The following is a 57671-nucleotide window of genomic DNA, read 5'->3' on the forward strand; positions in this document are numbered from 1 at the left end:
TCGATGAGGCTTGCGGGGGTCATTGGCGTTCCTCTAACCGTTAGAATGCTTTTATTCGGGAGCGTATTGTCTGCGAAACGAAACGCTTGCCGCAACAGCATGCGGATACATTAGCACGATCGTTCTATTTTATGTGCTAGGGTTATGCTGCGTGGGACAGGGCGCCCGCGGCGGCGAAACGACATCGAAAGGGGATGTGCAATGGGTCGATCGATCAATCTGGAAGGCAAGGTCGCGTTGGTCACGGGCGCATCGAGCGGCCTTGGGCAACGCTTTGCGCAGGTGCTGTCGCAGGCCGGCGCGAAGGTCGTGCTCGCGAGCCGCCGCGTCGAGCGCCTGAAGGAACTGCGCGCGGAGATCGAGGCGGCGGGCGGTGCCGCGCACGTGGTGTCGCTCGACGTCACCGACGTGCAGAGCATCAAGGCGGCCATCGCGCACGCGGAGACGGAAGCCGGCACGATCGACATCCTCGTGAACAATTCGGGCGTCTCGACGATGCAGAAGCTCGTCGACGTCACGCCGTCCGATTTCGAGTTCGTGTTCGACACCAATACGCGCGGCGCGTTTTTCGTCGCGCAGGAAGTCGCGAAGCGGATGATCATGCGCGCGAACGGCAACGGCAAACCGCCTTACCGGATCATCAACATCGCGTCGGTGGCGGGGCTGCGCGTGTTTCCGCAGATCGGGCTGTATGCGATGAGCAAGTCGGCGGTCGTGCAGATGACGCGCGCGATGGCGCTCGAATGGGGCCGCCACGGGATCAACGTCAACGCGATCTGCCCGGGCTATATCGATACCGAAATCAATCATTACCTGTGGGAAACCGAGCAGGGCCAGAAGCTGCAGTCGATGCTGCCGCGCCGGCGCGTCGGCAAGCCGCAGGATCTCGACGGGCTGTTGTTGCTGCTCGCGGCCGACGAGTCGCAGTTCATCAATGGCTCGATTATCTCCGCCGACGATGGCTTCGGCCTCGCCTGAGTGGATGACATTCAGCAACAAAGAAGACTGCAATGAGCGAATATTCCCCCGTATTTGAAATGTCGATGCCGATCCGCTGGGGCGACATGGATGCGTTCGGCCACGTGAACAACACGGTCTATTTCCGCTACATGGAACAGGCGCGGATCTCGTGGTTCGAGGAACTCGGCATCGCGGGCGGCAACGGCGAGGGGCAGGGGCCCGTGATCGTCACGGCGTCGATGGAGTTCCTGAAGCAACTGCACTATCCGGGCGACGTGATCGCGAAGATGTCGGCCGCGAAGCCGGGCCGCAGCAGCTTCGACACCGGTTTCGAGCTGACGCGCGCGGACGATCCGCAGCACGTCTATGCGCGCGGCAACGCGCGCTGCGTGTGGGTCGACTACGCGCTCGGCAAGTCGGTGCCGCTGCCGCAACTGCTGCGCGATACGATCGAGCGCGCGCTCGCGGCGCAGGTCGGCTGAGCGCGGCGGCGCCGAAGCCGGCGCCCGGTGTGTCGCCATTTCCCGATGATCTCCCGAATCGGCCGCTTCACGCGGCCGATTGCCATTCCGGCGCGCGTTTTACTGGCCGAGCAGGCGCTGCAGCAGCTCCGGCGTATTGTTCGTGCCGTACTTGCGCATCAGTCGCGCCCGATAGATGTCGACCGTGCGCGAACTGATGTCGAGCACGCGCCCGATCTGCTTGCTGGTCTTGCCGGTCGCGAGCTGCGCGGCGATCTCGCGTTCGCGCGGCGTCAGCTCGACGGCGACCCGGCGCGTCGCGCTCAAGTCCTCGAAGGTCCAGACGCCCGCCGCGAGCGGCGCGGTGCGGTCGAGCGCGCGGCCCGTCACGTGGCACCAGAACAGCTCGCCGTCGGCCCGTTTCATGATTCTGTCATCGGCGTAGGTGCCGTTCGCGATCATCACGCGCGAGATGCGCTCGCCGATGCGCTGGAATTCGTCCGGCGACGGATACAGCACCTCGTACGACTTGCCGATCAGATCGGCCCGCGCGCAGCGGAAGATCGCCGCGAGCGCGTCGTTGCAGTCCTCGATCACGCGGTCGCGCGACATCACGAGGCCGAGCGGCGCGAGGTGAAAGGCAGTCTGGTAATCGAGAGCGGGCATGGCGCGGGCAAGCGGAGGCAAATGCTTATGTATTTTTGCGTATTGTGCCGTATCGGCGTCACATCGTACCCTTTCAGGCATCTCGCGGCGGTGTGCCGCGATATAAAAACAGCGCGCCTCGACGCAGGTATCGCCGTGCATGCATAGAATGATGCGGCGGGCTTGCGGCCCAGTGGGCGCGTGAACCGGTTTTGCTGGTTTCCATAGAGGAAGGGACATACAGATGAACAAAGTCTATCCAAGCGCGGCCGCCGCGCTGGAAGGGATCGTCCGCGACGGACAGACCTTCGCGGTGGGTGGCTTCGGCCTGTGCGGGATTCCCGAGGCGCTGATCGCGGCGCTGCGCGATTCCGGCGTCAAGGGCATCACCTGCATCAGCAACAACGCAGGCGTCGACGGCTTCGGTCTCGGCCTGCTGCTGGAAACGCGCCAGATCCGGAAGATGATCTCGTCGTACGTCGGCGAGAACAAGGAGTTCGAGCGCCAGTACCTGGCCGGCGAACTCGAGCTCGAATTCACGCCGCAGGGCACGCTCGCCGAGAAGCTGCGCGCGGGCGGCGCCGGCATCCCCGCCTTTTTCACGAACACCGGCTACGGCACCGTGATCGCGGAAGGCAAGGAAACGCGCCAGTTCGGCGATCGCCACTACGTGCTCGAGCCGTCGCTGACGGCCGACGTCGCGCTGGTGAAGGCATGGAAGGCCGACAAGTCCGGCAACCTGATCTATCGCCGCACCGCGCGCAACTTCAACCCGATGTGCGCGATGGCGGGCAAGATCACCGTGGCGGAAGTCGAGGAGATCGTCGAGAACGGCGAACTCGATCCGGACCATGTCCACACGCCGGGGATCTTCGTGCAGCGCATCGTGCTGAACGCGACGCCCGAAAAACGCATCGAACAACGCGTCGTACGCGCGAAAGGAGACTGACATGGCCTGGAATCGTGACCAGATGGCCGCGCGCGCGGCGAAGGAACTGCAGGACGGCTTCTATGTGAACCTCGGCATCGGCCTGCCGACGCTCGTCGCGAACCACGTGCCGGAAGGCGTCGAAGTGTGGCTGCAGTCGGAGAACGGGCTGCTCGGCATCGGCCCGTCGCCGACCGAGGACGAGGTCGACGCCGACCTGATCAACGCCGGCAAGCAGACCGTCACGACGCTGCCGGGCTCGTCGATCTTCTCGTCGGCCGATTCGTTCGCGATGATTCGCGGCGGCCACATCAACCTCGCGATCCTCGGCGCGATGCAGGTCAGCAAGAAGGGCGACCTCGCGAACTGGATGATCCCGGGCAAGATGATCAAGGGGATGGGCGGCGCGATGGACCTCGTCGCGGGCGTGAAGCGCGTCGTCGTGCTGATGGAGCATGTCGCGAAGGGCGACCAGCACAAGATCCTCGACGAATGCAACCTGCCGCTGACGGGTGTCGGCGTGGTCGACCTGATCATCACCGATCTCGGCGTGATCGAAGTGACGCCGGCCGGCCTGAAGGTGCTCGAACTCGCCGACGGCGTAAGCGCGGAAGAGATCCAGGCGAAGACGGGCGCGCCGCTCGACGTGAGCGCGGTCGCGTAAGCGCCGGCCTTCCGGCTCGACGCTCGGCGCTCGACGCCCCGCGTTCCCCTGTGGAACGCGGGGCGTTTTGTCATGACCGCATACGTCTCCCGAATCGCGCTAATCACGCGATCGCGCCGCCGCCGTCGATCAGCACCGTCGAGCCGGTTGCATAAGGTGTTGTCGCCAGATACACGATCGCATTCGCGACGTCCTCCGGCTGGCCCACGCGGCGTGCCGGGAGGCGCTGCGCGGCGCCCGCGTACATCGCGTCGCGCGCATCGGGGGCGAGCTTGTCCCACAGCGGCGTCGCGATCAGGCCCGGTGATACGGTATTCACCCGCACGGGCGACAGCTCGAGCGCAAGGCCGCGGGCGAGCGCCTCGAGTGCCGCGTTGATGGCCCCCTGCAGTACCGACGACGCGTTCGGTCGCACGCTTAGGTAGCCCGACACGAACGTCAGCGAACCGCCGGGTGCGATATCGATCGAGCGTGCGACGCGGTATGCGCCCCAGAACTTGCTGTCCATCGCGGCCTGCGCGTCGGCAAGCGGCAGCGCGCGGATCGGGCCCGTCGCTGTCTTCGCGGCCGAAATCACGACGTGGTCGAACTGGCCGGCACGCGCGCAGAACGCATCGACGGCCGCCGTATCCGTGATGTCGAGCGCTTCGGTGCGTACTTGCGCGCCCGGCGCGGCATCTGCACCGACCCTGTCCGGGTTGCGCGATGCGATCGTCACGACAGCGCCGAGTCGTGCGAATGCGGTCGCGGCGGCGGCACCGATGCCGGAGCTGCCGCCGACGACGAGTACCTTCTTTCCGTGGAGTGAGTCGTTCATGGTGGTCCTTCCGAGGTGAGGGGGTGAGCAGGTGAGCGCAATCCGGTCAGATCGTTTCGGCTTCGCGCAACGTCGACGGGCTGCGCAGCGCAAAGCGGGCGATGTCGTCCTTGCGCATGAAGGCAACGCCCGGATGCGATCGAGCGTAGTGCAGGAATGCGTCCCAGGCGCGGACCATCTGCGGCGTGCCGCTGATCCGGTCGTGCGCGCTGATCGACATCAATCGCCGCCGCTGGCCGGCTTCCGCGTACAACTGGTCGAAATCGAGCTTGATCTGCTCGAGAAACATCGTCGGCGAGTAATTGCGGCCTTCGATCAGCAGGATGTCGTTGTTGCGCAACGTGTATGGAACGACCACGAAATCGCGGCCGTCGACGGTTTCGATGAAAGGCTCGTCGCGGCTGACGTCGTCGATGTGATACACGTAGCCGAGTTCCTGCAGCAGCGGCAGCGTGTGCGGTCCGCGCCGCAGCCAGTTGCAGTTGTAGCCGATCGGGCGCCGTCCCGTCGCCGCTTCGACCATGTCGCGGGCTTCGGTGATGAAGCGGCGCTCGTCGTCGCGGCTCATCGCGAATTGCGACCGCCAGGTCGGGCCGTGCGCGGCCGCTTCGTGGCCGCGCGACACGATCTCGCGTGCCAGTTCGGGATGCCGGCGCACGGCTTCCCCGATCATGTGCGACGTGACTTTCACGCCATGCCGGTCCCACAGGTCGAGAAGACGCGGGATCCCTTCACGGTAGCCATATGCGAACCACGTGGCCGACGCAAGGTCGACCGGGACCGACGGTGGAAATTCGACGGACGGGAACGGGCTGTCCGCGCCCTTGGACGGTTGTCCGCCGGCCTCGAACTGCATCGAGATCGAGATGACGAGCCGCGTGTTGTCCGGCCAGAACCCGCTGGCGTTGGTCCCGGCAGCATCCGATATCGGCGTGGCGGTTGCCGACCGGGAGGCGCCCGCGGCCATCGCGATGCCGGCGGCTGCCCCGGCGCCTGCTTGTGCAAGAAACTTGCGGCGCGCCGGACGCATCGCCGAAGAATCGTAGTCGCTGTCAGTCATCGTCCCCTCCGTCAGCCGACGAGCCCGAGCTGACGCATCAGCGTCAGGTTGTCCTCGATGTGCCAGTTTTCCGCTATCCGGCCTTGGTCGATGCGGTAGATGTCGGTCGCGATGAAGTCGACCGCCTGTCCGCTTCCGGTCGTTCCGTTGAACGTGCCGGTGAAATGGCCGCGAAAGTGCAGGTGCACGACGACACGGTCGCCCGCCACGATCATCTGTTCGATGTCGCAATGCAGGTCCGGGATGGCCGTGCGCATCGTCCTGGACGCCGCGAGTGGCCCCGCTACGCCTTGTTCACGGCCGGCCGGCAACGTCCGGTCGACGAAATCGGCTGCGAGTGCGGCGCGGGCGAGGGTCGCATCACCGGTATCCCAGAACGTGCCGTAGCGACGCGCGGCGAGGATCTGCGCGCGCGCCTGCGTAGCCGGCACGTCGGTCGCGACGGTCAGGCCGTGTGGGTCGAGAAGGTCGGCGGCGCGGGCCGCGACAGGCGACAGCGCGGCGACGCAGGCCGCTGCGGCGATGACGCGGGTAATCGGGCGCGCGATCGAAGGAAGGATCGACATGGTTTCGGATGTCCTGTGAATGGCGTCGCGGGACGACGCGGAACAGGTATGGTAGGTTTCCGTTCTGAACCCAAATACGGTCTAAAAGCGAATGGATTATTCGAAAAAAGGAAAGGTCGAGGCGAAGCGGGTGCCGCGATGCTGATCGACGATCTCCCGGCGCTCGATACCTTCGCGAGAATCGTGTCGGCCGGTAGCCTGTCCGCGGCGGCGCGCGAGCTGGACTTGTCGCTGTCCGTCGTCAGCAAGCGGCTCGCGCATCTCGAGTCGCAGCTCGGCGTGCGTCTGCTGCACCGGACGACGCGACAGCAGACGCTGACCGACGACGGTGCGCAGTTCCATGCGCAGGTGCTGCGCATCCTGGCCGAGGTCGATCGCGCCGAAACGCTGATGAGCGATCGTCGCGGCACGGTCAGCGGCGTGCTGCGCCTGACGGCGCCCGGCGAACTCGGCCGGCTGCGGATCGCGCCGCTCGTCGCCGCGTTTCAACGGCAACATCCGGAGTTGACCGTGCACCTGATGCTGACCGACGCGATCGTGGATCTGCTCGCGCAGGACATCGACGTTGCCGTGCGGATCGGCAGCCTCGCCGATTCGACGATGATCGCGCGCGAGCTGGCGCCGAATCATCGCGTGCTGTGCGCGTCGTCGAGCTATCTCGCCGTGCACGGGCTGCCGGCCCATCCCGCCGAGCTTCGCATGCACCGATGCATCGTGATGGGCGACCAGCCGCGTGCGGAGTGGCGGTTCGACGGCGTACAGGGCGCGGTTGCGGTCGAGGTGACGGCCGCGCTGCTGACGAACGACGGCGGTGCGGCTCGTACGTTGGCGCTGGAGGGCGCGGGCATCGCGCTGAAGTCGATCTGGGATGTCGGTGCCGACCTCGATGCGGGCCGGCTCGTCCGCGTGCTGCCGGCATTCGCCGCACCCGCGGCACCGCTTCATGCGGTCTATCCCGGCGGGCGTCACGTGCCGTTGCGCGTACGGGCATTCATCGACTTCCTGCGCGAGCAGTTGCGCGCCTCGTGGCGCCGCGGCGCGTGAGCCGGTGCGAACGATGCGCCGGATGACCGCAGGCGCGTGACGCCCCGCCGTTAAGAAGCGGTTTACAATCGTTTGCATCGGGCGGTGCAAGCGTTGCCCGCCGCACCGTCCACGTTCGACAGGATGCCAACGATGCCAACACCCTCAGCGAATCCTCCGGTTCCCCGTCAGCGACGCGTGCAGTGTGCGAGCGCCGCAGGCCTTCACCACGTCGCCTATACCGAATGGGGCGATCCCGCCAATCCGCGCGTGCTGGTCTGCGTGCACGGCCTGACCCGTTCGGGGCGCGACTTCGACCGGCTCGCCGCTGCGCTGTCCGATACGTATCGCGTCGTCTGCCCCGACGTCGTCGGGCGCGGGCGCTCCGACTGGCTCGCCGATCCGCGGCTTTATGCGATTCCGCAATACGTGGCCGACATGGTGACGCTGATCGCGCGGCTCGACGTCGAGTCGGTCGACTGGTTCGGCACGTCGATGGGCGGGCTGATCGGCATGGCGCTCGCGGGGCTGCCCGGTTCGCCGCTGCGCCGGATGATCGTCAACGACGTCGGCCCGCGCATCGAGCCCGATTCGCTGACGCGCATCGGCGAATACCTCGGCGTGCAGCCGCGCTTCGCGACGGAGCAGGAGGGCATCGACTATCTGACGTCGCTGTCGCTGCCGTTCGGCGCGTTGAGCGGCGACGAGTGGCGCGAGATCAACGGGCCGTTGCTGCGCGAGCTGCCCGACGGCGCCTGGACGATGCGCTACGATCCGCGCATCGCGGAGCCGTTCAAGGCGACGACGCCCGAACTGGCCGCGCTCGGCGAGGCCGCGCTGTGGCGAGCGATCGAGACCACCGACGCGTCGCTGCTGGTCGTGCGCGGCGAGCATTCCGACCTGCTGTCGCGCGATACGGCGGCCGAGATGGTGCGGCGCGGCCGGCACGTGACGCAAGCCGAGATCCAGGACGCGGGCCATGCGCCGGCGTTCATCAGCGCCGATCAGATTGCGCTCGCCCGCCGGTTTTTCGTCGAAGGCGGCGCATAAACGCGTCATAATATGCGGTTCGGCGGCACGCGGGCCGTGTCGTCGCCGATTCTTCACCCACTCACACGACCGGAACATTCCATGGCAGTCATTCGTCACCACGTCGGGGCCCGTCTCTCCGAAACCGCGATCCACAACGGTACCGTGTATCTGGCCGGCCAGATTGCCGAAGACACCACCCAGGACATCAAGGGCCAGACGCGCGAAGTGCTCGGCCACATCGACCGCCTGCTCGCCGAAGCGAACAGCGACAAGGCGCATCTGCTGTCGGTGCAGATCTACATTTCGGATCTCGCGAACTTCGAAGGCATGAATGCGGAGTGGGACGCGTGGGTCGCGCCCGGCAATACGCCGCCGCGCGCGACCGTCGAGGCGAAGCTCGCGGATCCGGCGCTGCTCGTCGAGATCGTCGTCGTCGCCGCGCAGCGGAGCTGAGCGAAGCATCACGATGACCGCAATACGCCAGGCCGTGCAATGACCGAGTCCGTTTCCGCTTCTTCCGTCGCGGCGCCGTCGTTCGACGACGTGCTCGCGTTCGTGCGCGAGCGGGCCGGCGACGCGCGCCTGTCGACGGGCGAATTGCTCGCCGATCATTCGGCGGGCACGGCGTCGATCATGCGCACGCTGAACGTCGACCCGCACGCGATGCAGGCGGCTGCGCTGTTCGTGCTGACGCCGCACCTGAACGACCCGGAGCGGGAGTTGACCGAACGCTTCGGCGAAGAGGTTGCGCGGCTCGTATCCGACGTGCGCAAGCTGCTGCGGCTCGGCACCGTGAGCCTGCGCGCCGCGCAGAACGCGATGCCCGACGCCGGGCGCGACGCCGCGGAAGAGCGGCGCACGCAGATCGAGGCGCTGCGCAAGATGCTGCTCGCGTTCGCGCAGGACATCCGCGTGGTGCTGATCCGGCTGGCGTCGCGGCTGCAGTCGCTGCGCTACTACGCGGCGGCGAAGATCGACCCGCCGCCCGACGTCGCGCGCGAGACGCTCGAGATCTATGCGCCGCTCGCGAACCGTCTCGGTATCTGGCAACTGAAGTGGGAGCTCGAGGACCTCGCGTTCCGCTTCGAGGATCCGGTCACCTACAAGCGCATCGCCAAGCTGCTCGACGAAAAGCGCATCGAACGCGAGGCGTACGTCGCGCAGGCGATCGAGCGGCTGCAGCACGAACTGGCGGAAGCGCACATCCCGGCCGACGTGAGCGGTCGGCCGAAGCACATCTACAGCATCTGGCGCAAGATGCGCGGCAAGGAGCTCGACTTCTCCGAGCTGTACGACGTGCGCGCATTTCGCGTGATCGTGCCGGACATCAAGGATTGCTACGCGGTGCTCGGTATCGTGCATCACCTGTGGCAGCCGGTGCCGAAGGAATTCGACGACTACATCTCGCGCCCCAAGCCGAACGGCTACAAGTCGCTGCATACGGTCGTGATCGGCGACGACGGCCGCGCATTCGAAGTACAGATCCGCACGCAGGAAATGCACCGCTTCGCGGAGTACGGCGTCGCCGCGCACTGGCGCTACAAGGAAGCGGGCGCGCGCGGCTATGGCGGCCAGTTCTCGGCGAGCGACAAGTACGACGAGAAGATCGCGTGGCTGCGCCAGCTGCTCGCATGGAAGGACGACGTCGAGGACGGCACCGAAGTCTCGGGCGACAAGGCGTGGGCGCAGCTGCGCGAGACGTCGCTCGACGACGACCATATCTACGTGCTGACGCCGCAGGCGCGCGTGATCGCGCTGCCGCAGGGCGCGACGCCGGTCGATTTCGCGTATCACCTGCACAGCGAGCTTGGCCATCGCTGCCGCGGCGCGCGCGTCGACGGCGTGATGGTGCCGCTGAACACGTCGCTCGCGAACGGCCAGACGGTCGAGATCGTCGCGGTGAAGGAGGGCGGGCCGTCGCGCGACTGGCTGAACCTGCAGCTCGGCTACCTGAAGAGCCCGCGCGCGCGACAGAAGGTGCGTGCGTGGTTCAATTCGATCGAGCAGGAAGAAAACATCGCGCATGGTCGCGCGCTCGTCGAAAAGACGCTGCAGCGCGAAGGCAAGACGTCGGTCAACCTCGACAATCTGGCCGCGAAGCTCGGCTTCAAGTCGCCCGATGAGTTGTTCTCGGTCGTCGGCAAGGAGGAATTCAGCCTGCGCAACGTCGAGCACGCGCTGTCCGATGCGCCGCCGCCCGACCATGCGCCCGAGGCGCCCGCCGATTTCGAGAAGCGCAGCAGCGGGGCGAGCGTCGCGCACGGCGCGTCGACCGGCGTGCTGGTGGTCGGTGTCGATGCGTTGCTGACGCAGCTTGCGCGCTGCTGCCGTCCGGCGCCGCCCGACCCGATCAGTGGTTTCGTGACGCGCGGCAAGGGGATGTCGATCCACCGCAGCGACTGCCCGACGTTCCGGCGGATGGCCGAGCGGGCGCCGGAGCGCGTACTGCAGACGACCTGGTCGGCCGACGTGCTGGGCGGCCGTGGCGTGTCCGTCTATCCGGTCGACCTGATGATCGAGGCGAGCGACAGGCAAGGCTTGCTGCGCGATATCTCCGAAGTGTTCGCGCGCGAGAAGATGAACGTGGTGGGCGTGAAGACGCAGAGCCGCCGCAATGCGGCATTCATGCAGTTCACGGTCGAGGTGTCGAATTCCGCGCAGGTGCAGCGGGCGTGCACGCTGCTCGGCGAAGTGCCGGGCGTCGTGCGGGCGGGGCGCAAGGCTTGATGTCCCTGTAATGGGGTTGGAGCCCGATCATTTTGCTGCGGCCGCATAAAAACGCTTGCCAAGTCTGCGTTAGCTCCATATAATCTTAGCTTCTCTAGGCTCGTAGCTCAGCTGGTTAGAGCACCACCTTGACATGGTGGGGGTCGTTGGTTCGAGTCCAATCGAGCCTACCAACGAATTGAGAATGCCCGGTTTTTTCGGGTGTTCGATGCAGTAAATAACTCAACGCGAACAAGGCGAATACGGTTATGACACCGCGAACGTTGACCGAAACCTTTTCGGAGCGACGCTAGTCGAGGAACGTTTTCGCCCTTTCAGTTTGAGTGAAGTATCGAATGCGGCCCCTCGAAAGCGGGGCCGCATTTTTTTTGTCGCGAAATTTTCGCGCGTGACTTTGATATCGCGTGCTTGGTTTGCCGCCCACTGTCGGCATCACGGAGATTGCTATGGTTTCGATACGCTTGCCTGACGGCTCAGTTCGACAATACGAGCATCCGGTGACAGTTGCCGAGGTTGCGGCCTCGATCGGTCCCGGCCTTGCGAAGGCTGCGCTTGGTGGCAAGCTCGATGGCGAGCTGGTCGATACGTCCACGGTCATCGATCGCGACGCATCGCTCGCGATCGTCACGGACAAGGATGCCGACGGTCTCGACATCATTCGTCACTCGACCGCGCACTTGCTCGCCTATGCGGTGAAGGATCTGTATCCGGATGCGCAGGTGACGATCGGTCCGGTGATCGACAACGGCTTCTACTACGACTTCTCGTACAACCGCCCGTTTACGCCTGAAGATCTGGAAAAGATCGAAAAGCGCATGCAGGAACTCGCGAAGAAGGACGAGCCGGTGACGCGCCGCGTCGTGTCGCGCGACGAGGCGGCCGGCTATTTCCGCAGCCTCGGCGAGAAGTACAAAGCCGAGATCATCGAATCGATTCCGCAAAGCGACGAAATCAAGCTGTACTCGCACGGCGGCTTCACCGACCTCTGCCGCGGCCCGCACGTGCCGTCGACCGGCAAGCTGAAGGTCTTCAAGCTGATGAAGGTCGCGGGCGCGTACTGGCGCGGCGACTCGAAGAACGAGCAGCTGCAGCGCATCTACGGGACGGCCTGGACGAAGAAGGAAGATCAGGATCAATACCTGCACATGCTCGAGGAAGCGGAAAAGCGCGACCACCGCAAGCTCGGCAAGCAGCTCGACCTGTTCCACATGCAGGAAGAGTCGCCGGGCATGGTGTTCTGGCATCCGAAGGGCTGGGCGCTGTGGCAGCAGGTCGAGCAGTACATGCGCCGCCGCGTGAACGAAGCCGGCTACCTCGAGATCAAGACGCCGATGATCATGGACCGCTCGCTGTGGGAAGCGTCGGGCCACTGGCAGAACTACCGCGAGAACATGTTCACGACGGAGTCGGAGAAGCGCGACTACGCGATCAAGCCGATGAACTGTCCGGGGCACGTCCAGGTGTTCAAGCACGGCCTGCGCTCGTACCGCGACCTGCCGCTGCGCTACGCGGAATTCGGCTCGTGCCATCGCAACGAGGCGTCGGGCGCGTTGCATGGCCTGATGCGCGTGCGCGGCTTCGTGCAGGACGATGCGCACATCTTCTGTACGGAAGACCAGATCATTGCCGAGTCGATCGCGTTCAACAAGCTCGCGATGAGCGTGTACGGCGATTTCGGCTTCGAGCACATCGACATCAAGCTGTCGCTGCGTCCCGAGCAGCGCATGGGTTCCGATGAAACGTGGGACCGTGCCGAGCAAGGGCTGCGCGAAGCGCTGACGGCCTGCGGCCTGTCGTGGGAAGAGCTGCCGGGCGAGGGTGCGTTCTATGGCCCGAAGATCGAGTACCACATCAAGGATGCGCTCGGCCGTTCGTGGCAGTGCGGCACGCTGCAGCTCGACATGATGCTGCCGGAGCGCCTCGGCGCCGAGTACGTTGCGGAAGACAACAGCCGCCGCCGGCCGGTGATGCTGCACCGTGCGATCGTCGGTTCGATGGAGCGATTCCTCGGCATTTTGATCGAGCACCACGCCGGTGCAATGCCGGTCTGGCTCGCGCCGTACCAGGCAATTGTGCTCAATATCGCCGAAAGTCAGGCCGAATATGCACAATCTCTGACCCAAACGTTGCAAAAACAAGGGGTTAGAGTGGCGGCCGATTTGCGCAACGAGAAGATTAGCTATAAAATACGCGAGCACACGCTGGAAAAGGTGCCTTATCTCCTCGTCGTGGGCGATAAGGAGCGTGATGCGCAAACGGTAGCCGTGCGTGCCCGTGGCGGCGTCGATCTTGGCGTTATGCCGATCGAAGCCTTCGTTGAGCGTCTGCAGGAAGACCTGCGCTCGTTCAAGTAACCGCCCTGGCAGCGCGGCTCGTTTTTTTAATTTTTAGAGGAAACGTAACATCGCTACTGATAAGTCGTCGCACCGCATCAACGGTGAAATCACTGCGCCGGAAGTGCGTCTGGTCGGGATCGAGAACGAACCGCTCGGTATCGTAAAACTCGCTGATGCTTTCCGTAAATCGGAAGAACTGGATGTTGACCTGGTGGAAATCGCGCCGCAAGCGGTTCCGCCGGTTTGCCGTCTGATGGATTACGGCAAGTTCAAGTACCAGGAATCGAAGAAGCAGCACGAAGCGAAGCTGAAGCAAAAGGTCATCCAGGTGAAGGAAGTCAAATTCCGCCCGGGTACCGATGACGGTGACTACAACGTCAAGCTTCGCAACCTCGTGCGCTTCCTCGAAGAGGGCGACAAGACGAAGATCACGTTGCGTTTCCGCGGCCGCGAAATGGCTCACCAGGAGATCGGCATGCGGATGCTTGAGCGTCTGCGCACGGATCTCGAGGAAGTCGGCCAGGTCGAGCAGATGCCGAAGATGGAAGGGCGCCAGATGATCATGGTGCTCTCGCCGAAGAAAAAGAAGTAACGGGCCCGCGCGCCACGCGCGCAGGTTCGAAAGTGGTTCGGTGCGTGGCCCGGTCAGGGCGGCGCACCAACAATGACGGCGGCTGCGCAAGCGGTTCGCCGTACACAAGTGGACTGGGTTTCGAAGGGCGGGTCAAGGGCGCAAGCCAACCGCACACCCATCGCCATCAAATAAACTGGAGTTGTTCGTCATGCCTAAGATGAAGACCAAGAAGAGTGCTGCAAAGCGCTTCGTGGTGCGTCCGGGCGGTACCGTCAAGCGCGGTCAAGCCTTCAAGCGTCACATCCTGACCAAGAAAACCACGAAGAACAAGCGTCACCTGCGCGGCGCAACGGCAGTTCATGATTCCGATCTGAACTCCGTCCGCGCGATGCTGCCGTTCGCGTAACCCCTCAACTGATACTCTAAGGAGAGAAACATGCCTCGAGTCAAACGTGGGGTAACCGCACGGGCCCGCCACAAGAAGATCATCAACCTGGCCAAGGGTTATCGCGGCCGTCGCAATAACGTCTACCGCATCGCCAAGCAGGCGGTGATGCGCGCTGGTCAGTACGCGTACCGCGATCGCCGCAACAAGAAGCGTGTGTTCCGCGCACTGTGGATCACGCGTATCAACGCGGCAGTTCGCCAGCACGACATGACCTACAGCGTGTTCATCAACGGCCTGAAGAAGGCGTCGATCGAACTCGACCGTAAGGTCCTGGCCGACATGGCGGTGTTCGACAAGGCTGCTTTTGCTGCGATCGTCAAGCAGGTGAAAGCCGCCGTTGCAGCCTAATTGCGAAATTAGCACTGCGTGGTTAGTTGCAGCGACGTTCCGGTAGTCTCGGCCGCTGCAGCGAAAACGGGGCTCTTCCGAGCCCCTTTTTTGTTTGGTGGAGCAGTTTCGCTCGCCAAGACCGAATGACGTTGGAAATGATGGGATCTATGGATCTGGACCAGATTGTCGCCGACGCGCAGCAGTCCTTCGAACAGGCTGCCGACATCACCACGCTCGAAAACGAGAAAGCACGCTTTCTCGGCAAGTCGGGTGCGCTGACCGAGTTGCTCAAGGGCCTCGGCAAGCTCGATCCCGAAGCACGCAAGACCGAAGGCGCACGCATCAACGTCGCGAAGCAGCAGGTTGAAGCCGCGCTGACCGCACGCCGCCAGGCGCTCGCCGACGCGCTGTTGAACCAGCGCCTCGCCGCCGAGGCGATCGACGTGACGCTGCCGGGCCGCGGCGCCGGCGCAGGCAGCCTGCACCCCGTGATGCGCACGTGGGAGCGCGTCGAACAGATTTTCCGCTCGATCGGCTTCGACGTGGCCGACGGTCCCGAAATCGAGACCGACTGGTACAACTTCACGTCGCTGAACAGCCCGGAAAACCATCCGGCGCGTTCGATGCAGGACACCTTCTACGTCGAAGGCAAGGATGCCGACGGCCGCCAGCTGCTGCTGCGCACGCACACGAGTCCGATGCAGGTGCGTTACGCGCGCATGAACCGCCCGCCGATCAAGGTGATCGCGCCGGGCCGCACGTATCGCGTCGACAGCGATGCGACCCACTCGCCGATGTTCAATCAGGTCGAGGGGCTGTGGATCGACGAGAACATCAGCTTCGCCGACCTCAAGGGCGTCTATACCGACTTCCTGAAGAAATTCTTCGAGCGCGACGACATCCTCGTGCGCTTCCGTCCGTCGTATTTCCCGTTCACGGAACCGTCGGCCGAGATCGACATGATGTTCGAGCACGGCAAGAACGCCGGCAAATGGCTCGAGATCTCGGGCTCGGGGCAGGTGCATCCGACCGTGATCCGCAACATGGGCCTCGATCCCGAGCGCTACATCGGCTTTGCGTTCGGCAGCGGCCTCGAGCGCCTGACGATGCTGCGCTACGGCGTGCAGGATCTCCGGCTGTTCTTCGAGAACGACCTGCGTTTCCTGCGCCAGTTCGCATAACGCACGCGCCGCGCCGACATGTGCCCGCGCATGCCCCGCCGGACGTTTCCGACGGGGGCCGGGCGCCGATCTAACCTGTTTCGAACGTAGACATCCATGCAATTCCCTGAATCCTGGTTGAGAACCTTTGTCGACCCGCAGCTGACGACCGACGAACTGTCGCACGCGCTGACGATGGCGGGGCTCGAAGTCGAATCGCTGAGCAAGGCTGCGCCGCCGACGTCGAAGATCGTCGTCGGCCGCGTGCTCGAAGTCGTCAAGCATCCGGATGCGGACAAGCTCAATGTCTGCCAGGTCGACGCCGGCACCGGCGCGACGCTGAATATCGTGTGCGGCGCACCGAACGTGGCGCCCGGCATCAAGGTGCCGGTCGCGCTGGTCGGCGCGGAACTGCCGCCGGCGGAAGAGGGCGGCAAGCCGTTCGCGATCAAGCTGTCGAAGCTGCGCGGCGTGGAGAGCCAGGGGATGCTGTGCTCGGCGCGCGAGCTGAAGCTGTCCGAGGACCACAGCGGCCTGCTGATCCTGCCGGAAGACACGCCGGTCGGCCAGGACATCCGCGATACGCTCAATCTCGACGACACGATCTTCGAAATCAAGCTGACGCCGAACAAGGCCGATTGCCTGTCGGTGTTCGGCATCGCGCGCGAGACGGCCGCGATCACCGGCGCGCCGCTGACGCCGGTCGATATCCGTCCGGTGCGCGTCGAGCTCGACGAAACGCTGCCCGTGCGCATCGCTGCGCCCGATCTGTGCGGCCGCTTCTCGGGTCGCGTGATCCGCGGCGTGAACGCGCATGCGAAGACGCCGCAATGGATGGTCGAGCGCCTCGAGCGTTCGGGCCAGCGCAGCGTGTCGGCGCTCGTCGACATCTCGAACTACGTGATGTTCGAGCTCGGCCGTCCGTCGCACGTGTTCGATCTGGACAAGATCCACGGCGGCATCGAAGTGCGCTGGGGCAAGCGCGGCGAGTCGCTGAAGCTGCTGAACGGCAACACGGTCGAACTCGACGAAACGGTCGGCGTGATTGCGGACGACCGTCAGGTCGAAAGCCTCGCGGGCATCATGGGCGGCGACAGCACGGCCGTCACGCTCGATACGACCAACATCTACCTGGAAGCCGCATTCTGGTGGCCGGACAGCATCCGTGGCCGCGCGCGCAAGTACAACTTCTCGACCGATGCGGCCCATCGGTTCGAGCGTGGCGTCGACTACGCGACGACCGTCGAACACGTCGAGCGCATCACGCAGCTGATTCTCGAGATCTGCGGCGGCAAGGCCGGCCCGGTCGACGACCAGGCGGTGAACCTGCCGCAGCGCGCGCCGGTGAAGATGCGCGTGTCGCGCGCGAACCGCATCATCGGCGTGAAGATCGATGCCGACGAGATCGCGAACATCTTCACGCGCCTGCGCCTGCCGTTCGAGCGTGACGACGACGCGTTCCTGGTCACGCCGCCGTCGCACCGCTTCGACATCGAGATCGAGGAAGACCTGATCGAGGAAGTGGCGCGCATTTACGGTTTCGAGAAGATTCCCGCGCGTCCGCCGGTCGCGACGAGCGAGATGCGCGCGACCAACGAGACGCGGCGCTCGATCCACGACATCCGTCACGCGCTCGCGGCGCGCGACTATGCGGAAACGGTCAACTTCAGCTTCGTCGATGCGGAGTGGGAGCACGACTTCGCCGGCAACGACACTCCGATCCGCCTGCTGAACCCGATCGCGAGCCAGCTGTCGGTGATGCGTACGACGCTGTTCGGCAGCCTGATCTCGGTGCTGCGCCACAACCTGAACCGTCGCGCGGATCGCGTGCGCGTGTTCGAGACGGGCCGCGTGTTCCTCGCCGATCCGTCGGTGAAGGCCGGCGAGCTGACCGTCGAGGGCTACACGCAACCGAAGCGTGTCGGCGCGCTCGCGTACGGCCCGGCAGTCGACGAGCAGTGGGGCGTCGCGACCCGCGCGGTCGATTTCTTCGACGTGAAGGGTGACCTCGAGGCACTGCTCGCGCCGGCCGCCGCGCGCTTCGTGAAGGCCGAGCATCCGGCCCTTCATCCGGGCCGCAGTGCGCGCATCGAAGTGGATGGCCGCGCGGTCGGCTGGATCGGCGAGCTGCATCCGCGCCTGATGCAGAAGTACGAGCTGCCGCACGCGCCGGTGATGTTCGAAATCGACGCGGATGCGCTGATCGCGCGTGCACTGCCGGCGCCGACCGACGTGTCGAAATTCCCGCCGGTACGGCGCGATATCGCCGTTGTCGTCGATCAGGCGGTCGAGGTTCAGGCACTTTTCGACGAAATGAAGAAGGCGCTGGCCGAAGACGCCTGCCGATTCGTTCAGAAGGTTGTACTCTTCGACGAATTTCGTGCAAAATCAAATACTTCCGGTGGTCTTGCCGCGCACGAGAAGAGCCTTGCCTTCCGCGTGACGCTGCAGGATGCGGCTGGCACGCTACAGGACGAGGTCGTCGATCAGGCGATCCAGACGCTGGTCGAGCGGATGGCTCGTGCGGGTGCCCGCCTGCGCGGCTAAGGAGAGGGGCCGCCCGTTCGCGGGTGGCGCTTCCCCATCGTAAGTTTTGGTTTAACGCGCTGTATGGCAGATATGAACGACATGACCTCGAGTGAATTCGAAGCCCTCCTGACGGCGCAACGCAGCGCCATGAACCGCGACGCTTCGGCGCCGGCGTCCACCGAGACGCCGACGCTGACGAAAGCGGAGCTGGCGGAGCTGCTGTTCGACAGCGTCGGGCTGAACAAGCGTGAAGCGAAGGACATGGTCGAGGCGTTTTTCGAAGTGATCCGCGACGCGCTCGAAAACGGCGAAAGCGTCAAGCTGTCGGGGTTCGGCAACTTCCAGCTGCGCGACAAGCCGCAGCGTCCGGGCCGCAACCCGAAGACGGGCGAGGCGATTCCGATCGCGGCCCGCCGGGTGGTAACCTTCCACGCGAGCCAGAAGCTGAAGGCGCTGGTCGAAAACGGCGCGGAGTAACGCCCGCGCGCCGAAGTCTCCGCGCGGCCGCCGCGCATTCTTTACCGACGGTTAACCGACGATGACCACTACGGTTGAGAAAGTCGTCTTGCCTCCGATTCCCGCGAAGCGCTATTTCACGATCGGTGAAGTCAGCGAACTGTGCGGGGTCAAGCCGCACGTGCTGCGTTATTGGGAACAGGAATTCACGCAGTTGCGGCCGGTGAAGCGGCGTGGCAATCGCCGATACTATCAGCACCACGAAGTGCTGCTGATCCGGCGGATTCGCGAGTTGCTGTACGAACAGGGATTCACGATCAACGGCGCGCGCAACCGGCTCGATTCGCCGGGCGGCGAGCGCGCTGCCGCGGCGCCGGCCGAGCCCGATGTGCCGGCCGGCGACGCGCGAGTATCGGGCAAGCCGGGCGCAACGGTCGACGTGGTCGCGTTGCGGCAGGCGCTCCTCGATGTGATCGACGGACTCAAACACGGCTGAGCGCGACGCGCGAATCAACAAGAAACCCGGTCGGCGATGCGCCGCCGGGTTTTTTTCATGCACGCGGGCTCGCGCCCGGCGGGTCAGCGCGATGCGAGCGGGTTCGGCTTGCCCATGTCGACGACCAGCGTGCCGTCCGGCAGCATCCGCACCGAGCCCTGCGCGACCTGGCTGCGGTAGCCGTACAGGTCGAAACGCATCGGGCCGGCCTCGGCCGAGTTCCGGATCAGCGCGCGCACGTTCAGTTCGAGCACGTTGAACATCTTCATGTCGCCGCCTTCCATCCACATGTAGCTCGGCGCGTCGATCTGCGGCCGCTTCGTCGCGGGCGCGTCGGCGGCACGCCGGAACGTGAGGCGCAGCCCGTCGCGTTCGACCGTCGCCTGGCCGAGCTTGCCGTTCAGCACCGGCGGCGGAAACACGGTGTACTGGTCGAGCACGAGCGTGTCGCCGCGCAACTCCGCGCCGCGGCGCTGCAGCGGCGTCAGCGACGCGAGCTCGATGCCGAGCGAGCGCAGCAGCTTCGCCTGCGGGATGCCGAGCACCGATACCTGCGCCGGCTTGAACGCGAGGTGCCGGTCGTCGAGCACCGACAGCGTGCCCTTCATGTCGGTCGGCAGCCACACGCCGGGCACGTGATTCCAGAGCTTGATGCCGCCCTGGACGCGCAATTCCTGGCCATCCGCGCTCAACTGCAGGTCGTTCAGCGAGCGCGGCGAGTAGTCGAGCAGGTAGTTGTTGAAGAGCGCCGACATCGCCTTCCACGATTCGACCACCGTCCCGCCGAGAATGCGGATGTCGTACTGGTTCGGATCGTCGAGATCGACCGGTTCGCCCGGGCGTTTCGCGATCAGCTGCACGTCGAGATCCTCGACATGGAAGCCGATGTCGCCGGACAGGTTGAAGTCGACGTTGTGCAGGTGGATCGTCGGGTTGCGGTTCGACACGTGCCGTTCGTTGAACGGGGCGGTCGACGAGCGCCGCATCGCGACTTTCTGCATGCCGGGTTGCGGCGCGCTGGCCGCGAGTGCAAACGCTTCCCAGTGCTGGCGCGAGTCGCGCAACGCATTCTGCTGCGCGGCGAGGAAGCTGTCGTTCAGGCGAGCGGCCGCATTGCCGAGCGCGGCGCCGCTCGCGGGGCCCGCGTACGACGGCATCCGGATCGCCATCGCGCCGCTTTCGTCGAAATTGAAATAGCCGGCCGAAACCTGCTCGCGATAGTGGTACAGGTCGAACACGAAGTGCTGGTCGCGCTTCGTCGGATCGACCGGGCCGATCAGGATGTCGGCGTTCATCGGCATCGAGCGCATGAATTTCACGTCGCCGCCGCGGATGTACATCGCCTGTTGCGGCGCGTTCGCGGGGAGCGCGAAGCCGGCATGCGAGCCGTCGTCGAGCGTCAGGTCGAGGCCGGCCGGTGTTACGCGCAGCGCGGCGATCCGGATCTTCAGCCGAGGCGGCGGCATCAGCTTGTCGACCGACATCACGAGGTCGTCGCCGGCGAGCCGCGCGATCGGTGTTTCTACCTTCAGCAGATCGGCCATCTTCACGTTGGCCGCGCGCATGACCGGCTGCGCGTTGATGCCCGACACGCGCACGCCGGTCGGGTGGAATACGAGTTGGCTGCCGTCGCGGATCGCGAGCGTGCCGGTCAGCGAGAACGGCACCCAGCCGTCGCGCTGCATCTCGCCTTGAAGATGGATCACACCGTCGCCGGCCGATACGGCGAGCTTGCGCAGCGGCGCGTTGCGGTAACCGAAGATGTAAGTGTCGAAGAGCGCGGTCAGCTTTGCGTTGTCGAGCGTGACCGCGCCTTCGTGTACGTCGATCTCGAAGCTCGTCGGGTCGTCGAACACGATGGGGGCGCCGGCCTGCGTCGGCACGAGCGTCGCGGACAGTTGATGGATGAAGAAGCCGAGGTTGTTGACGATGCGGAAATCGACGTCGCGCAGGAACGTCATCGCGCCGTTCTGGCCCGAGTCGCGCAGCGTGAACGGGCGCGGCTGCGTGAGGTTGATCGACGCGAGCGACGGCACCGTGCGGGCGATCTGCTGTTCGTGAGCGAGGCGTTCGGCTTTGGCGCGCTCGATCTTCGTCGATGCGACCGACGCGTTGCCGTCGCGCTGCGCGGCCGGTTCCGCGCAGCCGGTGCAGAGCAGCGCGAGCGCAAGCGCACCGCAGCCGAATGCGCGAGCGGTGCCGTGTGAAACCGGGGCGGCCGCGCGTCGCAGGCCGGCCATCCAGTCGAAACTTGCCAAGGGCGTGCGATGGCCGCGCCGGACCGAATTCCGCATCGTCTGTCTCCATGTCTTGTCGTGACCGGCGAGGGCGCGCGATCGATGCGCGGCGCAGTCGTCGATGCCGTGCAGTGTGGCATAGCGCGCTAGAGCGGCGTTACCAAACAGCGGGCGCGCGGGCAACATCGGTCGGCGCACGACAGGGCAAAGGATTCGCGGCGTCGGGGCGGCGATATCAAACGGTCGTTTGGTTTTGCGGTCGAGGCGGGCGGCGCGCATTGCGCCGGCTCGGCAAACCCGGCGTCGGCGTGGGTTGACGCCGGGTCACTTGCCGGATGAAGGCCGTGTCCGATCCAGGCGCGGCGGCAGTGCGATGACAGCCGCGCTGTCGCCAGCGCCGCCTGCACGGTCGGTCAGACCAGCATGCGCTGCCGGATCGCATTCTGCGTCGACGCGTCGAGCTGCAGGCCGTTCTCGATGTATGACGTCATCGAGCCATACGACGCGACGACCTGATCGAACGCCGCCTGCAGATAGGCGGCTTGCGCGCCTTGCAGCGCGGCCATCATGTCGGCCGCATCCTGCCCGCCGCGCTTTTGCGCCTGCGCGACATAGGCGGCGATTTCCGACGCGCTGTAGACGTTGGTCAGCAGATAGTCGGCGAGAATCGTCTGCGGGCGGACACCGAGGATCGTGTGCAGGATGGCCGTCGCCCAGCCGGTGCGATCCTTGCCGGCCGTACAGTGGAAGACCAGATTGCCGCCGGATGAGGCGAAGCCGGCAAACAACGCGTGGTAGCTCGTGCGTGCGGTTTCCGACGTCACGAACGCCCGATACATGCTCATCATGAAGGCCGTAGCCGTCGCGCCGCTGGTCGGCAGCGGGCCGAGATTGGCGGCGCCGAGCACGTTGAGGTTCTGCCAAATGGCGCCCGCCAACGGTACATCCGGCTGCGCTTGGATCTCGGAGGTCGTGCGCAGGTCGCACACCTGCGTGATGCCGAGCGTATCGACCGTTGCGACGTCGGCCGCGGACAACGTGAGCGCGGACGACCGGTAGATCACGCCTTTTTTCATCGCTGCGCCGCTCGCGGTGGCATAGCCCGTTCCGTCCGGTCCTGCGGTATCGCGAAAATTCGCTACCGAGGCGAGCCTGGGCGTCGTGACGGGGGCGATCGCGATCGAATCGCCGCCGCACGCGGACAGAAGCGACGCGCTTCCCAGCGCGATGCCGAACGTGCCGGCACCCAGCCGGAGAAAGTGTCGTCGGGAAATTTCGTTTTTCTGATTCATTCACTCGCCTTTGTCGGAGACTGTCACGGGAAGTCGCGACCGCGGTTGAGATCGAAGTCGCTGCCGGCCCGGCGCGGCGCGCGGCAACGCGCAGATCTGCGATCTCGATCGGCCTGCAGTCGGACGATGCGCCGGGCGCGGCGATCTCGCGCCGGGTAAGCGCACGGTAGCGATCCGCGGCGAAACGGCCATCGTCCTTTTCGACTAGGACGCGATGCGGGCGCGGTGCAATTCGCGCAACTTGCGATGCGTGCGACGGCTGCGGCGCGGTAAGATCGGCGTCAGTAGCTTGATGATCGAAGCATGGTGGCCGACACGGGGGAGGCGTCATGGATCTGAAGGAACTCGACGTATTGGGAGCGGACGTCGGCGATCACTGGTACTACGCGTCGAAGGCGAGCGCGATTCGCCGGTTTCTGGGCGCGGCGGATGCGAACCGGATACTCGATGTCGGCGCGGGCTCGGGTTTCTTTTCGAAACATTTGCTCGAGCGCACGCAGGCGACGGAAGCGTGGTGTGTCGACACGAGCTACGCCGACGATACCGACGGCGAGGCGGCAGGCAAGCCCGTCCATTTTCGCCGCGCCGTCAATCGGCTCGATGCCGATCTCGTGTTGCTGATGGACGTGCTCGAGCACGTCGATGACGATGTCGGGCTGCTTGCACAATATGTGGCCGGCGTGCCGAAGGGCAGCCGCTTCCTGATCACCGTTCCCGCGTTTCAGTTCCTCTGGAGCGCGCACGACGACTTTCTCGAACACAAGCGCAGGTATACGCTCGACGGCCTCGAAGACGTCGTGCGCCGTGCGGGGCTCGAGGTCGAGCGCGGCGCTTACTACTTCGGCTTCACGTTTCCGCTCGCGGCGGCATTGCGACTGAGCGAGCGGGCGCGTCGCCAGCCACGCGAACCCGCGTCGCAACTGCGTCGGCACCATCCGGTAGTCAATGGTTTGCTCAAGCTGATCTGCCGCGCCGAGTTGCCGATGTTCCGGTTCAACCGGTTGGCGGGGCTCACGGTGATCTGTGTCGCGCGCAGCGCGTGAGCGTCAGGCGGATCGTGTAGACGGATGGCAGACGGACGGGGCGTCATGTGCGTCGCCGTTCGTGTCGAATCCGTCACGCCACGTGCGCCACAAAAAATTTCGGCAGGAACATGCACAAAATGCATGCGACCCGTTCTAAACCGGCCAACTCTCTGTTATAATTTTTTTCTTTCGGGGCGTAGCGCAGCCTGGTAGCGTACCTGCATGGGGTGCAGGTGGTCGGAGGTTCAAATCCTCTCGCCCCGACCAGATAAGAACCCGCGTCAGCTCAGGCTGACGCGGGTTTTTTCTTGCCCGTCGCTTTTTTGCACATCCCGGCGCGGCCCCGGTAAAATGCAAGGTTGATCCACGGAAAGCGCCGTGATTTAGCGGAAGAGGATTCCCCGAACATGACTGATCTTCGTCTTACCATGCGGTTCGCTGCAGTGCTCGCCACCGGTGCGCTCGTCGCCGGTTGCGGTACGTCGTCGCCCACGAAAGTGGACTACAAGAGCGATTCGAAATCGAAGGAAGCGTCGCTCGCAGTGCCGCCCAACATGCTCGACGAGACGGCCGATCAGCGTTCGCTGCCGCCGCAGGGCGGCGCGACTTCCCTGTCCGCGCTTCAGCAGGTCCAGCACACGGCGCCCGCGACGGATACCGTCGCGCCCGCCGTGGCCGGCATGCATATCCAGCGCGACGGCACCGAGAGCTGGCTCGTGATCGACGGCAAGAAGCCCGCCGACATCTGGCCGCAAGTGCGCCGCTTCTGGCAGGAGCAGGGCTTCCTGCTGGTCGTCGACCAGCGCGACAAGGGCGTGATGGAAACCGACTGGAACGAGACCCATCCGCAGATCAACGACGGCCTGATCCGCAGCGTGATCTCGAAAGCGATGGGCAATTCGTACGTGACGGCCGAGCGCAACAAGTACCGCACGCGCCTCGATTCGGCGCCGAACGGCGGCACCTATGTGTTCGTCAGCCAGAAGGGCATGCGCGAGGCGATCACCGGCGCGAACAACGATTCGAGCAAGTGGGAAGCGAAGCCGAACGATCCGGCGCTCGAGACGGAATACCTGAAGCGGCTGATGGCGGTGCTCGCGCAGAACGAGCAGCGTGCGAAGAACGGCGAGCCGCCGGTCGCGAACATCAACGACAACACGGTGCCGAAGGACAAGAAGGCCGATACCGACGCGTCGAAGGCGGCCGCCGCGGCGATCGCTGCGCAGAACGTCGCGCGTACGTCGTCGCAAGCGAACGACGTCGACACGAGCGCGGTGCCGTCCGAAGTCACGCTCGGCGAGCCGTACGACCGGTCGTGGCTGCACGTCGGCCTCGCACTCGATCGCGCGAACTTCACGGTCGACGATCGCGATCGCACGAAGGGTCTGTATTTCGTGCGTTATGTCGATCCGAAGGATCTGAGCGCGGCCGAGCAGGGCTTCTGGAGCCAACTGTTCCACGGCAAGAAGGAAAAGCAGGCGAAGCAGTATCGCGTCAACGTGAAGGCGCTGACGGCCGACCAGACGCGTGTGGCAGTCGTCGACGATTCGGGTGCGATCGATTCGTCGTCGCCGGCCCGGCAGATCATGGGGCTGCTCGTGAATCAGCTGCGCTGATCGCGGTACGATCCCGCTCGTCGAACAAGCCCGCCGCCCGGCGGGCTTTTTTTATGGTCGCGCGCCGTGACGTCGGCGTGTGCGGGACGTTCGGCTGCTCCGCCTTGTGACGTTACGTAACATCCGCGCGTTACGGCGGCGGAACGTGTGTTACATCGTCATGGTCCCAGAAAATATCCTTATGGATCAATGACGTGCTTTCGAAAATGCACCTGGCACGCAAACTGCTTTACTAGTTCGAATCGTTAGGACAGGGAGGGTGGTGCCAGAGACCGGGCAGGCGTCGAGAACGCCCGACCAACGGTTTCGACGTCCCCAGATGCCGGCGCTGCGAGCGCGGGCACAACCGATGATGATCCGCGCCGCGCGCGGGTCTCGATGGCCCCGTCGCCTATCCTCGTAGGGCGACGGTTTCGCCCGCGCTTCGTATGAAGCGCGGGCAATTTTTTTGGTGGGGCCGCAATGCGAGGGCGCCGATCCGGCCTGTGCGGGATTCGGTGATTCGCAATCAATTGGAGTGGGGGCGGCGCGGTTCGCATCCGGCGAGCGCCGGTAGGGCGAGGTCGCGTTGGCCGCGTGCGAGCGTTCCGCTCACACGCCGCTCAATCGCGAAACGGACGCGGACCGGCTCGATCGGCCCGGGATTCGCGTGCCGTCGCAGCGCGTGCGAGCAGGGCGGTGCGGCCGGACGCGTTGCCGGCCGCCGCGACGCGTCAGTGCGACGCGCTGGGTACGTCGAGGATCAGGATGATCGTCCAGTCGGCATCGCCGTCGTGGTGATACTGGCGTTCGGCGACGATGAACGGTTGCTGCTTGCCTTGCGGGCCGAGGAAAAGCACGTCGCCCTCCATCGGCAGGCACTCGATCGGCGGCAGCGCGAGAAAGGCGTCGTCCGAGCCGCGCGGCATCAGTTGCTTGATCTTGCGAGTGGCTGCTTCGGTCCACTCGATGTCGAGTTGAATGTTGCTCATGCTGTCCTCCGCACCGGGGTGCGCACGGGTGGAAAATTTCGGTGCGCGACTTTAGCACAGCGCGCAGGCGCCGCAACCAAAAAAGCCGAACCCGGTTGCCCGGATTCGGCTTTTCGCTTGTGCGGTGCCGCCGAACTTACTGGCTGGCAGCGTCTGCCGGAGCGGCCTTGGCGGCCTTCTTGCCAGCCTTCTTCGCTGCCTTGTGGTGAGCAGCCTTCTTGCCGTGGTGCTCTTCCTGCGCCGCCGGCTGTGCAGCCTCGGCTGCTTGCTGCTGTTGCAGTGCCTGTGCGCGCTGCTCGATCTCGGCGATCTTCGCCGGGTCGGTGATGGTCTGGATTTGCGTGCTCTCTTGCGCATACGCTGCGCCAGTCAGCGCCGACATCGCGACCAGAATAGCCAGGGACGTCTTCTTCATTGCTTTACCTCCGCTAAGTGGTGATGAACCCGAATGTTGCCGTTTTGTCTGGCGACTGCAATCGAGTGCGTGTCGAGTGTAACAAAAGTGACGGATCAATGTGCACCGGATCGAGGTACAGCGCAAGGCCCCGTTGAAGTCGCGCAACACTTCGTGCATTCCGTCATGCGCATGCCATCCCGGGGCGGCACCGTCGCGTTCGCCGCCGGTGCAAGCGTTGCAATCAAAACCAGCCGAGCCATCGGTAGACGTGGAACTGTGCGATGCCGATCAGTTCGTGCAATGCCTGATTCGCGTCTTCCAGGTTGTGCCAGCGGGGCAGCCAGCCCGTTTGCGCGCGCCGGCGGTTCGCATAAACGGGTTGCGGATCGATGCCGAAGCGGCGGAAATCGAGCAATGCGCGGCGCATCTGATAGGACGACGTGACGAGAATGCGCGTGTCGTCATGTTGTGAGCGTAGTATAGATGCAGTGAATTTCGCATTTTCGTAGGTGGTACGGCTGTTCGGCTCGAGGACGAGGTCGCTGGAAGCGACACCCGCCGCGACCAGCAGGCGCCCGTAGACGGCCGCCTCGGTTTCGCCGTGACGTTGCGGGTCGCCGCCCGACATCACCACGGTGCAGCGGGCAGCCTGCTGCCGGCACGTGCGGTAGAGCGCCGCGGTCTCGCGGATGCGTGCTTCCCCGTCGGGAGGCGGTCGCAGGCCGGTGTCGCTGCGCCGCGTGCCGGCGCCGATGATGATCAGCGTGGTCCGGCCATGCATGTCGGGGCGCTCGACCGGCGTCACGCCCGCTTCGGTCCACGCGATGAGCGGCGCGGCGAGCCAGCCTGTCGCGAGCAGCCAGAACAGCGCGACGCTCGCGATCGCGATGAGTCGCCGCCGCTTGCGGCAGAGCATGAAACCGATGAAGAGAAGTACAAATGAATCGAACAGAATCAATTTGATTGGGGTATGGTGTCTTTTTATGGACGGCTGACGATCCGGCCCTGACGCGACGCCGAACGTCGGCCCCCAGAATCGGTGGCGGTATCGGCGGGCGGAGCTCCCGCCCGGCGCGCCGCTTCGCATTGTCGCTGCACTTTAAGAAAGAATCGAGATGACCACGTATTCCAACGAAGCGGTGCTCGACGCATTGAGACGAGTGCAGTACCGCCAGGTACCGTGGGCGCGCCGCCCGGGCGTGTTCGAGTATCTCCGGTCGCTGGGGCTGATGGACACGGTCAGGCAGAAGACCGTTGCTCCCGCACCGGGTTTTCATGCGCCGGTCGACATCGCGGTGCTGACCGATAACGGTCGTGCCGAATGCGCGCGCCTCGAGCGTGACGAGAAACTGCTTTCCTGGACCGATCGCCGTATGGACGACTACGCATTGAGCGAAGCGAGCGCCGTGGCGATTCTCGAAAGCCGCCTGTAGCGGCGCACTCCCGTTCTCGCGCGCCGTCCACCGGCGACGCAAAAAAAAGCCCGTATCGCGAGGATACGGGCGTACCGGATACTTTTGCTGTTGCCACGCTGTGCTCATGGCAACGAATGTGACTCGTCGCATGTCGGGCAGTTCCCGAATCCGGTAATTTTCTTTGACGAATTCCTGCGGACTACGGATGACGCGGCAGGTCGGACGGCTGCGAGCCAGTGCGCGCGCGCGCGTTGCTGGCGATGTCGCCGCGCAAATCGCCGCGCGGCACGGTCTGCCGATTGGGCGGCGCGGCGGGCGGTTGCTGGCGAAGGGTGTTCCGATGATCCTGCTGGTGGTGAGGCGGCTTCGCGCGATCGTCCGCGCGAGCGGGGGCGGTCAGCGCCAGCGAAATGACAATGCCGCATGCGACGAGCAGTGACATTGGTTTCATGGCGGGGCTCCCTTCAAGCCACCGGCGCGGCCTGTTGATATTTCGCTAAGGTAAGCGTGGGAGTGCAGGCTTGCTGTAAATAATCGTAAATAGATGTATCGCCGCACGACAGCGCAATCGACGGCGATGCGAGCGCCGCGCAAAAGCGCGTGGCACTGAAAGAAACCGGGCGGCCGAAGCCGCCCGATCGAGCATGCGTTACGCCATCTTCACGGGGGCGCGCCAGGATTCCGGGTTGGTCCAGAAGGCGCCGCGCAGCCGGTCGCGGCTCGGCGGTGCTGGCGGCTTCGTCGCGCTCGCCCCAATGCGCCCGCGCAGCGAGATCTGGCGGCCGCTCGTGCCGAGTCGCTTGACGATTTCGGCGAGCGTGCCGTCTGCCTGCCATTCGTCGAAGCGACGGCGGCAGGTCGGCGGCGACGGATAGCGGCCCGGCAGCTTCGACCAGCCTTCACCCGTCGACAGTACCCACAGCACGGCGTTTACCACCGAACGGGCCTCGACGCGGGGACGGCCGCGCCGTTCACTGCGTGCGGGTTCCGAGCAAAACAGACCTTCGACCAGCGCCCACTCGTTATCTCTCAAATCGTCGAACAGCATCATGTCCTCACCTCAGCGAAGCTAACTCCGGTGCGCTGCCCTGCGCCGCGCACTCTTCAAGCACTCGAGCGTCGAGTGCCGGGTGGGGGCTTCCGGTTGGCCGGCAGCGGCGTTTCTGCCCTCTGTCCGACTCGACCTGCGCCCTGTACGTCAGATAAAGCACGATGTGTGCCATGTCTGAGGCGATTCCCGCGAGAGCCGCTTGGCAGCGGGCTGACGGCTAAGTCAGCTAGGGGCGTATAAGACGCCAAAATAACCCGCCAGCAAATCAGGACAATCACCAATCTTGTGCAAGTCGCCCGTGCTACGTGCGTTTGCGTCGATATTGCACCGCAGCGAAACATGTGCTGCCGGTGCCGGATTCACACATCGAAGACGATGGCGCGCATTAAAATCGCGCATCGGTATCGACGATTGATGAGGAGAGGGGATGAACGTTACGCTGCGCCAGCTTCGCGTATTCATCGAGGTTGCGCGGCTCCGGAGCTTCAGTCGCGCGGGAGACGAGATCGGGCTCACGCAGTCCGCGGTCAGCCGTTGCGTGCGCGAACTCGAGACCGAGCTCGGACTGAAGCTGATCGACCGGACGACGCGCGACGTGCAGTTGACCGACGTCGGGACGAACCTGATCGCGAGCGTGTCCCGCCTGATCGCCGATCTCGACGACACGCTGCGCGAGATTCGCGAGATCGGCGAGCAGCGGCGGGGGCGCGTGATCGTCGCTGCGAGCCCGACGATCGCGTGCCGGCTCATGCCGCGCGTCGTCGCGTCGTGCGAGCGCCAGTTCCCGTTCGTCACGCTCGGCCTGCGTGACGACGTGCAGAGCGACGTCCTGCGCAAGGTGAAGTCGAGCGAAGTCGATTTCGGCGTCGTTATCGGGCCGCTCGCCGTTGCCGATCTCGTGTGCGAACCGTTGATGACCGACTCGTTCTGCCTGGTCGCGCGCGCCGATCATCCGCTCGCGGCGCGGGCCGAGGTGCCGTGGACGGCGCTCGACGGCGAGCGTCTCGTGCTGCTCGACCATGCGTCCGGAAGCCGGCCGCTGATCGACGCCGCGCTGGCCGCCCATCGGGTCAATGCGACGGTCATGCAGGAGCTCGGGCATTCGGCGACGGTGTTCGGGCTCGTCGAGGCCGGCGTCGGCGTGAGCGTGCAGCCGTGGCTGTCGCTGCCGCTGCCGGCCGGATCGACGCTGGTCGCGCGGCCGCTGACGCCGCGTGCCGAGCGCACCGTCGAGCTGGTGCGCCGCCGCGACCGGTCGCTGTCGCCGGCCGCGCAGGCGATCTGGGAGCTCGTGCGCCAGATGCCGGCGCGGGCGGAGGATCTCGACTGAAAGGGTGCGGATCGGGCGCGCACGCCGCTACACTACGCGGATCGTGTTCCTCGGTGGCGGTTCTCGATGACGCATTCCGCAGATGTCGGCCCGGCGACGGGCGAGCCGGCGGCGCGCAGCGCAGTTCAGGCGCTGCGTCCGTCGCTGATCAGGGAAGTGGCGAACGCCGGCTTCGGCGTACCCGACGTGCTGCCGTTCTGGTTCGGCGAGTCCGATCGCGTGACGCCCGCATTCATTCGCGACGCGGCTGCCGCGGCACTGCGCGACGGCGCAACCTTCTACACGCACAACCTCGGCACCGTGCCGCTGCGCAACGCGATTGCGACCTATGTTGGTGCGCGTCACGGTGCGACGGCGGCCGATACGATCGCCGTGACGAGTTCGGGCGTGAGCGCGCTGATGCTGGCCGCGCAGTTGCTGGTCGGCCCGGGCGACCGCGTCGTCGCCGTCACGCCGCTCTGGCCGAACCTCGTCGAGATCCCGAAGATCCTCGGTGCACAGGTCGAGTGCGTGTCGCTCCGCCATGGCGAGGCGGGCTGGCGGCTCGACGTCGACCGGCTGCTCGCGGCGCTGACGCCCGGCACGCGAATGCTGTTCGTCAACTCGCCGAACAATCCGACCGGTTGGGTGATGTCCCGCGACGAGCAGCAGGCCGTGCTCGCGCATTGCCGGCGCCACGGCATCTGGGTGGTCGCCGACGAGGTATACGAACGGCTCGTGTTCGGCGCGGACGGCGCGCCGTCGTTCCTCGATATCGCATCGCGCGACGAGCGGGTCATCGTCGTGAATTCGTTCTCGAAGGCCTGGGCGATGACGGGCTGGCGGCTCGGATGGCTGGTCGCGCCGGCGTCGGTCATGGGCGATCTGTCGAAGCTGGTCGAGTACAACACGTCGTGCGCGCCGGGTTTCATCCAGGCCGCGGGCGAAGTCGCGCTGCGTGACGGCGAGCCGTTCGTGCAGTCGTTCGTCGCGGCGCTGCGCGGTGCGCGTGACCACCTGGTCGCCGCGCTGCGCACGTTGCCGGGCGTCGACGTGCCGCCTCCGCCGGGCGCGATGTACCTGTTCCTGCGGTTGCCGGGCGCGGGCGACAGTCTTGCATTGTGCAAGTCGCTGGTGCGCGAGGCGGGACTCGGGCTGGCGCCCGGCCGCGCGTTCGGCCCGGAGGGGGAAGGGTTCGTGCGCTGGTGCTACGCGTGCGATCCGGTGCGGCTCGAGGCAGGCGTCGAGCGCTTGCGGGCGTTCCTCGCGCGCGGCGCAGGCCTGCGTTGAAGCGGGGACGGAGCGGGTGCGGCGTACGGGCGGCGGGCCGTTCGGCTCATCTTTACGCACCGGGCAATTTTGCGTAAGATGGCGCTCAGTCACGCGGTTCCGTCGTTGAACCGTGCTGTTCCGTCCGGTTTGGGCCTGGCTTGAAGTTGGTTCGCCGCCCCCGGTTCGTGCTCCCATCAATATGACCGATCAGAATCGGGCGAGCGCGTCTTCCGTTCCTTTCGTCTGTTTGTTGATCCGGTTCGTTTGACCACAGGGTCTGGCCTAGCTGCATGAATACCCAAGAGGCGAAGATCGTCCTCGAGACTGCTTTGATCTGTGCGCAGGAACCGCTGAAGCTCGGCGATTTGCGCAAGCTCTTTGCCGACGGCGTGTCGGCTGACACGGTCCGCACGTTGCTCGAAGATCTGAAACAGGATTGGTCCGGCCGCGGTGTCGAACTGGTGGCGCTGGCAACCGGATGGCGCTTCCAGAGCAAGCCGGCGATGCGCCATTACCTGGACCGACTGCATCCCGAGAAGCCGCCGAAATATTCGCGTGCGGTGCTCGAGACGCTCGCGATCATTGCGTATCGGCAACCCGTCACGCGTGGCGACATCGAAGAGATTCGCGGCGTCACGGTCAATACGCAGGTGGTCAAGCAACTCGAGGATCGCGGCTGGATCGAGGTGATCGGGCATCGCGACGTGCCGGGCCGCCCGGCGCTGTACGCGACGACCAAGCAGTTCCTCGACGATCTCGGCCTGAAGGCGCTCGACGACCTGCCGGCGCTCGAGGAGCCGGCGGCGAACATCGAAGCCGCGCTGCTCGCGCAGCAGGCGATGGACTTCGACGGCGATGCGCCGGCGGCGGACGCGGTGCCGGAAGCCGGCGAAGCGGCGGCCGACGAGCCGCACGTTCAGCCGGATGAATTGCCGGGCGACGCCGCAACGGAAGGCGCGCCGACGCAGGAAATGCCGAACCGCGATACGCTGGAAGCGGATCGCGTTCAGAGCGAACAGGGCGGCGCCGAAGCAGCGCCGGCCGGCGGGCAGCCCGAGCCGCTGCACGCGGTGTGGAACGAGGAAGATCGCAAGCCGGCTGCCGACGCGGTTGCCGGAGACGGAGCGGAAGCGGCCGGCGACATGCCGGGCGAGGCTGGCCAGGCCGACGCCTCACGCTCCCGTCCCGCGGACGGCGAGTTGCTGGACGATACGTCCGACAGCCTCGCCGACGCCGTACGCAGTGCCAGCGCGCCCATCGGCGCCGACGCGCTGCCGGACGACGAAGCAGAACCCGAACAGCGCCGCGCCTGATCGCGGCCGACTTCTTGCCGCGCCCGAGTCGGGCGCGAGACCTGACATTTTGAGGTTGTTTTGACTGATATCCACGATATTGAATCGTCCGCGCCTGCCGTGCAGGCCGCGCGTGCCGACGATGCGCCGGAGCAGGACGCTCCGGCCGCGGGTGGTGACGAGCGTCCCCGCCGCGGCCTGCGGCGCGGCCCGCGCAGCCTGATCGCGCGTCGCCGCGCGGCAGCCAAGTCGAAGGGCGATGGCGAGTCGCAGGGCGGCGAGGGCGCGGAAGCGCAGCCGGCCGACGCGGCGGAAGCGCAGCCCGCACGCGCGCCGCGCAAGGAAGGTGCGGCCAAGGGTGGCCGCAAGCCGGCCGGCAAGCGCGAAGGCGCAGCCAAGGGTGCCCAGGGCGGGCAAGGCGGCCAGGGGCGACGCGGCGGTTCGGCGAAGGCCGAGGGCGGCGCGGCGAAGGCCGAAGGCGACGCAGCGTCGCAGGACGATCTGTTCGCCTATGTGACGTCGCCGGCATTCGACGCGGACAATTCGGCGGGCGGCAGCGGCGTACGTGCGCCGATGCTGCGTCGCGGCCGCAGCCAGCCGGCGAACAAGCGCGTGCTGTCGCCGGACGACGACGCGCCGAAGCTCCACAAGGTGCTCGCGGAAGCCGGCATGGGTTCGCGCCGCGAAATGGAAGAGCTGATCGTCGCCGGCCGCGTGTCGGTGAACGGTGAGCCCGCGCATATCGGCCAGCGCATCATGCCGACCGACCAGGTCCGCATCAACGGCAAGCCGGTCAAGCGCAAGCTGCCGAACAAGCCGCCGCGCGTGCTGCTGTACCACAAGCCGACCGGCGAGATCGTCAGCCACGCGGACCCGGAAGGTCGTCCGTCGGTGTTCGACCGCCTGCCGCCGATGAAGACGGCGAAATGGCTCGCGGTGGGCCGTCTCGACTTCAACACCGAAGGCCTGCTGATGCTGACGACGTCGGGCGATCTCGCGAACCGCTTCATGCATCCGCGCTACAGCGTCGAACGCGAGTACGCGGTGCGCGTCGTCGGCGAACTGTCCGAAGGGATGCGGCAGAAGCTGCTGCATGGCGTCGAGCTCGATGACGGCCCGGCGAACTTCCTGCGCATCCGCGACGGTGGCGGCGAAGGCACGAACCACTGGTATCACGTTGCGCTGGCCGAAGGCCGCAACCGCGAAGTGCGCCGGATGTTCGAGGCGGCCGGCCTGATGGTGAGCCGCCTGATCCGTACGCGTCACGGTCCGATCCCGCTGCCGCGCGGCCTGAAGCGCGGTCGCTGGGAAGAGCTTGACGAGGCGCAGGTGCGCAAGCTGATGGCGACCGTCGGCCTGAAGGCGCCGTCCGAGGAAAAGGGCAAGCGCGGTGGTGGCGGGCAGGCCGAGCGCCGCCAGCCGGATCCGATGCAGACGTCGATGGGCTTCATCGGCCGCGAGCCGGTGCTGACGACGCATGGTCAGCTCGACCAGCCGCGTCGCGGTGGCGGCCGGCGCGGCGCCCCGGGCCTGCCCGGCCTGAGCGGTTACGGCAGCTTGCCGGTTTCGCCGTCGGGTTATGGCAACCGCTCGGGTGGCGGTCGCGATGTCGACGGCAATCGTGCGTCGTATGGCGCGGGCCCCAAGCGTGAAGGCGCTGGCGGCAAGCGCGGCGGCGGCAAGGGCGGCAACCGCAATCCCAACGGCAATCGCGCCGAAGGCGCCGGCAACGGCGGCGGCGGTGCGCGCGGCGGTCAGCGTCCGCAGCGCAATCGCTCGCGGGGCCGCTGAGCGTTTGTGGCGTCCGGCGGCATGAAGCCGCCGGTGTGCCGGCGAAATCGGCATGAGTCCGGTTGGGTCGGCACCTCGCCCTGCGTGTTTTGCTTTTGACTGTATATATATCGCGCTGCCGGATTGTGCCGCCTGGTCGGACAGTCCGGTTTCGCATTTTTGGTCGGTAAAGGCGGGCTGGACGCTGCTTTTACCGGCTGGCTTGGCGTTTGCGCCAAAAATCGCTATAATCGCGGAGTCGCTGGGCGTACGGATTCAATGTGCGGCTCAGGTGCGACCACCAGTAAGAAGATGGGCGTTCCGCCCATTTTTTTTTGCTGAAACGGTTAGGCATCTCGGGTAGCGCTTCCTGCGCCGGCTAAGGCGCGCGCCCGCGGGTGAATCGCGAGCGGCGGGCGCGAACACCTGAGAGGACACTGTGCAACTGACGGAACTGATAGAAACCACGGTCACCGGGCTCGGCTACGAGCTGGTGGATCTCGAGCGCACCGGGCGCGGCATGCTTTGCATCTACATCGATCAGCCTGCCGGCATCTCGCTCGAAGATTGCGAAAAGGTCACGCGTCAGCTCCAGCACGTCTTGACGGTCGAAAACATCGATTACGAACGGCTCGAAGTCTCGTCCCCGGGGCTCGACCGCCCGTTGAAGAAGCTGGCCGACTTCGAGCGCTTCGCCGGCAGCGAAGTTTCCGTGACCTTGAAAAAGCCGCTGGACGGGCGCAAGACGTACCGGGGCATTCTGCACGCGCCGAATGGCGAAACGATCGGTTTGGAATTTGAGAGGAAGAAGGGCGAGGCAGCCATGCTGGATTTCACGCTGGCCGATATCGACAAAGCCCGCCTGATTCCGCAAGTTGACTTTAGGAGCCGCAAATAATGAGTCGCGAAGTGTTGATGCTGGTGGATGCGCTGGCGCGCGAGAAAAACGTCGACAAGGATGTGGTGCTGGGCGCCCTCGAGGCCGCGCTCGCTTCCGCTTCCAAGAAGCTGTTCGACGAAGGCGCCGAAATCCGCGTCCATATCGATCGCGAAAGCGGCGAGCACGAAACCTTCCGTCGCTGGCTCGTCGTGCCCGACGAGGCAGGCTTGCAGGAGCCGGATCGCGAGATCCTGCTGTTCGAAGCACGTGAGCAGAAGCCCGACGTCGAAGTCGGCGAATTCATCGAGGAGCCGGTGCCGTCGATCGAGTTCGGCCGTATCGGCGCGCAGGCCGCGAAGCAGGTGATCCTGCAGAAGGTGCGCGATGCCGAACGCGAGCAGATCCTGAACGACTACCTCGAGCGCGGCGAAAAGATCATGACCGGCACGGTGAAGCGCCTCGACAAGGGCAACTTCATCGTCGAATCGGGCCGTGTCGAAGCGCTGCTGCGCCGCGACCAGCTGATCCCGAAGGAAAACCTGCGCGTGGGCGACCGCGTGCGTGCCTACATCGCGAAGGTCGACCGCACCGCGCGCGGCCCGCAGATCGAACTCTCGCGCACGGCGCCCGAGTTCCTGATGAAGCTGTTCGAGATGGAAGTGCCGGAAATCGAGCAGGGCCTGCTCGAGATCAAGGCAGCCGCTCGCGATCCGGGCGTGCGCGCGAAGATCGGCGTGATCGCCTACGACAAGCGGATCGATCCGATCGGCACGTGCGTCGGCATCCGCGGCTCCCGCGTGCAGGCCGTGCGCAACGAGCTCGGTGGCGAAAACATCGACATCGTGCTATGGTCCGAGGATCCCGCCCAGTTCGTGATCGGCGCGCTCGCGCCGGCAGCCGTCCAGTCGATCGTCGTCGATGAAGAAAAGCACTCGATGGACGTCGTCGTCGACGAGAACGAGCTGGCTGTCGCGATCGGCCGCAGCGGTCAGAACGTTCGCCTTGCCAGCGAACTGACCGGCTGGCAGATCAACATCATGACGCCGGACGAATCCGCCCTGAAGCAGGGTGAAGAGCGCGACCGACTGCGTTCGCTGTTCATGGCGCGTCTCGACGTCGACGAAGAAGTTGCCGACATCCTGATCGACGAAGGCTTCACGAGCCTCGAAGAGATCGCGTACGTGCCGCTCAACGAAATGCTCGAAATCGAGGCGTTCGACGAGGACACCGTGCACGAACTGCGCAACCGCGCACGCGACGCTCTGTTGACGATGGCGATCGCGAACGAAGAAAAGGTTGAAAATGCAGCGCTGGATTTGAAGGGCCTCGACGGCATCACGCCGGAGTTGCTCGCGAAGCTGGCCGAACACGGCATGCAGACGCGCGACGATGTCGCCGAGCTGGCCGTGGATGAACTGGTCGATATGACCGGGATGGAAGAGGATGCCGCTAAGGCGTTGATCATGAAAGCACGTGAACACTGGTTCCAGTGAGAAATGACCATGGCGCACTGATTTGATGGCGGCCGTATGGCCTGACCCGATGCTAACCGCAAGGAATCGGTCCTTGCACTAAGAGGAATGAATGGCGAGTAACAACGTAGCCCAATTTGCCGCGGAACTGAAAATGCCTGCTGGTGTGCTGCTCGAACAGCTGCAGGCAGCGGGCGTCCAGAAAGCGAGTGAAGACGATGCGCTGTCCGAAGCGGACAAGGCGCGTCTGCTCGATCATTTGCGCAAGTCACACGGCGCAACCGACGGCGACAAGCGCAAGATCACGCTGACCCGCAAGCATACGTCGGAGATCAAGCAATCTGACGCGACGGGCAAGGCTCGCACCATTCAGGTCGAGGTCCGCAAGAAGCGTACGTTCGTCAAGCGCGACGACGTGGCCGAGGGTGCGGAACAGGGTCAGGCGCAGGTCGCCGAAGCGGACGACGATGCGGAACTGAAGCGTCGCGAGGAAGAAGCGCGCCGCGAGGCCGAGCTGCTCGAGAAGCAGGCGCAGGAACTGCGCGAGCGTCAGGAGCGCCTCGAGCGCGAGGAAGCCGAGCGCCGTGCCCGTGAGGAAGCGGCCGAAGCCGAGCGCCGCCGTGCCGAGGAAGAAGCGGCGGCGAAGCGTGCCGCGGCCGAAGCCGCAGCGGCACAGCAGGCGGCTGCCCAGCAGGCCGCCGAGGCTCAGCAGGAAGCAGCCGGTGCGCAGTCCGCGCAGGATGAAGCACGCGCGGCCGCCGAACGTGCGGCCCAGCGCGAAGCGGCGAAGAAGGCCGAGGATGCTGCCCGCGAGGCGGCGGACAAGGCGCGCGCCGAGCAGGAAGAGATCAGCAAGCGTCGCGCGGCGGCAGAAGCCGAAGCACGCGCGATCCGCGAAATGATGAACACGCCGCGCAAGGCCGTGGTCAAGGCAGTCGAGCCGCCGAAGCCGGTGGAACCGCCGAAGCCGGCCGAAGCGAAGGGCACGCTGCACAAGCCGGCAAAGCCGGCGGGCGCAGCTGCGCAAGCACGCCCGGCCGTGAAGAAGCCGGCCGGTGCAGCGCCGGCGGCCACGACGGCACTGGCAGGCGCGGGCGACCGCAACAAGAAGCCGGGCGGCGGCAAGGGCGGCTGGCAGGACGACGCAGCGAAGCGCCGCGGCATCAAGACGCGCGGCGATTCGAGCGGCGGCGTCGACCGCGGCTGGCGCGGCGGCCCGAAGGGTCGCGGCCGTCACCAGGACAGCGCATCGACGTTCCAGGCACCGACCGAACCGATCGTGCGTGAAGTGCACGTGCCGGAAACCATCTCGGTTGCCGATCTCGCGCACAAGATGTCGATCAAGGCCTCCGAAGTCATCAAGGTGATGATGAAGATGGGCCAGATGGTCACGATCAACCAGGTGCTGGACCAGGAAACGGCGATGATCGTCGTCGAGGAACTGGGCCACCGCGCGGTTGCCGCGAAGCTGGACGATCCGGAAGCACTGCTGGTCGAAGGCGAGACCGGTACCGATGCGGAACAGCTGCCGCGTCCGCCGGTCGTCACCGTGATGGGTCACGTCGACCACGGCAAGACCTCGCTGCTCGACCACATCCGCCGCGCGAAGGTTGCAGCGGGCGAAGCGGGCGGCATTACGCAGCACATCGGCGCATACCACGTCGAAACGCCGCGCGGCGTCATCACGTTCCTCGATACGCCGGGTCACGAAGCGTTCACGGCAATGCGTGCACGCGGCGCGAAGGCGACCGACATCGTGGTGCTGGTGGTGGCTGCCGACGACGGCGTGATGCCGCAGACGAAGGAAGCCATCGCGCACGCGAAGGCGGGTGGCGTGCCGATCGTCGTGGCGATCAACAAGATCGACAAGCCGGAAGCGAACCCGGACCGCGTCAAGCAGGAACTGGTCGCGGAAGGCGTCGTGCCGGAAGAATACGGTGGCGATTCGCCGTTCGTGCCGGTGTCGGCCAAGACGGGCGTCGGTATCGACGACCTGCTCGAGAACGTGCTGCTGCAGGCCGAAGTGCTGGAACTGAAGGCGCCGGTCGAGGCGCCGGCGAAGGGCATCGTGATCGAAGCGAAGCTGGACAAGGGCAAGGGCCCGGTCGCGACGATCCTGGTGCAGTCGGGTACGCTGAATCGCGGCGACATCGTGCTCGCAGGCACGGCTTACGGCCGCGTGCGTGCGATGCTCGACGAGAACGGCAAGCCGACGAAGGAAGCCGGCCCGTCGATCCCGGTCGAAATCCAGGGTCTGTCGGAAGTGCCGGGTGCAGGCGAGGAAGTGATCGTGCTGCCGGACGAGCGCAAGGCGCGCGAAATCGCGCTGTTCCGTCAGGGCAAGTTCCGCGACGTCAAGCTGGCGAAGCAGCAGGCCGCGAAGCTGGAAAGCATGCTCGAGCAGATGGGCGAAGGCGAAGTGCAGAACCTGCCGCTCATCATCAAGGCAGACGTGCAGGGCTCGCAGGAAGCGCTCGTGCAGTCGCTGCTCAAGCTGTCGACCGACGAAGTGCGCGTGCAGATCGTGCACAGCGCGGTGGGCGGCATCAGCGAGAACGACGTCAACCTGGCAACGGCATCGAAGGCGGTCATCATCGGCTTCAATACGCGTGCGGATGCACAGGCGCGCAAGCTGGCCGAAGCGAACGGTATCGACATCCGCTACTACAACATCATCTACGACGCAGTGGATGAGGTGAAGGCCGCGATGTCGGGCATGCTGGCGCCGGAGAAGCGCGAAGTCGTGACCGGCATGGTCGAGGTGCGCCAGGTGTTCAAGGTGCCGAAGGTCGGTACGGTTGCCGGCTGTATGGTCACCGACGGTATCGTCAAGCGCTCGTCGTCGGTTCGCGTGCTGCGCAACAACGTCGTGATCTTCACGGGCGAACTCGAATCGCTGAAGCGCTTCAAGGACGACGTGAAGGAAGTCAAGCAAGGCTTCGAGTGCGGTATGTCGGTGAAGAACTTCAACGACATCATCGAAGGCGACCAGTTCGAAGTCTTCGAAGTGACCGAAGTCGCACGGACGCTGTAATCGTCGCGTATCGGCTCATGGGGCGGGGCAGGCTTGGGCCTGTCCCGCCCATTTTCATGGTGGCGCGCCAACGGCGCGTCGCTTTATCCTGATAAACGGATCACGGATCGATCATGTCCAGGAAACGTACTTCCCCCAATCGCAACGTTCAGATCGCCGACCAGATTCAGCGCGATCTGTCCGAACTCATCATGCGCGAGGTCAAAGACCCGCGCATCGGTATCGTGACCATCCAGAGCGTCGAGCTCACGCCGGACTACGCGCACGCGAAGGTCTATTTCACGGCGCTGACCGGCGATCCGGACAAGACGCAGGAAGCGCTGAACCACGCGTCGGGCCACCTGCACAACCTGCTGTTCAAGCGCCTGCACATTCATACGGTGCCGACGCTGCACTTCCATTACGACCAGACGATCGAGAAGGCCGTGGAAATGTCGCGCCTGATCAAGGAAGCCAACTCGACGCGCGCGAAGGACGACGACGAAGCCGACGCGCCCGCGAAGGACGATTGAGCGCGCACGCCCCATGACGACTGCAGCTCCCCAGCGTCCACGCGTGCCGCGGCGCGCGCTGGATGGCGTCCTTCTGCTCGACAAACCGGTCGGCCTGTCGAGCAACGACGCCCTGATTCGCGCGAAGCGCCTGCTTCTCGCGAAGAAAGCCGGCCATACCGGCACGCTCGATCCGCTGGCCTCGGGCCTGTTGCCGCTGTGCTTCGGCGAAGCGACGAAGTTCTCGCAGGACTTGCTGGAAGCGGACAAGACTTACGAAGCGACGATGCGTCTCGGCGTGCGCACGACCACCGGCGACGCGGAAGGCGACGTGCTCGACACGCGCGCCGTCGAATGCGACCGTGCGGCGGTCGAAGCGGCGCTCGCGCGCTTTACCGGCGAGATCGTGCAGGTGCCGCCGATGTATTCGGCGCTCAAGCGCGACGGCAAGCCGCTGTACGAATACGCGCGTGCGGGCCAGACCGTCGAGCGGGAAGGCCGCAACGTGACGATCCATGCGCTCGATCTGCTGGCCTGTGAATTGCCGGACGTGACGTTCCGCGTGACCTGCAGCAAGGGCACGTATGTGCGCACGCTGGCCGAAGACATCGGCGAAGCGCTCGGCTGCGGCGCACATCTGACGATGCTGCGTCGCACGGGTGTCGGCGCGCTGACGCTCGAACATGCGGTGACGCTCGACGCGCTGTCCGACGCTGCCGAAGCGGCGCGCGACGCCTGGCTTCAGCCGGTCGACGCGTTGCTGTCGACGTTTCCGCTGGTGCGCCTCGACGAAACGAGTGCGAAGCGATTCCTGCACGGCCAGCGCTTGCCGCTGTCGGCGCTCGATTCGATCGATGCGGCCGAGGGCGAGCGTGTGCGCGTGTACGACGCGCAGCGACTGCTCGGCGTGGCGCGCAAGGCCAACGGCGTGCTCGCGCCCGAACGCCTCGTCGTGACGGCTGCGTAACGCGCGACGCGCAAGCGCCGTCGTCGGAACGAAAAAAACCCGGTCGATTTCGACCGGGTTTTTTGTTTGGCGCGCTCGTTCGAGCGCGGTGCTCAGTGTGCAGCCGACGCCGCCGCACCCGCATCGCCGCCGCCCGCGCGCTCCGGCTTCGTGATCCAGATCAGTCCGATCAGCAGCACGAAGATCGCCGCCGAGATGTAGAACAGGTCGTTCACGCCGAGTTGCGCGGCCTGCTGCGTGGCCATGTTGTTGATGAGGCCGTGCGCCTGGTCCTGCGTCAGCCCGAGGCTGCGCATCTGCGTGACGGCCTGGTTGAACGTCGGGTTGTACGGGTTCGCCTGCTCGACCAACTGCGCGTGATGGAAGTTGTTGCGGTGGTCCCACGCGGTCTGGAAGATCGATGTGCCGATGCCGCCGCACATGATCCGCACGAAGTTCGACAGGCCGGACGCCGCGGGAATGCGGTTGCCGGGCAGGCCGGACAGCGTGATCGACACGAGCGGGATGAAGAAGCCCGCCATCGCGATACCCTGCACGAGCGTCGGCAGCGTCAGCGACCATTCGTCGACGCCCGTCGTGTATCGCGAACGCATCCAGAAGCACAGCGCAAACGTCAGGAACGACGCCGTCGAGATGAAGCGGGGATCGGTACGCGGCAGATACTTCCCGGTGAGTGGCGACAACAGGATCGCGAACAACCCGACCGGCGCCATCACGAGGCCGGCGTCGGTCGCGGTGTAGCCGATTTGCGTCTGCAGCCACAGCGGCAACAGCACGAGATTGCCGAAGTACAGGCCGTACCCGATCGACAGTGCGACTGTGCCGCCGGTGAAGTTCCGCATGCGGAACAGCGACAGGTCGACGACCGGGTGCTCGGCGGTCAGCTCCCAGATCACGAAGAACGCGAACGCAATGACAGCGGTCAGCGCGAGCACGATGATGGTCGTCGACGCGAACCAGTCGAGATCCTTGCCCTTGTCGAGCATGATCTGCAGCGAGCCGACCCAGATGACCAGCAGCGCGAGGCCCACGCCGTCGATCGGCGCGCGGCGCACGGCCGACTCCCGATTGCGATAGATCGCCCACGTCGCAGCGGCGGCGGCGATGCCGACCGGGATGTTGACGTAGAAGATCCACGGCCACGAATAGTTGTCCGAGATCCAGCCGCCGAGAATCGGGCCCGCGACGGGCGCGATCAGCGTCGTCATCGCCCATAGTGCGAGCGCCATCGGTGCCTTCGCGCGCGGATAGCTCGACAGCAGGAGCGCTTGCGACAGCGGAATCATCGGGCCCGCGACCGCGCCCTGCAGCACGCGCGAGCCGAGCAGGAACGGCAGGTTCGGCGACAGCCCGCACATCCACGACGAGATGACGAACAGGATGATCGACGCGAGGAACAGGCGGACCTGACCGAAGCGGTCGGTCAGCCAGCCCGTCAGCGGCACGGAGATCGCGTTCGCGACGGCGAACGACGTGATGACCCACGTACCCTGGTCGGACGACACGCCGAGGTCGCCCGAGATGGTCGGAATCGCGACGTTCGCGATGGACGTGTCGAGCACGTTCATGAACACCGCGAGCGATACCGCGATCGTCCCGAGCACGAGTTGCCCGCCCTGCAGCGGCGGGTGGGAGACAGGAGCCTGTGCCATGTCGATAGTTTTCCGGAGTCGGAACCGTTACATCATCTTGGCGGCGGCGTTCGACTTCGCCGCGGCCGGTGCCGGCGCGTTGCCGCCGGCGTTCTCGGCGATGATGCGCGCGATCTCGGCGTCGGCTTCGTCGCCGTACTTCGCGAACACGTTCGTTTCGTAGACCGTGTTCTGCGCGTTGGCGAGCTGGTCGCCGCGCTCGTCCTTGATGTCGACGTCGACCTGCATCGACAGGCCGATGCGCAGCGGATGCTTCTCGAGTTCCTTCGGATCGATCTCGATACGCACCGGCAGGCGCTGCACGACCTTGATCCAGTTGCCCGTCGCGTTCTGCGCCGGCAGCAGCGAGAACGCCGAACCCGTGCCGGCCGAGAAGCCGACGACCTTGCCGTGGTAGACGGCCGACGAGCCGTAGATGTCGGCGGTCAATTCGACCGGCTGGCCGATGCGCATGTGCTTGAGCTGGACTTCCTTGAAGTTCGCGTCGACCCACACCGCGTTCAGCGGCACGACCGACATCAGCGGGTTGCCCGGCGACACGCGCTGGCCGACCTGAACCGAGCGCTTCGCAACATAGCCGGTGACCGGTGCGGGCAGCACGTTACGCGCGTTCGCGAGGTACGCGTCGCGAACCTTCGCTGCCGCGGCCATCACGTTCGGGTGCGACGCGATCGTCGTGTTCGCGGTCAGTGCGCGGTTCGATGCGAGCTGCTGTTGCGCCGCGTCGACCGACGCCTGCGCGGCGCGCACCGCGTCGCGTGCATGGGAGATTTCTTCCTGCGACACGGCGCCCGTCTGCGCGACGGCCATCCGGCGGCGCAGGTCGTCCTGCGCCTTCGACAGGTCGGACTGGCGCAGCGCGACTTGCGCGCGGTACTGGTCGTCGTTGACGAACAGGCCGCGCACCTGGCGCACCGTTTGCGCGAGGTTGGCCTCGGCCTGCTGCAGCGCGACCTGCGAGTCGGCCGGGTCGAGCACGACCAGCGGATCGCCGGCCTTGACCGTCTGCGTATCGTCGGCCTTCACGGCGATCACGGTACCCGTGACCTGCGGCGTGATCTGCACGACGTTGCCGTTCACGTATGCGTCGTCCGTCTCTTCATGGAAGCGCGCGACGAGGAAGTAGTACAGACCGTACGCGATGGCCGCGATCACGATGACCGCGATCAGCAGCGTCATCATCCGTTTGCGCTTCCCGTTGTTCTGCGGCTGTGCGCTGGCGGCGTTTTGTTGAGGGTCGCTCATGGCGATTTTCTCCGTCCGTTATTTCGAGTGTCTGCGTAGTGGTGGCGCCGGATCAGTTGGCGGCCTGTCTTGTCTGCTTGTCGGCGTCGGGCGCGGCGAGCCGCGTGCCGGTCGCGTCGAACCCGCCGCCGAGCGCCTTGATCAGCGCGAGCTGCATGTCGCGCCGGCGCATCTTCAGGTTGGTCACCGTCTGTTCCGATGCGAGGCGGTTGGTGTCCGCGGTCAGCACCTGGAGCTGCGGCGACAGGCCGGCCTTGTAGCGGATCACGGCGAGGTCGTACGCCCGCGTCGACGCATCGAGCGCACGCTGCGCGTCATCCATCTGGCGATCGACCGCACGGATCGACGCGACCTGCGTCGCGACGTCGTTCAGCGCGCTGATCAGCGTCTGGTTGTAGTTCGCGACCGACAGGTCGAAGTCCGCGTAGCGGCCCTTGAGCTGCGCGCGCAACGCACCGGCATCGAAGATCGGCAGGTGGATGGCCGGCCCGAACTGCGCCTGGCGGCTCGCGAAATTCAGGAATTTGCCCCAGCCGAACGCATCGAAGCCGAAGCCGGCCGCGAGGTTCACGTCGGGGAAGAATTCGGCCTTCGCTTCCTTCACGTCGTGCATCGCGGCCTCGACCTGCCAGCGCGCGGCGACGATGTCGGGGCGGCGCGACACGAGGTCGGCCGGCAGGTTGCCGGGCAGTGCGACTTCGCCGGTCGGGTTCATCACCGGCGCGGCGATCTGCAGTCCGCGATCCGGCCCCTTGCCGAGCAGCGCGGCGAGCTGGTAGCGCACGGTCGTGATCTGGCCGTCGAGGTCGGACAGCGATGCCTGGGTCGTCGCGATGTTGCCGCGCGCCGTCTGGCGTTCCACGTTGGTGTCGAGACCGGCCGACACGCGGCCGTCGGTGATCCTGCCGACCGTCTGGCGGTTGGCGATCTCGCGCTGCGCGATGTCGCGCAGCGCATACAGCTGGGCGAGCGAGTTGTAGGTGCGGGCCACCGACGACGCGAGCGTGATGCGCGCCTGTTGCATGTCGGCCTCGGCGGCCTTTTCCTGCGACACGGCGGTGTGCAGGCGCTCGCGGTTCTTGCCCCACAGGTCGAGATCCCACGACGCGCTCGCGAGTGCGTTGTTCTCGCTGTACCACTGGCCGCCGTACGGGGGCGGGAACAGCGCGTTCGACGAATACAGCTCGCGTGTCCACGAGTAGCTGGCTTCGGCTTTCGGCATCAGGTTCGAGCGCGACGACTCGATGTACGACGACGCCTTCGCGATGCGCGCCTGTGCCTGCGCGATCGACGGGTTGCCCTGGAGCGCCTCGTCGATCAGCTTCGGCAACTGCGGATCGCCGAACTGGTTGGCCCAGTCGAGCGCCGGCCACTGGCCGCCCTGGGCCGGCAGGCTCTGGGCGGTTTCGAATTGCGATGCGGGTGCGATCTGCTTGTCGCTCTTGATGCCGATGTAGTTTGCGCAGCCCGCCAGCGCCAGCGCGGCAACCGCGGCGGCGACGGCGGCGCGGCACGACCCGGCGCGCACGGACAACGGGGAGGATTTCATCGCGCTGTTCCCTGACTCGGAATGAATGATGGACACTGCAAGGATTTCCTTACATTAATCTGTCAAAAGTAATTGTTATGGCAACTATTACGTGATGCTGCCGCCCGCGGTTTCGCAGTAGTTGCTGAGAATGCGGCGCAACATGCTCTTCAGGAACCCGACTTCTTCCGGCGTAAATCCGTCCAGCAGCTCGTCGAGCACGCTGCGGAACACCGGCGGCAGACGCTCGGCAAGCGCGCGGCCTTCATCGGTCAGCTCGAGCCGTACGACCCGTCGATCCTCGATGCTGCGCACGCGGGACAGCAGGCCGCGTTTCTCGACGCGATCGAGCAGGCGCGTGACCGCGCTCGCGTCGATCCCGTATTCCCGAGCGAGTTCGGCGGCCGTCGAGCACTTTCCGACGGCGATCATGAACAGCATGCTCGCCTGCGTGCCCGTAATGCCGAGCTCTTCCTGCGTGCGCTGCGTGACGAGGTTGGTCATCACCGACTTCACACGCGACATCAGATAACCGACGCTGTCGTTCATCTGATACGAGGACAGCGGCGAAACGGGCGGTTGGGAAGGAGAATCCGACATAAAACCCTGAAGCTGCAATAGTTGACTAGGCAGTAGTATAGGCGCTATTTGCTTGCCGCGGCAAATATTAATCGAACGAGCGGGCGGGCGCTGCGCGGCCCGAAATTCCCTTGCGGGCGTCAGGGTCTTCGTTCGTGGGCGGTGTGTCGGCAGGCGGAATCGCCCTCTGCGAGGCGAGGGCGGGGCGCATCATCTTTCGCGTTGCAACACACGGTCCGGCTCTCGACATTCTCACGTGCTATAATTTGAGGCTTTCCAAGCTGCAACGCGCGCGCACGTGTCCCGGTGACTGACGAGCGTGCGCGTTTGCGCGTTCAACGATTTCCAGGTTTCTATGACCCGCGCCCTTCGCAATATCGCCATCATCGCTCACGTCGACCACGGCAAGACCACGCTCGTCGACCAACTGCTCCGCCAGTCCGGCACCTTCCGCGAGAACCAGCAGATTGCCGAGCGAGTGATGGACTCGAACGACATCGAAAAAGAGCGCGGGATCACGATTCTCGCGAAGAACTGCGCGGTCGAATACGAAGGCACGCACATCAACATCGTCGACACGCCGGGGCACGCGGACTTCGGTGGCGAGGTGGAGCGTGTGCTGTCGATGGTCGACTCGGTGCTGCTGCTCGTCGACGCGGTCGAGGGCCCGATGCCGCAAACGCGCTTCGTCACGAAGAAGGCGCTGGCGCTCGGCCTGAAGCCGATCGTGGTCGTCAACAAGATCGACCGTCCGGGCGCGCGGATCGACTGGGTCATCAACCAGACCTTCGACCTGTTCGACAAGCTCGGCGCGACCGAAGAGCAGCTCGACTTCCCGATCGTCTACGCATCGGGCCTGAACGGCTATGCGTCGCTCGATCCGGCGACCCGCGAAGGCGACATGCGCCCGCTGTTCGAGGCGATCCTCGCGCACGTGCCGGTTCGCCCGGCCGATCCGGAAGCGCCGCTGCAACTCCAGATCACGTCGCTCGACTACTCGACGTACGTCGGCCGGATCGGCGTCGGCCGCATCACGCGCGGCCGCATCAAGCCGGGCCAGCCGGTCGTGATGCGCTTCGGTCCGGAAGGCGACGTGCTGAACCGCAAGATCAACCAGGTGCTGTCGTTCAAGGGCCTCGAGCGCGTGCAGGTCGAGTCGGCCGAAGCCGGCGACATCGTGCTGATCAACGGTATTGAAGACGTCGGCATCGGCGCGACGATCTGCGCGGTCGACACGCCGGAAGCGCTGCCGATGATCACGGTCGATGAGCCGACGCTGACGATGAACTTCCTCGTCAACTCGTCGCCGCTGGCCGGCCGCGAAGGCAAGTTCGTGACGAGCCGCCAGATCCGCGACCGCCTGATGAAGGAACTGAACCACAACGTCGCGCTGCGCGTGAAGGACACGGGCGACGAAACGGTGTTCGAAGTGTCGGGCCGCGGCGAACTGCACCTGACGATTCTCGTCGAGAACATGCGCCGTGAAGGGTATGAGCTGGCCGTGTCGCGTCCGCGCGTCGTGATGCAGGAAATCGACGGTGTGCGCCACGAGCCGTACGAGCTGCTGACGGTCGACGTCGAAGACGAACACCAGGGCGGTGTGATGGAAGAGCTCGGTCGCCGCAAGGGCGAAATGCTCGACATGGCATCGGACGGCCGCGGCCGCACGCGCCTGGAATACAAGATCTCGGCACGTGGCCTGATCGGCTTCCAGAGCGAATTCCTGACGCTCACGCGCGGCACGGGCCTGATGAGCCACATCTTCGACTCGTACGCACCGGTCAAGGACGGCTCGGTCTTTGAGCGCCGCAACGGCGTGCTGATCTCGCAGGATGACGGCGCCGCGGTCGCCTACGCACTGTGGAAGCTGCAGGATCGCGGCCGCATGTTCGTGAAGCCGGGCGATGCGCTGTATGAGGGCATGATCATCGGCATCCACAGCCGCGACAACGACCTCGTCGTGAACCCGATCAAGGGCAAGCAACTGACCAACGTGCGCGCGTCGGGCACCGACGAAGCCGTGCGCCTCGTGCCGCCGGTCCAGATGTCGCTCGAATACGCGGTCGAATTCATCGACGACGACGAACTCGTGGAAGTGACGCCGCAGTCGATCCGCCTGCGCAAGCGCTTCCTGAAGGAGCACGAGCGTCGCCGCGCGAGCCGCGAAGGCGCGGTCGACTAAGCATCGGCTGTTCCCGTGCATGACGAAAAAGGCTGCCTTCGGGCGGCCTTTTTTTGCATCTGCGCGATGCGCAATCGGGCGGGCTGCAAAACACTGTTCCCGCGGGTCGTGGCAATCCGGCAAAACCCCGTCGCGCGGTGCTTTCGGGCACATTTCGTCGTGAACTTCGGTAACGGTTCTGTGATATGCTGCGCGCACGCAAGTTTTAGGTCCTTCCAAGCAAGACTTGATTCGCAATCCGCTAAACGGTCAGGCCGTGTCGCGGAAGGTTGAGTAACCCGCTATTTCTCGAGAAGCTCGAAGAAAGGTGAGCGTAAAATGTCAGATGTAATGAAGCAGTTTCAGCTGAACTCCTATCTGTTCGGCGGCAATGCTTCGTACGTTGAAGAACTGTACGATGCATACCTCAACAATCCGGCATCGGTGCCGGAGAACTGGCGAGAGTATTTCGACGCGCTGCAGAACGTGCCTGCAACCGACGGCTCGAATGCCAATGACGTCGCTCATTTTCCGATCGTCGAATCGTTCGCCGAGCGCGCGAAGGCCAATGCCTTCATCCCGCGCGAAAGCACCAGCAATCTGGCGACCGCGCGCAAGCAGGTCCACGTCCAGTCCCTCATCAGCGCATATCGCTTCCTCGGCTCGCAATGGGCCAATCTGGATCCGCTGAAGCGTCGCGAACGTCCCGCCATTCCCGAACTCGAACCCGCGTTCTACGACTTCTCCGAAGGCGACCTCGACCAGACGTACAGCGCAAGCAACCTGTATTTCGGCTTCGACCAGGCTTCGCTGCGCGACATCGTCAAGGGCCTGCGTGACACGTATTGCGGCACGATCGGCGCCGAATACATGTACATCAGCGATCCGGAGCAGAAGCGCTGGTGGCAGGAGCGCCTGGAATCGACCCGCGCGACGCCGTCCTTCTCGATCGACAAGAAGAAGCACATCCTGAATCGCCTGACGGCAGCGGAAGGCCTCGAGCGCTATCTGCACACCAAGTACGTCGGTCAGAAGCGCTTCTCGCTCGAAGGCGGCGAAAGCTTCATCGCGGCGATGGACGAAGTCGTCCAGCACGCGGGCAAGCGCGGCGTGCAGGAAATCATCATCGGCATGGCCCACCGCGGCCGTCTGAACGTGCTGGTCAACACGCTGGGCAAGATGCCGGCCGACCTGTTCGCCGAATTCGAAGGCAAGCACGTCGACGACCTGCCGGCCGGTGACGTGAAGTACCACAAGGGCTTCTCGTCGGACGTGTCGACCGAAGGCGGTCCGGTCCACCTGTCGCTCGCGTTCAACCCGTCGCACCTCGAAATCGTGAACCCGGTGGTCGAAGGTTCCGCGAAGGCGCGGATGGACCGTCGCGGCGACGAAGACGGCCTGCAAGTGCTGCCGGTGCAGATCCACGGCGACGCGGCCTTCGCCGGCCAGGGCGTCGTGATGGAAACGCTGAACCTCGCGCAGACGCGCGGTTACGGCACGCACGGCACGCTGCACATCGTCATCAACAACCAGATCGGCTTCACGACGTCGGACCCGCGCGATGCGCGCTCGACGCTGTACTGTACCGACGTGGTCAAGATGATCGAAGCGCCGGTGCTGCACGTGAACGGCGACGATCCGGAAGCCGTCGTGCTCGCGATCCAGATCGCGATCGACTACCGGATGCAGTTCCACAAGGATGTCGTGATCGACATCGTCTGCTTCCGCAAGCTGGGTCACAACGAGCAGGACACGCCGGCGGTCACGCAGCCGCTGATGTACAAGAAGATCGCGCAGCACCCGGGCACCCGTGCGCTGTATGCCGAGAAGCTCGTGCAGCAGGGCGTGATCACCGCGGAAGACGCCGACAACTACGTGAAGGCGTACCGCAAGGCGATGGACGACGGCCACCACACCGTCGATCCGGTCCTGTCGAACTACAAGAGCAAGTACGCGGTCGACTGGGTTCCGTTCCTGAACCGCAAGTGGACGGACGCAGCCGATACGGCCGTGCCGCTCGCCGAACTGAAGCGCCTCGGCGAACGCATCACGACGGTCCCGGAAAACTTCAAGGTCCACCCGCTCGTCGAGCGCGTGATCAACGACCGCCGCAACATGGCGCGCGGCGACCAGCCGCTCGACTGGGGCATGGGCGAACACCTCGCGTTCGCGTCGCTCGTCGCATCGGGCTACTCGGTGCGCCTGACGGGCCAGGACTCGGGCCGCGGCACGTTCACGCACCGTCACGCGGTGCTGCACGACCAGAACCGCGAGCGCTGGAACGACGGCACGTACGTGCCGCTGCAGAACATCGCCGACGGTCAGGCGAAGTTCACGGTGATCGACTCGGTGCTGTCCGAAGAAGCGGTGCTGGGCTTCGAATACGGTTACTCGACCGCCGAGCCGAACACGCTCGTGCTGTGGGAAGCGCAGTTCGGCGACTTCGTCAACGGCGCGCAGGTCGTGATCGACCAGTTCATCTCGTCGGGCGAAGTGAAGTGGGGCCGCGTGTCGGGTCTCACGATGCTGCTGCCGCACGGCTACGAAGGCCAGGGTCCGGAACACTCGTCGACGCGTATCGAGCGTTTCCTGCAACTGTGTGCCGATCACAACATGCAGGTCGTCCAGCCGACGACGCCGGCGCAGATTTTCCACCTGCTGCGTCGCCAGATGATCCGCCTGTTCCGCAAGCCGCTGATCGTCGCCACGCCGAAGTCGCTGCTGCGTCACAAGGAAGCGGTGTCGGACCTGTCGGAACTCGCGAAGGGTTCGTTCCAGCCGGTGCTGGGCGAAACCGACGGCGGCATCGACGCGAAGAAGGTCAAGCGCGTGCTGGCTTGCTCGGGCCGCGTGTACTACGACCTCGTCGCGCATCGCCGCGAAGCGAAGGCGAACGACGTCGCGATCATCCGTATCGAGCAGCTGTATCCGTTCGCGCACAAGCAGTTCGAAGCCGAAATGAAGAAGTACGAGAACGCGACTGAAGTGGTCTGGGTGCAGGACGAGCCGCAGAACCAGGGTCCCTGGTTCTACGTCGAGCACCACCTGAAGGAAGGCATGAAGGAAGGGCAGAAGCTGGCATACAGCGGCCGTCCGGCTTCGGCCTCGCCGGCGGTTGGCTACTACGCGAAGCACTACGAGCAGCAGAAGGCCCTCATCGAAGGTGCATTCGGCCGCCTGAAGAGCGCATCGATCGCGAAATAACCGACGTCAAGCGAAACGGGAAGGCGCACTGCGCTTTCCCGTCTCTTTTGGCCTGCCGGGCGCGTCGCGCGCCGCACCGGCCGAAGGAATCGCACGAACCTCGTCATACCCCAGATTAAGCATCCAGGAAAATCACATGGCTATCGTAGAAGTCAAAGTCCCCCAGCTTTCGGAGTCGGTTTCGGAAGCCACCATGCTGCAGTGGAAGAAGAAGCCGGGCGAAGCAGTCGCGCAGGACGAAATCCTGATCGAACTCGAGACCGACAAGGTCGTGCTCGAAGTGCCGGCACCGGCCGCGGGCGTGCTCGCGCAAGTGCTGCAGAACGACGGTGACACCGTGGTCGCCGACCAGATCATCGCGACGATCGACACCGAAGCGAAGGCAGGTGCTGCCGAAGCAGCGGCAGGCGCCGCCGAAGTGAAGCCGGCGGCAGCCCCTGCTGCAGCCGCACCGGCAGCACAGCCGGCTGTCGCGACCGCGTCGAGCTCGGCCGCCGCATCGCCGGCCGCAGCGAAGCTGCTGGCCGAGAAGGGCCTGTCGGCAGGCGACGTCGCAGGTTCGGGCCGTGACGGCCGTGTCACGAAGGGCGACGCGCTGGCCGCAGGCAGCGCACCGAAAGCTGCTCCGGCCGCCGCACCGGCGAAGGCCGCTGCTGCGAAGCCGGCGCTGCCGGAAGTGAAGGTGCCGGCATCGGCAGCGACGTGGCTGAACGATCGTCCGGAACAGCGCGTGCCGATGTCGCGCCTGCGTGCGCGTATCGCCGAGCGCCTGCTCGAGTCGCAGCAGACCAACGCGATCCTGACGACGTTCAACGAAGTGAACATGGCTCCGGTCATGGAACTGCGCAACAAGTACAAGGACAAGTTCGAGAAGGAACATGGCGTGAAGCTCGGCTTCATGTCGTTCTTCGTGAAGGCGGCCGTGCACGCGCTGAAGAAGTTCCCGCTGGTGAACGCGTCGATCGACGGTAACGACATCGTCTACCACGGCTACTTCGACATCGGTATCGCGGTCGGTTCGCCGCGCGGCCTGGTCGTGCCGATCCTGCGCAACGCCGATCAACTGAGCCTCGCCGAGATCGAGAAGAAGATCGCCGAATTCGGCCAGAAGGCGAAGGACGGCAAGCTGTCGATCGAGGAAATGACGGGCGGTACGTTCTCGATCTCGAACGGCGGCGTGTTCGGCTCGATGCTGTCGACCCCGATCATCAACCCGCCGCAATCGGCCATCCTCGGCGTGCACGCGACGAAGGAACGCCCGGTTGTCGAAAACGGCCAGATCGTGATCCGTCCGATCAACTACCTGGCCCTGTCGTACGACCACCGCATCATCGACGGCCGCGAAGCAGTCCTGTCGCTCGTCGCGATGAAGGATGCGCTGGAAGATCCGGCACGCCTGCTGCTCGACCTGTAAGCCGAGTCTCACTGCATTGACCCGCCCCGCACGCTCGCGCACTTGCGCGAGCGTGCGGGCGTACAAGTAGAAAGGATTGTCATGTCCAAGGAATTTGACGTCGTCGTGATCGGCGCCGGCCCCGGCGGCTACATCGCCGCGATTCGCGCCGCGCAGCTCGGCAAGACCGTTGCCTGTATCGAGAAGTGGAAGAACCCGGCCGGCGCGCTGAAGCTCGGCGGTACCTGCCTGAACGTCGGCTGCATCCCGTCGAAGGCGCTGCTCGCCTCGTCGGAAGAGTTCGAGAACACGTCGCATCACCTGGCCGACCACGGCATCACGGTCGACGGCGTGAAGATCGACGTCGCGAAGATGCTCGGCCGCAAGGATGCGATCGTCGAGAAGATGACGAGCGGGATCGAGTTCCTGTTCAAGAAGAACAAGATCACCTGGCTGAAGGGCCATGGCAAGTTCACCGGCAAGACCGATGCCGGCGTGCAGATCGAAGTGAGCGGCGAGGGTGAAACCGAAGTCGTCACCGCGAAGAACGTGATCATCGCGACGGGCTCGAAGGCGCGTCACCTGCCGGGTATCCCGGTCGACAACAAGATCGTGTCGGACAACGAAGGTGCGCTGACGTTCGACTCGGTGCCGAAGAAGCTCGCCGTGATCGGCGCAGGCGTGATCGGCCTCGAGCTCGGCTCGGTGTGGCGTCGCCTGGGTGCCGAAGTGACGGTGCTCGAAGCGCTGCCGGCATTCCTCGGCGCAGCCGACGAAGCGCTCGCGAAGGAAGCGGCCAAGCTGTTCAAGAAGCAGGGCCTCGACATCCATCTCGGCGTGAAGATCGGCGAAGTGAAGACGACCGCCGACGGCGTGTCGATCGCTTACACGGACAAGGACGGCAACGCGCAGACGCTCGACGCCGACCGCCTGATCGTGTCGGTCGGCCGCGTGCCGAACACCGACAACCTCGGCCTCGCGGCAATCGGCCTGAAGGCGAACGAGCGTGGCTTCATCGACGTGGACGACCACTGCCGTACCGCGGTGCCGAACGTCTACGCGATCGGCGACGTGGTGCGCGGCCCGATGCTCGCGCACAAGGCGGAAGACGAAGGCGTGCTGGTCGCGGAAGTGATCGACGGCCAGAAGCCGCACATCGACTACAACTGCATTCCGTGGGTGATCTACACGTACCCGGAAATCGCATGGGTCGGCAAGACGGAACAGCAGCTGAAGGCCGAAGGCCGCGAGATCAAGTCGGGCAAGTTCCCGTTCTCGATCAACGGCCGCGCGCTCGGCATGAACGCGCCGGACGGTTTCGTGAAGATGATCGCGGACGCGAAGACCGACGAACTGCTCGGCGTGCACGTGATCGCCGCGAACGCGTCGGACCTGATCGCGGAAGCCGTGGTGGCGATGGAGTTCAAGGCGGCGTCGGAAGACATCGCCCGCATCTGCCATCCGCACCCGTCGATGTCGGAAGTGATGCGCGAAGCGGCGCTCGCCGTCGACAAGCGCTCGCTGAACAGCTGAGCGCGGTATAGCGCCGGCCGGCCATTGGCCGGTGCAGCCGTCTCATGACGAAGGCGGGCGGGGGTTTCCCGCTCGCCTTCGTTTTTCCGGTTTGCCCGATGAACGTCACCGAATACTACACGCGCGAACTGACCACGCGCGGCTATCAGTCCGATCCCGCCCAGCGCGCGGCCGTCGATCGCCTGCAGCGCTGTTTCGACGAGTGGGTCGAGTACAAGGCGCGTCGCTCGAACGCGTTCAAGAAGCTCATCAATCATCCGGACCTCCCGCGCGGCGTCTACATGTGGGGCGGCGTCGGCCGCGGCAAGAGCTTCCTGATGGACAGCTTCTATGCGGTGGTGCCCGTGCAGCGCAAGACGCGCCTGCATTTCCACGAATTCATGCGTGAAGTCCACCGCGAACTCGAGGAGCTGAAAGGGCAGGCCGATCCGCTCGACGAGCTCGCGCGGCGCATCGCGAAACGCTACCGGCTGATCTGTTTCGACGAATTCCACGTGTCGGACATCGCCGACGCGATGATCCTGTACCGGCTGCTCGATCGCCTCTTCAACAACGGCGTGCAGTTCGTGATGACGTCCAACTACGATCCCGACGATCTGTATCCCGATGGCCTGCATCGCGACCGCATGCTGCCGGCGATCGCGCTGATCAAGCAAAAGCTCGACGTGCTGAACGTCGACGCGGGCGTCGACTATCGCCAGCGCACGCTGGCGCAGGTGCAGATGTACCACACGCCGCTCGGCGCGGACGCCGATCGCGAACTGCGTCATGCGTTCGCGAAGCTCGCCGCGGTGCCGGACGAAAGCCCGATCCTGCATATCGAGAAGCGCGAGTTGAAGGCGCTGCGCAAGGCAGACGGCGTCGTCTGGTTCGATTTCGCGACGCTGTGCGGCGGCCCGCGTTCACAGAACGACTATCTCGAGCTTGCCAGCCGCTTCCATGCGATCGTGCTGTCGGAAGTGCCGCAGATGTCGCCGCGGATGGCGTCCGAGGCGCGGCGCTTCACCTGGCTCATCGACGTGCTGTACGACCACAAGGTCAAGCTGCTGATGTCCGCGGCGGTGCCGGCGGAGCAGCTGTACGTCGAAGGGCCGATGGCGAACGAGTTCACGCGCACGGTGTCGCGGATCGTCGAGATGCAGTCGAAGGAATACCTCGAAACGCCGCGTCGTATCGTCGATACTTCGCTGACCTGATCGCGGTTGCCGGCGAGCGGCGGGCTTCAAAGGTCAATTCCGGTCAAATTCCCGCAATCTCCGGGTATTTTCGGACTTGTCTTATGTTCACGGTTGAGGTCAGCCGATATCGTTGCGTCATGGTTCCCAAGGCTGGAGATATCCATGACACCGTATCGCGATCTGACCGACCATGAGTGGCGCTGCGTCGCGCCGTTTTTGCCCGAAATGCAGCCGCGCACCGAGTTGCGCGGCCGACCATTGGCCAACACACGCGCCGTCCTGAACGGCGTGCTGTGGATCATCTATAGCGGCGCGACCTGGTCCGCGATGCCGCGTCGTTACCCTTCGTACCAAACCTGCCACCGCCGTTTCAAGGTCTGGCACGAGACCGGCACGCTGCGGCAGGTGATGCACGCGCTGTATGGCGACGCAGGCGCGAATCTGTGCGACCAGCTGGCCACGCGGATGCGCAAGCACGCGCAATCGAAGGCGGCGGCGGTACGCAGTGCCGTGGCGCCGGTCTATCGCACGCCGCGCAGCTACACGGCGGATGCGCTGAAGCGCGCAGCGTGATGTCGATCGGTTTCATGCACGTCGGCGTCAAAACAAAATCGGCCTGACGACGTCGTCGCAGGCCGATTTTTTTATCGCGTCGCGCGTGTCGACGCGCGTTGCGTCATTGTGCGCGAACCCAGGTCTGCGACCGGCCGAGCAGCGATACGCCGATATAGCCGCGCACGACGAGCTTCTGGCCGCCGTCTTCGAGCGACATCTTGCACTTGTAGACCTTGCCGTTCTCCGGGTCGAGAATGTTGCCGCCGTCCCAGTGATCGCCGTCCTTCTTCATCGCCTTGATGATCGTCATGCCCTTGATGAGCTGATCCTTGCGCTCGTCCGTGCATGCGGTGCAGCGGCGATCGGGCGTGTCATTGGCGCCGAGGCCTTTGACGACCTTGCCCGACAGCGAGCCTTCGCCGTCGTCGGCGATCTGCACGAGCGCCTTCGGCTGATGCGTGTTGTCGTCGATCGTCTGCCACATGCCGACGGGGCTGTCGGCCTGGGCGAAGGTGGGGGCGGCGCAAGCGAGCAGGGCACTCGCGATGGCCAGTGCGCGCAACGGGCGGGTCAGTTGAATCATCGTCTTCCTCCTTGTTTCATGTCGTGTTCGATGTGCCCGCACGACCGTCTGCATGGGGCGGTGGCATGTTGCGAGCTTTGCCAGAATACGTGAAACCGCACGCCGCGTTTGATAGAGGGGGTTCTAATCCAAACGGCCCGCGAGACGCAGGCTGTCTGGTGACCGATCAGTTGAGCTGATACGAGAACGCGGCATTCACGCGCGGGCTGCGCGATGCGCTTTCAACCGGTGCATCGCCGACCGGCTTCGCGATGTTCAGATCGAGACTGTAGTAGCGGCTGTCGGTAAACCGCACGCCGATACCGACCGACGACAGGCGGCTCGGCGACGGCGTGCCGGTATGCAGGTACACGCGCG

50 protein-coding genes, 2 tRNA genes and 1 pseudogene (1 of these 53 running past the window's edge) are annotated in these 57671 nt (G+C 65.1%); 36 read left to right on the forward strand and 17 right to left on the reverse strand.

Going from position 1 to position 57671, the window contains the following annotated elements:
• Positions 1-201 precede the first annotated feature (201 nt).
• Together U5A56_RS32380 and U5A56_RS32385 are read left to right on the forward strand one after the other, a co-directional pair.
• On the forward strand, positions 202-978 hold the full coding sequence (locus tag U5A56_RS32380; protein WP_044846058.1) for an SDR family oxidoreductase: 777 nt from the start codon (positions 202-204) through the stop codon (positions 976-978).
• A gap of 32 nt (positions 979-1010) precedes the next feature.
• Complete coding sequence (locus U5A56_RS32385) at positions 1011-1442, forward strand: acyl-CoA thioesterase (RefSeq protein WP_044846057.1); 432 nt, start codon at positions 1011-1013, stop codon at positions 1440-1442.
• Between the two features lie 99 nt (positions 1443-1541).
• Here U5A56_RS32385 and U5A56_RS32390 read toward each other — a convergent pair whose 3' ends face one another.
• Positions 1542-2087: a LuxR C-terminal-related transcriptional regulator gene (locus tag U5A56_RS32390; RefSeq protein WP_044846056.1), complete on the reverse strand. Its 546-nt coding sequence runs from the start codon at positions 2085-2087 to the stop codon at positions 1542-1544.
• Positions 2088-2310: 223 nt separating this feature from the next.
• Between U5A56_RS32390 and U5A56_RS32395 the strand changes: the two genes are divergently transcribed.
• The gene (locus U5A56_RS32395) at positions 2311-3015 is read left to right on the forward strand and encodes a CoA transferase subunit A (protein ID WP_044846055.1); all 705 of its coding nucleotides are present in this window, start codon (positions 2311-2313) and stop codon (positions 3013-3015) included.
• Position 3016: 1 nt separating this feature from the next.
• Positions 3017-3658, forward strand: a complete 642-nt coding sequence (locus U5A56_RS32400; protein ID WP_124488883.1) for a CoA transferase subunit B — start codon at positions 3017-3019, stop codon at positions 3656-3658.
• Positions 3659-3761: 103 nt separating this feature from the next.
• Here U5A56_RS32400 and U5A56_RS32405 read toward each other — a convergent pair whose 3' ends face one another.
• The 3 genes from U5A56_RS32405 to U5A56_RS32415 are packed head-to-tail and all read right to left on the reverse strand — an operon-like array spanning position 3762 to position 6101.
• Entirely contained in the window at positions 3762-4475 is a 714-nt protein-coding gene (locus tag U5A56_RS32405) for an SDR family oxidoreductase (protein ID WP_321926612.1), read from the reverse strand.
• Positions 4476-4521: 46 nt separating this feature from the next.
• Complete coding sequence (locus tag U5A56_RS32410) at positions 4522-5535, reverse strand: polysaccharide deacetylase family protein (protein WP_321926614.1); 1014 nt, start codon at positions 5533-5535, stop codon at positions 4522-4524.
• Positions 5536-5546: 11 nt separating this feature from the next.
• Positions 5547-6101, reverse strand: coding sequence for an ester cyclase (locus U5A56_RS32415; RefSeq protein WP_321926616.1), 555 nt, complete (start codon positions 6099-6101; stop codon positions 5547-5549).
• A gap of 138 nt (positions 6102-6239) precedes the next feature.
• Here U5A56_RS32415 and U5A56_RS32420 point away from each other — a divergent pair, with 138 nt between their 5' ends.
• From U5A56_RS32420 to U5A56_RS32480, 13 genes are all read left to right on the forward strand, one after another.
• On the forward strand, positions 6240-7145 hold the full coding sequence (locus tag U5A56_RS32420; RefSeq protein ID WP_124488887.1) for a LysR family transcriptional regulator: 906 nt from the start codon (positions 6240-6242) through the stop codon (positions 7143-7145).
• Positions 7146-7277: 132 nt separating this feature from the next.
• Positions 7278-8174, forward strand: a complete 897-nt coding sequence (locus U5A56_RS32425) for an alpha/beta hydrolase (protein ID WP_321926618.1) — start codon at positions 7278-7280, stop codon at positions 8172-8174.
• Between the two features lie 81 nt (positions 8175-8255).
• Positions 8256-8609 (forward strand): RidA family protein, encoded by a 354-nt coding sequence (locus U5A56_RS32430; protein ID WP_006758848.1) that lies wholly within the window; start codon positions 8256-8258, stop codon positions 8607-8609.
• 39 nt (positions 8610-8648) lie between these two features.
• Positions 8649-10883 carry a RelA/SpoT family protein gene (locus U5A56_RS32435; protein ID WP_044846048.1) on the forward strand — a complete coding sequence of 745 codons (2235 nt, stop codon included), beginning with the start codon at positions 8649-8651 and terminating at the stop codon, positions 10881-10883.
• Positions 10884-10979: 96 nt separating this feature from the next.
• Positions 10980-11056, forward strand: a tRNA-Val gene (locus U5A56_RS32440).
• 273 nt (positions 11057-11329) lie between these two features.
• Positions 11330-13237, forward strand: coding sequence for a threonine--tRNA ligase (gene thrS / locus U5A56_RS32445; protein WP_257774120.1), 1908 nt, complete (start codon positions 11330-11332; stop codon positions 13235-13237).
• Positions 13238-13286: 49 nt separating this feature from the next.
• Positions 13287-13811 carry a translation initiation factor IF-3 gene (gene infC, locus U5A56_RS32450; protein ID WP_071734130.1) on the forward strand — a complete coding sequence of 175 codons (525 nt, stop codon included), beginning with the start codon at positions 13287-13289 and terminating at the stop codon, positions 13809-13811.
• A gap of 190 nt (positions 13812-14001) precedes the next feature.
• Positions 14002-14199, forward strand: coding sequence for a 50S ribosomal protein L35 (rpmI, locus tag U5A56_RS32455; RefSeq protein WP_004191477.1), 198 nt, complete (start codon positions 14002-14004; stop codon positions 14197-14199).
• Positions 14200-14229: 30 nt separating this feature from the next.
• Positions 14230-14589 carry a 50S ribosomal protein L20 gene (gene rplT, locus U5A56_RS32460; protein ID WP_004192938.1) on the forward strand — a complete coding sequence of 120 codons (360 nt, stop codon included), beginning with the start codon at positions 14230-14232 and terminating at the stop codon, positions 14587-14589.
• A 149-nt stretch (positions 14590-14738) separates the two neighbouring features.
• On the forward strand, positions 14739-15752 hold the full coding sequence (gene pheS, locus U5A56_RS32465) for a phenylalanine--tRNA ligase subunit alpha (protein ID WP_006753318.1): 1014 nt from the start codon (positions 14739-14741) through the stop codon (positions 15750-15752).
• Between the two features lie 96 nt (positions 15753-15848).
• A complete protein-coding gene (gene pheT / locus U5A56_RS32470) occupies positions 15849-18278 on the forward strand; it encodes a phenylalanine--tRNA ligase subunit beta (RefSeq protein WP_321821962.1) in 2430 nt (809 codons plus the stop codon).
• A 72-nt stretch (positions 18279-18350) separates the two neighbouring features.
• The gene (locus U5A56_RS32475; RefSeq protein WP_006486093.1) at positions 18351-18737 is read left to right on the forward strand and encodes an integration host factor subunit alpha; all 387 of its coding nucleotides are present in this window, start codon (positions 18351-18353) and stop codon (positions 18735-18737) included.
• Positions 18738-18798: 61 nt separating this feature from the next.
• Positions 18799-19212 (forward strand): MerR family transcriptional regulator, encoded by a 414-nt coding sequence (locus U5A56_RS32480; RefSeq protein ID WP_321926621.1) that lies wholly within the window; start codon positions 18799-18801, stop codon positions 19210-19212.
• Between the two features lie 83 nt (positions 19213-19295).
• Here the strand turns inward: U5A56_RS32480 and U5A56_RS32485 are convergent, their stop codons facing one another.
• Positions 19296-21506, reverse strand: coding sequence for a hypothetical protein (locus tag U5A56_RS32485; RefSeq protein WP_321926624.1), 2211 nt, complete (start codon positions 21504-21506; stop codon positions 19296-19298).
• A gap of 356 nt (positions 21507-21862) precedes the next feature.
• Positions 21863-22741, reverse strand: coding sequence for a tyrosine-protein phosphatase (locus U5A56_RS32490; RefSeq protein ID WP_321926626.1), 879 nt, complete (start codon positions 22739-22741; stop codon positions 21863-21865).
• Positions 22742-23070: 329 nt separating this feature from the next.
• Between U5A56_RS32490 and U5A56_RS32495 the strand changes: the two genes are divergently transcribed.
• From U5A56_RS32495 to bamC, 3 genes are all read left to right on the forward strand, one after another.
• The gene (locus U5A56_RS32495) at positions 23071-23784 is read left to right on the forward strand and encodes a methyltransferase domain-containing protein (RefSeq protein WP_044846043.1); all 714 of its coding nucleotides are present in this window, start codon (positions 23071-23073) and stop codon (positions 23782-23784) included.
• Positions 23785-23956: 172 nt separating this feature from the next.
• Positions 23957-24033, forward strand: a tRNA-Pro gene (locus U5A56_RS32500).
• Positions 24034-24173: 140 nt separating this feature from the next.
• Positions 24174-25382 (forward strand): outer membrane protein assembly factor BamC, encoded by a 1209-nt coding sequence (gene bamC, locus U5A56_RS32505; RefSeq protein ID WP_044846042.1) that lies wholly within the window; start codon positions 24174-24176, stop codon positions 25380-25382.
• A 713-nt stretch (positions 25383-26095) separates the two neighbouring features.
• On the opposite strand, the gene U5A56_RS32510 is transcribed toward bamC, so the two are convergent.
• The 3 genes from U5A56_RS32510 to U5A56_RS32520 all read right to left on the reverse strand — a co-directional run bounded on the left by U5A56_RS32510 (position 26096) and on the right by U5A56_RS32520 (position 27708).
• Complete coding sequence (locus tag U5A56_RS32510; RefSeq protein ID WP_006486090.1) at positions 26096-26353, reverse strand: hypothetical protein; 258 nt, start codon at positions 26351-26353, stop codon at positions 26096-26098.
• A gap of 136 nt (positions 26354-26489) precedes the next feature.
• A complete protein-coding gene (locus U5A56_RS32515) occupies positions 26490-26768 on the reverse strand; it encodes a hypothetical protein (RefSeq protein WP_059608570.1) in 279 nt (92 codons plus the stop codon).
• 223 nt (positions 26769-26991) lie between these two features.
• Entirely contained in the window at positions 26992-27708 is a 717-nt protein-coding gene (locus tag U5A56_RS32520; protein WP_321926661.1) for a YdcF family protein, read from the reverse strand.
• Between the two features lie 157 nt (positions 27709-27865).
• Here U5A56_RS32520 and U5A56_RS32525 point away from each other — a divergent pair, with 157 nt between their 5' ends.
• Positions 27866-28183 carry a hypothetical protein gene (locus tag U5A56_RS32525; RefSeq protein WP_044846039.1) on the forward strand — a complete coding sequence of 106 codons (318 nt, stop codon included), beginning with the start codon at positions 27866-27868 and terminating at the stop codon, positions 28181-28183.
• 181 nt (positions 28184-28364) lie between these two features.
• Here U5A56_RS32525 and U5A56_RS32530 read toward each other — a convergent pair whose 3' ends face one another.
• Positions 28365-28616 carry a hypothetical protein gene (locus tag U5A56_RS32530; RefSeq protein ID WP_044846038.1) on the reverse strand — a complete coding sequence of 84 codons (252 nt, stop codon included), beginning with the start codon at positions 28614-28616 and terminating at the stop codon, positions 28365-28367.
• Between the two features lie 201 nt (positions 28617-28817).
• Positions 28818-29213: pseudogene (locus U5A56_RS32535) on the reverse strand (transposase); the annotation flags it as partial.
• Positions 29214-29643: 430 nt separating this feature from the next.
• On the opposite strand from U5A56_RS32535, the gene U5A56_RS32540 reads away from it, so the two are divergent.
• From U5A56_RS32540 to truB, 9 genes are all read left to right on the forward strand, one after another.
• Positions 29644-30546, forward strand: a complete 903-nt coding sequence (locus U5A56_RS32540) for a LysR family transcriptional regulator (RefSeq protein WP_321926629.1) — start codon at positions 29644-29646, stop codon at positions 30544-30546.
• A gap of 66 nt (positions 30547-30612) precedes the next feature.
• A complete protein-coding gene (locus tag U5A56_RS32545) occupies positions 30613-31815 on the forward strand; it encodes a pyridoxal phosphate-dependent aminotransferase (protein ID WP_321926631.1) in 1203 nt (400 codons plus the stop codon).
• A 272-nt stretch (positions 31816-32087) separates the two neighbouring features.
• Positions 32088-33110, forward strand: coding sequence for an SMC-Scp complex subunit ScpB (scpB, locus tag U5A56_RS32550; RefSeq protein ID WP_321802182.1), 1023 nt, complete (start codon positions 32088-32090; stop codon positions 33108-33110).
• 60 nt (positions 33111-33170) lie between these two features.
• On the forward strand, positions 33171-34880 hold the full coding sequence (gene rluB, locus U5A56_RS32555; RefSeq protein WP_044846034.1) for a 23S rRNA pseudouridine(2605) synthase RluB: 1710 nt from the start codon (positions 33171-33173) through the stop codon (positions 34878-34880).
• A gap of 418 nt (positions 34881-35298) precedes the next feature.
• Positions 35299-35757, forward strand: coding sequence for a ribosome maturation factor RimP (rimP, locus tag U5A56_RS32560; protein ID WP_014897219.1), 459 nt, complete (start codon positions 35299-35301; stop codon positions 35755-35757).
• Positions 35757-37232 (forward strand): transcription termination factor NusA, encoded by a 1476-nt coding sequence (gene nusA / locus U5A56_RS32565; protein WP_044846033.1) that lies wholly within the window; start codon positions 35757-35759, stop codon positions 37230-37232. The genes rimP and nusA overlap by 1 nt, the downstream gene beginning before the upstream one ends.
• A 91-nt stretch (positions 37233-37323) precedes the next feature.
• The gene (gene infB / locus U5A56_RS32570; protein WP_321926633.1) at positions 37324-40245 is read left to right on the forward strand and encodes a translation initiation factor IF-2; all 2922 of its coding nucleotides are present in this window, start codon (positions 37324-37326) and stop codon (positions 40243-40245) included.
• Positions 40246-40358: 113 nt separating this feature from the next.
• A complete protein-coding gene (gene rbfA, locus U5A56_RS32575; protein WP_006495346.1) occupies positions 40359-40757 on the forward strand; it encodes a 30S ribosome-binding factor RbfA in 399 nt (132 codons plus the stop codon).
• 13 nt (positions 40758-40770) lie between these two features.
• Complete coding sequence (gene truB / locus U5A56_RS32580) at positions 40771-41703, forward strand: tRNA pseudouridine(55) synthase TruB (protein WP_321821967.1); 933 nt, start codon at positions 40771-40773, stop codon at positions 41701-41703.
• Positions 41704-41795: 92 nt separating this feature from the next.
• Here the strand turns inward: truB and U5A56_RS32585 are convergent, their stop codons facing one another.
• From U5A56_RS32585 to U5A56_RS32600, 4 genes are all read right to left on the reverse strand, one after another.
• Positions 41796-43355, reverse strand: coding sequence for a DHA2 family efflux MFS transporter permease subunit (locus tag U5A56_RS32585; protein ID WP_044846030.1), 1560 nt, complete (start codon positions 43353-43355; stop codon positions 41796-41798).
• 27 nt (positions 43356-43382) lie between these two features.
• Positions 43383-44600 carry an efflux RND transporter periplasmic adaptor subunit gene (locus U5A56_RS32590; RefSeq protein ID WP_044846029.1) on the reverse strand — a complete coding sequence of 406 codons (1218 nt, stop codon included), beginning with the start codon at positions 44598-44600 and terminating at the stop codon, positions 43383-43385.
• A 52-nt stretch (positions 44601-44652) separates the two neighbouring features.
• Positions 44653-46149: an efflux transporter outer membrane subunit gene (locus U5A56_RS32595; protein ID WP_124488904.1), complete on the reverse strand. Its 1497-nt coding sequence runs from the start codon at positions 46147-46149 to the stop codon at positions 44653-44655.
• A gap of 87 nt (positions 46150-46236) precedes the next feature.
• Positions 46237-46728, reverse strand: a complete 492-nt coding sequence (locus U5A56_RS32600; protein WP_014897211.1) for a MarR family winged helix-turn-helix transcriptional regulator — start codon at positions 46726-46728, stop codon at positions 46237-46239.
• Between the two features lie 334 nt (positions 46729-47062).
• Between U5A56_RS32600 and typA the strand changes: the two genes are divergently transcribed.
• The 6 genes from typA to U5A56_RS32630 all read left to right on the forward strand — a co-directional run bounded on the left by typA (position 47063) and on the right by U5A56_RS32630 (position 56749).
• Positions 47063-48889: a translational GTPase TypA gene (typA, locus tag U5A56_RS32605; RefSeq protein ID WP_044846027.1), complete on the forward strand. Its 1827-nt coding sequence runs from the start codon at positions 47063-47065 to the stop codon at positions 48887-48889.
• Between the two features lie 318 nt (positions 48890-49207).
• Positions 49208-52072 (forward strand): 2-oxoglutarate dehydrogenase E1 component, encoded by a 2865-nt coding sequence (locus tag U5A56_RS32610; RefSeq protein WP_044846026.1) that lies wholly within the window; start codon positions 49208-49210, stop codon positions 52070-52072.
• Positions 52073-52208: 136 nt separating this feature from the next.
• Positions 52209-53486, forward strand: coding sequence for a 2-oxoglutarate dehydrogenase complex dihydrolipoyllysine-residue succinyltransferase (gene odhB, locus U5A56_RS32615; RefSeq protein ID WP_044846025.1), 1278 nt, complete (start codon positions 52209-52211; stop codon positions 53484-53486).
• Positions 53487-53567: 81 nt separating this feature from the next.
• Positions 53568-54998, forward strand: coding sequence for a dihydrolipoyl dehydrogenase (gene lpdA / locus U5A56_RS32620; protein WP_321926637.1), 1431 nt, complete (start codon positions 53568-53570; stop codon positions 54996-54998).
• A 98-nt stretch (positions 54999-55096) separates the two neighbouring features.
• A complete protein-coding gene (gene zapE, locus U5A56_RS32625) occupies positions 55097-56194 on the forward strand; it encodes a cell division protein ZapE (RefSeq protein WP_044846023.1) in 1098 nt (365 codons plus the stop codon).
• A 144-nt stretch (positions 56195-56338) separates the two neighbouring features.
• Complete coding sequence (locus U5A56_RS32630; protein ID WP_044846022.1) at positions 56339-56749, forward strand: transposase; 411 nt, start codon at positions 56339-56341, stop codon at positions 56747-56749.
• 103 nt (positions 56750-56852) lie between these two features.
• On the opposite strand, the gene U5A56_RS32635 is transcribed toward U5A56_RS32630, so the two are convergent.
• A complete protein-coding gene (locus U5A56_RS32635; protein ID WP_044846021.1) occupies positions 56853-57314 on the reverse strand; it encodes a DUF2147 domain-containing protein in 462 nt (153 codons plus the stop codon).
• Between the two features lie 166 nt (positions 57315-57480).
• Positions 57481-57671: the 3' portion of a ShlB/FhaC/HecB family hemolysin secretion/activation protein gene (locus U5A56_RS32640; RefSeq protein ID WP_044846020.1), read on the reverse strand. The gene runs 1495 nt beyond the window's last position; the window shows 191 of its 1686 coding nt (coding positions 1496-1686); its start codon lies beyond the right edge, outside the window — the gene reads right to left on this strand; it ends in the stop codon at positions 57481-57483.

This window comes from Burkholderia sp. BCC1998 (genome assembly GCF_905339875.1).
GTDB lineage: Bacteria > Pseudomonadota > Gammaproteobacteria > Burkholderiales > Burkholderiaceae > Burkholderia.

Bases quoted from the DNA above. Each gene is read 5' to 3' on its own strand.
- U5A56_RS32425 (WP_321926618.1), top strand. From the start codon at position 7,278: ATGCCAACACCCTCAGCGAATCCTCCGGTTCCCCGTCAGCGACGCGTG.
- U5A56_RS32510 (WP_006486090.1), bottom strand. From the start codon at position 26,353: ATGAGCAACATTCAACTCGACATCGAGTGGACCGAAGCAGCCACTCGC.
- scpB (WP_321802182.1), top strand. From the start codon at position 32,088: ATGAATACCCAAGAGGCGAAGATCGTCCTCGAGACTGCTTTGATCTGT.
- typA (WP_044846027.1), top strand. From the start codon at position 47,063: ATGACCCGCGCCCTTCGCAATATCGCCATCATCGCTCACGTCGACCAC.
- rpmI (WP_004191477.1), top strand. From the start codon at position 14,002: ATGCCTAAGATGAAGACCAAGAAGAGTGCTGCAAAGCGCTTCGTGGTG.
- odhB (WP_044846025.1), top strand. From the start codon at position 52,209: ATGGCTATCGTAGAAGTCAAAGTCCCCCAGCTTTCGGAGTCGGTTTCG.
- U5A56_RS32380 (WP_044846058.1), top strand. From the start codon at position 202: ATGGGTCGATCGATCAATCTGGAAGGCAAGGTCGCGTTGGTCACGGGC.
- U5A56_RS32415 (WP_321926616.1), bottom strand. From the start codon at position 6,101: ATGTCGATCCTTCCTTCGATCGCGCGCCCGATTACCCGCGTCATCGCC.
- infB (WP_321926633.1), top strand. From the start codon at position 37,324: ATGGCGAGTAACAACGTAGCCCAATTTGCCGCGGAACTGAAAATGCCT.
- U5A56_RS32630 (WP_044846022.1), top strand. From the start codon at position 56,339: ATGACACCGTATCGCGATCTGACCGACCATGAGTGGCGCTGCGTCGCG.
- pheS (WP_006753318.1), top strand. From the start codon at position 14,739: ATGGATCTGGACCAGATTGTCGCCGACGCGCAGCAGTCCTTCGAACAG.
- U5A56_RS32435 (WP_044846048.1), top strand. From the start codon at position 8,649: ATGACCGAGTCCGTTTCCGCTTCTTCCGTCGCGGCGCCGTCGTTCGAC.
- U5A56_RS32595 (WP_124488904.1), bottom strand. From the start codon at position 46,149: ATGAAATCCTCCCCGTTGTCCGTGCGCGCCGGGTCGTGCCGCGCCGCC.
- U5A56_RS32545 (WP_321926631.1), top strand. From the start codon at position 30,613: ATGACGCATTCCGCAGATGTCGGCCCGGCGACGGGCGAGCCGGCGGCG.
- U5A56_RS32610 (WP_044846026.1), top strand. From the start codon at position 49,208: ATGTCAGATGTAATGAAGCAGTTTCAGCTGAACTCCTATCTGTTCGGC.
- U5A56_RS32490 (WP_321926626.1), bottom strand. From the start codon at position 22,741: ATGAATCAGAAAAACGAAATTTCCCGACGACACTTTCTCCGGCTGGGT.
- U5A56_RS32410 (WP_321926614.1), bottom strand. From the start codon at position 5,535: ATGACTGACAGCGACTACGATTCTTCGGCGATGCGTCCGGCGCGCCGC.
- U5A56_RS32585 (WP_044846030.1), bottom strand. From the start codon at position 43,355: ATGGCACAGGCTCCTGTCTCCCACCCGCCGCTGCAGGGCGGGCAACTC.
- U5A56_RS32385 (WP_044846057.1), top strand. From the start codon at position 1,011: ATGAGCGAATATTCCCCCGTATTTGAAATGTCGATGCCGATCCGCTGG.
- U5A56_RS32430 (WP_006758848.1), top strand. From the start codon at position 8,256: ATGGCAGTCATTCGTCACCACGTCGGGGCCCGTCTCTCCGAAACCGCG.
- bamC (WP_044846042.1), top strand. From the start codon at position 24,174: ATGACTGATCTTCGTCTTACCATGCGGTTCGCTGCAGTGCTCGCCACC.
- pheT (WP_321821962.1), top strand. From the start codon at position 15,849: ATGCAATTCCCTGAATCCTGGTTGAGAACCTTTGTCGACCCGCAGCTG.
- U5A56_RS32485 (WP_321926624.1), bottom strand. From the start codon at position 21,506: ATGCGGAATTCGGTCCGGCGCGGCCATCGCACGCCCTTGGCAAGTTTC.
- lpdA (WP_321926637.1), top strand. From the start codon at position 53,568: ATGTCCAAGGAATTTGACGTCGTCGTGATCGGCGCCGGCCCCGGCGGC.
- U5A56_RS32395 (WP_044846055.1), top strand. From the start codon at position 2,311: ATGAACAAAGTCTATCCAAGCGCGGCCGCCGCGCTGGAAGGGATCGTC.
- U5A56_RS32475 (WP_006486093.1), top strand. From the start codon at position 18,351: ATGAACGACATGACCTCGAGTGAATTCGAAGCCCTCCTGACGGCGCAA.
- U5A56_RS32540 (WP_321926629.1), top strand. From the start codon at position 29,644: ATGAACGTTACGCTGCGCCAGCTTCGCGTATTCATCGAGGTTGCGCGG.
- U5A56_RS32515 (WP_059608570.1), bottom strand. From the start codon at position 26,768: ATGAAGAAGACGTCCCTGGCTATTCTGGTCGCGATGTCGGCGCTGACT.
- zapE (WP_044846023.1), top strand. From the start codon at position 55,097: ATGAACGTCACCGAATACTACACGCGCGAACTGACCACGCGCGGCTAT.
- U5A56_RS32390 (WP_044846056.1), bottom strand. From the start codon at position 2,087: ATGCCCGCTCTCGATTACCAGACTGCCTTTCACCTCGCGCCGCTCGGC.
- U5A56_RS32600 (WP_014897211.1), bottom strand. From the start codon at position 46,728: ATGTCGGATTCTCCTTCCCAACCGCCCGTTTCGCCGCTGTCCTCGTAT.
- U5A56_RS32635 (WP_044846021.1), bottom strand. From the start codon at position 57,314: ATGATTCAACTGACCCGCCCGTTGCGCGCACTGGCCATCGCGAGTGCC.
- rbfA (WP_006495346.1), top strand. From the start codon at position 40,359: ATGTCCAGGAAACGTACTTCCCCCAATCGCAACGTTCAGATCGCCGAC.
- nusA (WP_044846033.1), top strand. From the start codon at position 35,757: ATGAGTCGCGAAGTGTTGATGCTGGTGGATGCGCTGGCGCGCGAGAAA.
- rplT (WP_004192938.1), top strand. From the start codon at position 14,230: ATGCCTCGAGTCAAACGTGGGGTAACCGCACGGGCCCGCCACAAGAAG.
- U5A56_RS32530 (WP_044846038.1), bottom strand. From the start codon at position 28,616: ATGAAACCAATGTCACTGCTCGTCGCATGCGGCATTGTCATTTCGCTG.
- U5A56_RS32420 (WP_124488887.1), top strand. From the start codon at position 6,240: ATGCTGATCGACGATCTCCCGGCGCTCGATACCTTCGCGAGAATCGTG.
- U5A56_RS32400 (WP_124488883.1), top strand. From the start codon at position 3,017: ATGGCCTGGAATCGTGACCAGATGGCCGCGCGCGCGGCGAAGGAACTG.
- U5A56_RS32405 (WP_321926612.1), bottom strand. From the start codon at position 4,475: ATGAACGACTCACTCCACGGAAAGAAGGTACTCGTCGTCGGCGGCAGC.
- truB (WP_321821967.1), top strand. From the start codon at position 40,771: ATGACGACTGCAGCTCCCCAGCGTCCACGCGTGCCGCGGCGCGCGCTG.
- U5A56_RS32480 (WP_321926621.1), top strand. From the start codon at position 18,799: ATGACCACTACGGTTGAGAAAGTCGTCTTGCCTCCGATTCCCGCGAAG.
- U5A56_RS32525 (WP_044846039.1), top strand. From the start codon at position 27,866: ATGACCACGTATTCCAACGAAGCGGTGCTCGACGCATTGAGACGAGTG.
- U5A56_RS32495 (WP_044846043.1), top strand. From the start codon at position 23,071: ATGGATCTGAAGGAACTCGACGTATTGGGAGCGGACGTCGGCGATCAC.
- U5A56_RS32590 (WP_044846029.1), bottom strand. From the start codon at position 44,600: ATGAGCGACCCTCAACAAAACGCCGCCAGCGCACAGCCGCAGAACAAC.
- thrS (WP_257774120.1), top strand. From the start codon at position 11,330: ATGGTTTCGATACGCTTGCCTGACGGCTCAGTTCGACAATACGAGCAT.